Source organism: Atlantibacter subterraneus, from assembly GCF_007570865.1.
Classification (GTDB): domain Bacteria; phylum Pseudomonadota; class Gammaproteobacteria; order Enterobacterales; family Enterobacteriaceae; genus Atlantibacter; species Atlantibacter subterraneus.
The window spans coordinates 113485-169597 of sequence record NZ_VLPS01000008.1 but is presented as its reverse complement, the minus strand read 5'-3'; the positions used below and the strand labels follow the sequence as shown (position 1 = coordinate 169597).

Genomic DNA, 56113 nt, shown 5'->3' with positions numbered 1-56113 from the left:
GGCGCGCTATAAAATCCGCCACGGCTTGCGGGAAAGCGCGGCAATCAGCATTCTAAAATTAATCGTCATGCCGCTGATGGTCTGGGGCGCGGCGATTTTACTGCATCTGCCGCAGCAGGAAAGCCAGGTGGTGGTGCTACTGGGGTCGATGGCCGTTGGCGTCAACGTTTATCTGATGGCGCAAAAATTCAATGCGCTCCAGGGCGCGACGGCGACCAGCATGCTGCTGACCACGGTGCTTTCCACGGTGACCACGCCACTGCTGATGCTGATGATGGCGCGCTTTTATCAGTAGCGACGACGCGGCGTGATTTCGGTTAAATGATTATTTTATCTTGATTTTAACCGGGCCGCGCCGCTGAGATAAAACTGTCACAATTGCCTCATACCCTAAGATAATTCTTACGGTAATGAGTCATCACCCATCATGGATTTACCTCTGGCAATGGTTTCTTCGTCACGCGAGCTGAACGCAGGGATGCTGCGTATCGTGGTGCCGCACGTGACGCCCTCGTCCAATAACCAACAGGTTATGGCGCTGTTTAATCACCATAAATCGCTGATTGGCCTGCCGGTACTGGAGCTGAACCGGCCTATCGGCATGATTAACCGCCATATTTTTCTCTCCCAGATGAGCCGCCCGTTCTTTCATGAACTATACGATCAGAAAAGCTGCATCGCGTTTATGGATAAAACGCCGCTGATCGTCGAAGCCGACGCCGGGCTGGATTATCTGGCGGATCGGGTGATCGAAACCGGCGATAAGGCGGTGACGGAAGGCTTTATCCTTACCGACGACGGCCATTATGTAGGTATTGGGCTGGGTATCGACCTGATTAAAACCGTTTCTGAACTCCAGGCGAAGCAGCATCTGCAGATTATGCAGAGCATCGAATATGCGCGGGTGATTCAGGAATCGATGCTCAACCGCTCGCGCCAGTCGATGGAAAGCCATCTTGACGACTGGTGCCTGTACTGGCATCCGCGCGACTGCGTGGGGGGCGACATCTACGCCTTTTACCCGTTCGAACACGGCTGGCTCCAGGTGGTGGCGGACTGTACAGGCCACGGCGTGCCGGGCGCGTTTATGACCTTTATTTTCTCCTCGGCGCTGGAAAAAGCGTTGACCCAGGTGCCGCCCCACGAGCCGGAGCGCCTGCTGAGCATCATCAATCAGCACATTAAACAAACCCTGAGCCAGCTTCATCCCAGCGCCGAGAAAAGCCAGTCCAACGACGGCTGTGACGCAATCGCGCTGTTTGTCGACACCGACAACCAACAGCTGATTTGGGCCAATGCGCAGATGCACGCTTTTCAACTGGCGAGCGACGCGGATGCGGTGGCCGTACTCGACGGCGACCGCCAGGGTCTGGGCTACATCGACACGCCGTCAGACTATCAGTGGCAGCGCCATCAGTGCCCGCTCGGGCGCGACGATCAACTGCTGATTGTCAGCGATGGCATCACCGATCAGATAGGCGGCGAGCGCGGGATCATGTTCGGTAAAAAACGAATCCAGGCGCTGCTGTTGCAGGAGCGCGAGCGGCCTATGGCGCAACGCTCCGACGCGCTGCTGGCCGCGCTAAAACGCTGGCAGGGCGAACAGATGTGCCGGGACGACATGACATGGTTTGGCTTTCGCTGGTGAGATGCAGATGAAAATGAACGACATTCAGGTAAAAGAAGCCGTGCTGATGCCCCTGTTCGGGCTGTCGCGCCACAGCGACGTCGCGCTGTTTTATACCGGCTATTTTTCCCAACAGAACATTATTGCGATGGGGGAGGTGATTCGGGTCTGGCTGGATAAGCACGAATCCTCCTCGGCGATCCGCCGTCGGCTGTTTTCGGTATTTGTCGAGATGGGGCAAAACATCGTCCGCTACTCGTCAGATGAACGCTATCTGTGTACCGGCCAGGAAGAACTGCGCTTCGGCTCGCTGTGCCTGCACACCGATCATCGTCACTACTACCTGGAAACCGCCAATCTGGTGGGCGAGGAGGAGTCCTCGTTGCTCCAGACCAACCTGGAAGTCTTGCGCACCATGACCCAGGACGAAATCAAACAGGCCTGGAAACAGGGCTTGCGCAGCGAAGCGCCGCCGACCAGCAAGGGGGCCAATATCGGCTTGCTGACTATGGCGCGAGACACCAGCGAACCGCTGGAATATCGCTTACATCCACTGGCGGCCAGCCCGTTGTCCGCCTTCCACCTGAAGGCAACCTTTTGCCATGACTGATACTACGTTAACGCCGTCCATTGCGCTTGCCGCCACGCACTCCACGCCGGAAGTCCATTTTGACTTTGCGGCCTGCCGCCTGATGATGAAAGGCGAAGCCTACCCTGAAAACGCCGCCGCGTTTTTTCGCCCGCTGCTGGAAGCGGTTGAGGCCTGGCTACAGGAGAGCGCCACCGCGCCTCAGTCCGTGGAGATTCACGTGGCGCTGAGCTACTTCAACAGCTCCAGCACCAAGCTGCTGTTTGAATTATTCGACTGTCTGAACCGCTTTGCCCAGGCCGGTAAACCGTGCCATCTGCACTGGTATTACGACGCCGAGGATGATATTTCCGAAGAGTTCGGTCAGGAGTTGAGTCTTGATTTCCCGGCGCTGAACGTCACGCCCATCGCGGATTTGAGCGCATGCTAGATATTAACGAGCTGTTCAGGGATGAATTTTCGGTGCTGGAAGAGGCGCGGGAAGCCGCCGCTAACGTCACGCTGCCTGCGGACGCCTGCCGCGAAGAGTTGCTGGTGCTGGCACTGCGCTATCAGCGCCTGATCCGCGAATCCTACCGGCTGATTTCGCGCAGCGACCGCGCGGAGCGCGAGCTAAACCGCATCAATGAGCAACTGCAACAGCTGGCGAAACAGCTGGAATATGAAGCCACTCACGATCCGCTTACGGCGGTGTTTAACCGCAGCGCGATCATCAATCAGATCAATCAGGCGCTCACCCAGGGCAACGTGGCGCTTATCCTGCTGGATATCGACCATTTCAAACGGATCAACGATGAACACGGGCACCCGATGGGCGATAAAGTGATTTGCTCGCTGGTGGCCCGGGTACGCCGCGCGGTGCCGGAATTTGCCGCCATCGGGCGGGTAGGCGGCGAAGAGTTCACCATTTTGCTGCCCAACGCGCGGGTTGAGGATGCGATGATTACGGCGGGTTATATCCACGCGTCGTTAAACGCATCGCCGCTGGATGCGCTGCCGGATCAACTGGTGACCGCCAGTATTGGCGTCAGCCTGGGATTACGCGGCAGCGATTTTGAATCGTTATACAGCGCGGCGGATACCGCGCTCTATTCTGCTAAGCACCGGGGGCGAAATCAGGTAGCGCTGCACGATGCTTTTTTTCGCGGGGTCTGTGAAACCCGGACACTCAAAATTTATTCAGCCTGAACAGATGATGTTTTTCCTTTTTTAGCCAGCCGGCTGGTTTATATATTACGCCGCCTTTGCGCAGGATCAGGCACAGCTTATTGCCAATGCGTACCGGGAAAAAAAGATCGTTTATCGCGCCCTGTTTATGAACCAGCCAATGTGAAAACATAATAATCTCCATTACCAGGTTGATGGTTAAGTATCAAAGTGTTAACGGAAACAACAAAACGTGAATTTTAATCAAATTTATTTATAGAATGGAATGGGTATTTTTGTATCAGAACAATCCTGAAGCCAGCCCCAAATAAACGAAGCGGCAAATACAGAGCGTGGCGAGAATAAATTTTGGGTATGACAAATCTGCCAGTCTGGACCATACTTTTTAGGCTGAAAATATTTTGTCAGAATATATCGTCGTGAGTTCAGGCAATCATTGAGGAGGCAAAATGAAATTATTCGCTAATTTGCAGGTAGACGAAAAAGAAAAAGACGATCCGACTAATGCGCCGGAATCGGGTGATAAAAAACCCGAGCAGAAATAACGTGTATAAGCTTATGCCACCGGGATATATCCCCCGGTGGTTTACCTTATTTCACTTATGTGATGAAATAATTTCAGTTTAATGACATTTTCCCTTTCTTTTCATATCGCTATCCCCCGCTAAAACCTAAAAACCGGGCCTTTATCCCTTAATTGATTATGGCTTTTATGCGCATACTCCTCTGATTACTTTATTTCTTAGCCCGGCTGGTTGTTATTTCCAAAAAATTAAAGGTATTCTGAGACGGCTTTCACTCGCTACACTTAGCTTATCTCCTTAGCACGTCTCTTACGCAAAAGGACTTGATTTGATGCTTTCGACGTTAATCTACCGGAGTCGCTTACATTCAGGGTTTAATCCTGAACAATTACCGCCACTGGTGGCCAGAGCGCAGGCGAAAAATGAAAGCTTACAGGTCACAGGCATCCTGCTTTTTGACGGTACGCATTTTCTGCAAGTGCTTGAAGGACCACTGGAATCGGTTAATTTCCTGTACCAGACTATCCGCCTGGATCCCCGGCACGACAGCGTGGTGGAGCTGATGCGCGATTATGCGCCGCGCCGGCGCTTTAATAATCTGGGCATGGAGTTAATCGACCTGCGCAGCGCGCAGCAAAGTGCGGTGTTTCGCACGCCGGTCGTTAAACGCTCGCGATTTTTTGACCTGGCTGGCGAGGATCGCGTCTATAAGTTTATTAAAGCCTTTATTAAAGGCGACTGGAAAACGCTCGTCACGCACAGTACCGAACCGCGAGACTGGTCGTTCATCCAGGACAGCCGCGCCTTTGAGTCTATTACCGTGCCGCTGACCACCGCGCAGCCCTGCCAGTTTGCGTTACAGCCCATCGTTGAGCCGCTGGAAGGCAAAATCAGCTCCCTTGAAGCCCTGATCCGCAGCCCGGATGGCGGCTCTCCTCAGGATTATTTCAACGCCATTCCACAAAATAAGCTCCACGAGGCCGATCTCTACTCCAAAGCCTGGGCCTTTGCGCTGGCCAGTAAAATTGGCATTGGCGACCATAAAATTTCCATCAATTTGCTGCCGATGTCGCTGGTGACGGTGCCGAACGCGGTGAATATTTTGCTGGAGCAGATTGCCCGCAACGGCCTGGTGCCGGAGCAGGTGATTGTCGAAGTGACGGAAGATGAGGTGATTTCCCGCTTCGATGCTTTCCAGGTGGCAGTGCGCGAGCTGCGTTCGGCAGGCATCGGCCTGGCGATTGATGACTTTGGCTCCGGGTTTGCCGGGCTGTCGCTGTTAACCCGCTTCCAGCCGGATAAACTCAAAATCGACCGCAGCATCGTCAGCGATATCCACGTGCACGGGCCAAAGCAGGCGATTGTGCAGGCGATCCTGAGCTGCTGTTCGGCGCTGGAAATCAGCGTGGTCGCCGAAGGCGTGGAAAAGGTCGAAGAGTGGTGCTGGCTGGAGGCCGCTGGCGTTCAGCGCTTTCAGGGCTTTTTATTCGCCCGACCGGTGCTCAACGGCGTGCCACATGTGGTGTGGCCGGAAAGGGTACTGTAGAAAACACCGCCGTTACGCGTATAGCGCAATGGCGGCATCACGGTTACTCGTCGTCTTTCACCCAGAAGCGGTTCCCGGCGATGCCGTCCGCCGCGCAGATCAGCGCCAGATGGCTTAAGCCCTGCGGCACGTTGCCGCGCCATTCACCGGTGCGAACGTCGAACATCTCATTAAAGGTTTCGACGTTGCCTTTATCGCACAGCGTTTCCAGGATTTGATTCATATAATCGCGCGCTTTTTGCCGATCGCCCAGCCGCGCCCAGGCTTCCACCAGCCAGAACGAGCAGGCGACAAAGGTGCTCTCTTCGCGCTCTACTTCGCTGTAGCGGTAGAGCATCGGGGTGCCGTGCCCTAACTCTTTGACCATCGCGTCATAGGTGGATTTCATGCGCTCCGGGTTAACCTTCAGCCCGTAATACCACACCAGCCCCAGCGCGGCGTCGAGTTTGTCGGTCCCGGCGTAAAAGGTATAGGCCTGTTTTGCCTCGGACCAGCAATGGCTCTCCACCCAGTCGCTGATGCGGGTTTTTTCCCGTTCCCAGCGGTGCAGCCAGGTGGTCTCGATATGGCCTTCCTCCGCCAGGCGAATGGCGATGTCCAGCGTGATCCAACAGGCGATTTTCGAATGGGTGTAATGACGGCGTTCGTGCAGTTCCCAGATACCGGAATCGTCCTGCCGCCACAGGTCGGCGCATTCGTTGGCGAGCTTGGTCAGCAGGCGCGCGGTCGTCAGATCCAACACGTGCCCGGCGTTGACGAACAAAAACGCCGTTTCCAGCATATCGCCATACATACTGAGCTGCTGCTGGCTTTGGGCGTTATTGCCAAGCCGTACCGGCTGGGAACCCATATAACCTTCCAGCGGCAGAAATTTTTCGTCCGGCACGATATCGCCATCCAGGGTGTAGCAGGCCCGCAATGCGCCTTCGTGGCGCAGGATGGTGGCCGTCAGCCACGAGAACGCCGCTTTACACTCCGCCAGCGCGCCGATAAACGCGAAGGCACGAATAATCAGGCAGGCGTCGCGTATCCAGGCGTAGCGGTAATCGTAATTCTTGATCCCGCCAATGCCTTCCGGCAGCGATGTGGTCGGGGCTGCCGCCAGCGCGCCGGTTGGGGAATAGAGCAGGAATTTTAGCGCCAGCGCCGAGCGGTTGACGTGCGGTTTGAACTCGCCCTGATAGGTCAAATTCTCGGTCCAGTGCCGCCAGGCGTGATCGCTGTTTTCAATACGCTCGTCGATGGATTCCATGGTCGGCACCGCCAGCGGCTCTTTCTGGCTGACCAGCAGCGCCACCAGCGTGCGCTCGCCTTCCCGCACGGTAAACGACCCTTCAATCATCTGGTCGTCTTTCAGCGTGCAATCCATATCATCCGGGGTACGCAGCATCGCCATCAAATCCCCGATATGCAGGACATCGCCCAGCCGGGAAGGGGCGATCCACGGGGCGCGGGTGCAGGCTGCGGTGCCAGGCGCGAAGGTTAACGTAAGCTGTACTTCACCCTTTATGCCTTCGATACGCCGGGCCAGCTCGCACCAGGGCAGGCGGCCAGCGAAGGTACTGTTCAGCGACTCGGTGAAGCGCACCTCGCCGGTAGCGGTTTTAAAGCAGGTTTCCAGCACATTGCTGTTTTCGCGGTAGCGACGTTCAACCTGATATTCGCCTGACGGCGCAATCTGGAAATAGCCGCCTTTGTTTGCATCCAGAATACGGTCAAACAGCGGCGGCGAATCCATATTGGGGGCACACCACCAGTCGATAGCGCCGTCTGGTGCTATCAGGGCGACGGAACGTCCGTCGCCGATGGCGGCATAATCGCCCAGGCCCGCATAACCGTTGATGCGTTGGTGATTGTGATACGACTGGTTTTTCATCAGGCAATCCCCTAGCGCCAGCAACGGCCGTCGGTAGCGACGACCGTCTAATTATAGCGTTCCTGTACCGCCGTCTGAGCACCACACCTGGCCGGACGCAAACGAGCAGACGTCAGAGGCGAAAGTCACATACAGCGGCGCGATTTCTGCCGGCTGGCCCGGACGGCCCAGCGGCGCGGAGGCACCGAACTGCATCACTTTCTCCTGCGGCTGACCACCGCTGGACTGCAACGGCGTCCAGTATGGGCCTGGCGCAACGGCGTTCACGCGGATGCCTTTCTTGCCTAACTGCTTCGCCAGCGATTTCGTGAAGGCCACGTTACAGGCTTTGGTCTGGGCGTAATCGAGTAAGATATCGCTCGGATTGTAGGCCTGTACCGACGAGGTATTGATGATCACTGCGCCTTCCTGAAGATGCGGAACAGCGGCTTTGGTGATCCAGAATGGGGCATACACGTTGGTTTTAAAGGTGTCGTCGAAGGCTTCGGTTGTCAGGTCTTCAATCGACTCACAATATTGTTGGCGACCGGCGTTGTTCACCAGAATATCCAGGCCACCCAATTGTTGAACGGCTTTTTCAACTAACTGTTGGCAAAAGGTTTCTGAACGAATATCGCCGGGGATCGCCACGGCATTTTTTCCTTCTGCGGCAATTAACGCAATAACCGCAGCAGCATCGGTTTCTTCTTCCGGCAGATAATTAATCGCCACGTCTGCGCCTTCACGGGCAAAGGCAATGGCTACCGCGCGACCAATACCGGAATCACCACCGGTAATTAATGCTTTTTTTCCTTCCAGTTTACCCGAGCCGATATAGCTGGTTTCGCCATGATCCGGCAGCGGCTTCATTTCTGATGCCAGTCCCGGCGCTTTTTGCGGTTGTTCAGCAAACGGGGGGCGGGGATAGTGAAGATGGTGTTTATCATTAATCGTCATGGTTCGCGTCTCGTTTATATGCGGGATTAATAAAGGTAGACGTCATGCTGCGAACCCGCGAATAGTTTTGATTTTTGTTCGGATATTTAATTGACTTTACATAGCTTTGCTTGAGTAATTTTCAGAATGTTCTATGCGGTGAAAATAAATGCTCTGGTTTTAGCGATGGTTAACCAGCAATAAAAACGAAAAAGTGGGTAGAGAATATATTTTATTTTAACGGCGAATAATCTTAATTTTATTTGGCCCCGTCCATTTGCTGCTATTTTAAAACCGAGCGCGAGACACCCTGATAAGCAAGTAAAGCCAAAAATCCACATATCATACATCATATATCTTCAGGCAATTATTAACCCTTGATTATTATAAGGAATAATTATTCATCCAATTAATCAGTCTGATTAATAAATAAACGTATATTTCCCCGTTATAAAGGTCCACAATGGTCATCCATCCCCGGATTAAATCCGACGGCCATTCCCCTCACTAAGGGGTTCGAATGAAAACTTTTTCAACCGAAGCGATTTGCGCGATTACTGGCAGTCACCCTGCCTGTATTCTGCGCTGGTCAAAAGCGGGATTAATCAGCCTTCATGATTCACAAACTGGATGGAAGGTTGAGCAGATCGGCGATATTCATCGCGTCGTTAATATGGCCGCCAGCGGCGCATCGTTAAATGAAATCCGCGTCTGGCAATTAGAAGGCAAGCGCAGCTGGACGGCAGGCTGGCCCGCCCATCGCGGTGAATTATTATGGCAGCTCGAATATGGTTCCGATCGGGCGCTGGCGCGCCTGATGCGTAAAATTGACCATGATTATTGCGGCGATGATTATATTAATCATGTACTGCGTCCTTTAAATAAGTGGCTGCGCGAACAAGATACGATGGCAGGCGCGACGCGACGCCTTACCCGATTCCATGCGGCGGTATTACATCGCGCCCATTGCGTGATGCGCGATGGTTCCCGAAATAAATGCGTGCCGCTGTTTCTGGAAGCGATAAGCGTCGCCGACGAAACCGACGTCTGGATGGAGGCCATTCGCCTGACGCGCCAGGGATTCGATGTTGAGCTTTCCTCGCAAGTCTGCGATAGCCCGGCGGTATCTACCCAGAGCTATGAGCATCACCTGCTGTGGTGCGGCCGCGGGATCAGCAGTAATAAACACAGCCAGTTCCTGGAAAAACTCAACGCCGGGCAACCGATTCGGCTGTGCGGGCCGGACACCCGCGTCACGCTGTCATGACGGCGCGTGATGAACGTTCTGTTGCTGAGTAAGCTGGCGATAACGCACGTCAGCTTGCTCCAGCATCTCCTCCGACACGGAGACTTCCCATCCGCAGTGAAACAGATACCAGGCGACTTCATCCACCAGGGTGTATTCCATAAGCCGTGTGTCGTTACCGCGCAGAAATAATCCCAGGGTTAAAATTCCCGGTAAATCCTCCAGAATGCGGATTTCCGACACGCGCGCCGGCAGATAACTGAAAAAATGATTCATCAGATTCTGGATGACGCTCTCCAGAGGAATCCCCGGCGTAATGTACTGTGTGGGAAGCGGCATCGCTACCGAAAGCAATGAATCTTCGATAGCGTAGGTTTTACCATAGACCGTAAGCCTGGCATTGGCCTTATCAAAATTGCGTGCCAGCCAGGTCAAATTAATTAACGCCATTTTTTTACGCGCACGTTTTTTAACGTGCCGCAAATGTAACGCGTTTCGAATGATATCCAACTTCATGAAATGTTGTGCCTTGCCAATTGCTAAATAAGACTTAATATTATTTTGTCGCGATTAAGCGATTATTTTTGGTATTTTGCCGCAAACCGGCAATAACGCGAATGAAATTATGACGGGCGGCTTTAACTTCAGATTAATCTGGAGCGGCCAAAAAAGAACAGCCAAACACTTTTGCGATTATTCGTTGTTAACTGATTGAAAGAAAAAACAATAATGCATTGCTTAATCACTTTTTTAGTGGATATAAATTGAGCAAATTATAGTCTGCTGTTAGTGTTCGTTCCTCGAAAAGGTTATTCGAAAGCGGGAATTACCCTTTAGTAAGGAGCGAATCACTCAGCGATTAATGGTTATGGTTAAGTTATTATTTATTGTTTTATTGGTTATTATTTCACGAGTAACTTTTGCGGCTGAATTAGTATCGCCTTTTATGGTCGATCGCATGCACAGCGGGCAAATGTTTATTGCCCGCGATATGACAAATGAAGTTTTAAAAGCACGGTTATTAAAACAATACTCTGCCTGGAAAGGCACCCGGTACCATATGGGCGGCAGCAGCCACCGTGGGGTAGATTGCTCGGCGCTGATGCAGCACCTGTTTTCTGAATCCGCTGCCCTGTCATTGCCGCGCACCGCCGCAGAACAGATGCGGCGTGGGAAAGCGGTTTCGCGTAGGGAACTCAAACCTGGCGATCTGGTATTTTTTAAAACGGGCCGTAACCAGCGTCACGTTGGGGTGTTTATTGGCGGCGATGAGTTTATTCACGCCTCGACCAGCCAGGGCGTAACGATTTCATCCCTGAGCAATGAATACTGGGGCGCGCACTATCAGGCCGCGCGGCGCGTGGCGGTGAAGACGATAGGTTAATCCCCTGTCATCACGCTAAGATTGAGATCAAACGGATGGGCGGCACAGACGGCAATCATTGCCGTCGTGCTCTGATGCCAGCCGGTAAATAAATTCTGCTGGCTAAGCGCGTCGGGCGAGACGTCCAGCGTCGCCATTTGCCAGACGCTGCCGCCACGCTGTTTCAACACCGCTTCGCGCAGGGTCCAGCTGTGCCAGAATGCCAGCAACTGCTCGGCCTGCGGCAGTGCCGCTAAGCGGTGAGATTCTTCCTCACCAAAATAGTCAGCGGCGATGCGCTGCCAGGCGCGGCGCGGGCGCAGGATCTCGATATCCACACCGACCGGCGCGCGATCGTCAACAGCCAGCACAATCCGGTCGCCGCTGTGGCTCATATTGAAATGCGGCGCACCGGGGCGGGCAAACGTGGGTTTGCCGTGCTGATTGTAAGTGAGTGCCTGCAAGCTCTCTGACGGGCAATTTGCCGCCAGCATTATCCGGCCCGCCAGCCAGCTCTGGCGGCGCGGGCCTTCGGGCGCGGCGGCGGCGATATCCACTGGCAGCCAGCGCGCCACGGCTTCCGGCGCGCTGAGGCGGGAAATCTCACCTTCAATCAGCCGCAGCATGGTTACGGCCAGCGGCGGATCACCAGCGATGTGTTGATGCCGCCAAAGGCGAAGTTATTGCTTTGCAGGAACTCGCAGTCGATATAGCGCGGCTCGCCCATGATGTAATCCAGCGCGCCGCACTGCTCGTCAGGCTGCTGGAGGTTCAGGGTCGGGGCAAACCAGCCTTCACGCATCATCTCCAGGCTCATCCAGGCTTCCAGCGCGCCGCACGCGCCCAGGGTGTGCCCGAAGTAGCTTTTCAGCGAGGAGATCGGCGTCTGCGCGCCGAACAGCGCCGCGGTGGCCTGGCTTTCGGCGATGTCGCCGCGATCGGTCGCGGTGCCGTGAGCGCTGATATAGCCGATATCGCGCGCTGCGAGGCCCGCCATCGTCAGCGCTTTTTCGATGCAAATCTGCATGGTTTCCCGCTGCGGCTGGGTGATATGCGCCGCATCGCAGTTGGTGGCAAAGCTGACGATCTCCCCGTAGATGGCCGCGCCGCGCGCTTTGGCGTGCTCCAGCTCTTCGAGAATCAGCGTTCCTGCGCCTTCGCCAATCACCAGGCCATCGCGGTTTTTATCAAACGGCGACGGGGTGGTTTTCGGCGCATCGTTGCGCTGGCTGGTGGCGAACAGGGTATCGAATACCGCCGCTTCTGACGGGCACAGCTCTTCCGCGCCGCCCGCCACCATTACCGTCTGATAACCGTGGCGAATTGCTTCCCAGGCGTAACCAATTGCCTGGCTGCCGGAGGTGCAGGCGCTGGAGGTGGGGATCACCCGGCCTTTCAGCCCGAAGAACAGCCCGGTATTCACCGCCGTGGTGTGCGGCATCATCTGCACATAGGTGGTGCCGGTGATGTTGTTGGTGTGCTTCTCGGTCAGCATGGTGGCGAATTCACTCACCGGCCCGGTGCTGCCGGTGGAGGAGCCGTAGGCGATCCCGGTTTCACCATTAGTGAGCACTTCCTCACCAATTAACCCCGCCTGTTCAAGGGCCAGTTCGGTGGCGCGGGTCGACATCAGCGATACCCGGCCCATGGAGCGAATACGCTTGCGGGTGTAGTGCTCCGGCAGTGCGAAATCGTCAATCGGCGCGCCCAGCAGGGTGTGCAGCCCGTCGTAGACCTGCCATTCCGGCATCTGGCGCACCGCGTTTTCGCCCTGTTTCAGCCGTGCTGCCACCTGTTGCCAGGTTTCGCCAAACGCGGTGACACCGGCCATACCGGTAATAACAACGCGACGTGTCATAACATGCCTCCGTTTACAGAGATAACCTGGCGGGTGACGTAACCGGCGATATCCGACATCAGGTAGCTGGCGAGCCCGGCGACTTCGTCCGCCTGGCCCATACGTTTCATGGGGATGATGCTCATCGCTTCTTTCAGCGCGGCCTCTTCCATGTCAATCATCCCGGTATCGATCAGGCCGGGGGCGATGCAGTTCACGGTGATTTTGCGCTTCGCCAGTTCGATCGCCAGCGCTTTGGTCGCGCCGATAATCCCGGCTTTGGCAGCGCTGTAGTTCACCTGGCCACGATTGCCCATAATGCCGGACACCGATGACAGGGTGATAATGCGCCCGCCGCTGCGCAGGCCGATCATCGGCATCACGCAGGGCTGGATCACGTTATAAAAGCTGTCGAGGTTGGTATGGATCACCCCGTCCCAGTCTTCGTCGCTCAGCGCCGGGAACGCGCCGTCGCGGGCGATACCGGCGTTGCTGACCACGCCGTACCACGCGCCGTGGGCCTCGATATCCTGTTCAATCGCCGTGCGGCACTGCTCCCGGTTGCCGACGTCAAAACTCAGCAAACGGCCCTGGCCGCCCGCCGCCGCGATCTGCTCCAGGGTTTGCTGTGCGCCTGCCTGGTCGCGATGGTAATGCACGCCGACGGTAAACCCGTCCGCAGCCAGTTTTACGGCGATGGCCCGGCCAATGCCTTTGCTGGCCCCGGTGACCAGAACTGAACGACTCATTGTGGTGATCCCTGATTAAATAACTGTGCTAATTCAGCCTCGTCCGGCTGAAATGTATTAATACGCCCCGTCGCCACGGGCTGTTCGCTTTGGTAAATGGTTGCCTCAAAGCTGCCGAAACGGCTGTCCTGCATCAGCAGATGTACCGCGATATCCAGCGTAGCGTCGGCGGGGAAGTGACTGACTTTCGCTTCCAGATCCCGCGCGCCCAGCACCATGCCGAGCGAAATCCGCTTTTCGCCCTGCTGGTGGCGGTGCCAGCCAGACCAGACGCCGACGGTTTGCGCCATCAGCTCCAGCGCGTACCAGCCGGGCAGACGGCCTTCGCTATCCAGAAACGGCGCAAGCACGCCGTCAGCCTTCAGCGTTACCCGGCAGCGGGCGCTGTCGGCGCTGACGTTGACCACGTCATCCAGCAATAACATTGGCGCGTCGTGGGGTAAATAATCGCCGGGTGTGAGGTAACCGCTCATCAACATCTCCCAATAATCAGGCTGGCATTATTACCGCCGAACGCGAAGGAATTCGACAGGATAACCGGGCGGGCCAGCGGCGCGGGGGCGTGCAGCAGCCCGCACGGCGGCAGGCTGTCGTCCGGCGTCGAGTCGCGGAAGTCCTGAGCCGGTAAATCCAGCCCGCGCAGCAGTATCAGCGCGCTGAGCGCCGCTTCGGTCACGCCCGCCGCGCCCAGGGTGTGCCCGGTTAAATGTTTGGTGGAGCTGCCCGGCGTATCAGCGCCGAAAATCGCGTTCACCACTTTCGACTCAATCTGGTCGTTAAGCGGCGTGGCGGTACCGTGCAGGTTGATATAGCCGATATCCTGCGGCGTTAATCCGGCATCCTGTAACGCCTGGTGGATGGCGCGGATCGCCCCTTCGCCTTCAGGATGCGGCGCGGAAATATGAAACGCGTCGCTGGATTCGCCTACCCCCAGCAGCGCCAGCGGCTGCGGCTCGCGGGTGAGCATCAGCAGGCCCGCCGCCTCGCCGATGGTGATGCCGCAGCGCTCGCGGGCGAACGGCTGGCAAAGCGTGGTGGAAAACGACTCCAGGCTGTCGAAACCGTTGACCGGCATCCGGCTCAGCGAGTCCGCACCGCCGACAATCGCCACGTCAACCAGACCGGCTTCAATCAGGCGGCGACCGCTGATAATGGCGCGGGCGCTGGAGGAGCAGGCGGTGGAAAGGGTGTAGGCCGGGCCAGACAGATCCAGATACTGGCTCAGGAAACGCGACGGATCGCCCAGCTCCTGTTGGTAATAGTGCCAGTTATCGTCGCGTTCGAGATGGTGGTGATGGCTCACAAACCGGTCGCCCTCATCCAGCCCGGAAGTGCTGGTGCCGAGGATCACCGCCACGCGCTCGTTGCCGTAGCGGGCAATGGCCTCATCCACCTGCGGCTGGATCTGCGCCAGCGCCGCCAGCAATAGCTGGTTGTTGCGCGAGCGGTGGGCGGCAAGATGCGCGGGAATGGCGGGCAGCTCGCCCTCCACGCCGCCCAGTACCGCATCCTCGCCGTTAACCAGCCAGCCCTGGCGCGGCTTCATGCCCGGCGCAACGCCGAGCGTCAGCTGGCGGGCGATATCGTCAAGCGTGTTGCCCAACGCGTTAACCATGCCGATAGCAGAGATATAAATCATGTCAGTCACCAAGGTATTGAATGGTGATGTGGTAGTGGAACACGTGCTGCTGGATGCTAATCGGTTCGCGTTTGCCTTTGCGCAGCAGGTAGGTGATTTCCGTGACAAGGTTGCCGCTGGCATCACGCAGCTCGCGGCGATCGCCGATATCGCGCAGCGTCCAGCCTTTGGGCAACTGGGTTTGCCAGGCGGCGAGCGGCCAGTGGCTGAGCATCACGTCCGCCAGCACCTGGCTGGCAGGCGGCAGCTGCGGCACCACAATCGACTGCTCGGTATGGATGCCTGCGTTGTCATAGGTTAACAAAAACAGGCGGATGCCCACGGACGACAATCCGGCCAGCGAGAGCTTTTGCTCATCGGCATTCAGCAGCACCAGCAGCGACTGGGTTTGCCCGTTAAAGCTGCCGGTCAATAACTGCTGGGAACTGACCGCCGGGGTGATGCCCGGCGGCGGTAGCGTGACCTGCACCCCAGGCTTCAGCCAGGCTTTCGGGCGCGTTTCCGTGGGCGTGGAGTGGCTGCAACCGGCAAGCCACAGCGCCGCAAGCAACAGGCCCGCGCGCCAGAATATCTGCTTCATCGTTTCTTTCTCTCTTTTCGGTCCGGCATCGCCAGCGGCGATAGCACGAAGGCGGTAAATATGCCGCTGCACAACACAATCCCAAAGCTGGCAATCGCCTGGGTGCTGCTGAACACCAGCATGCCGAGGGTCAACAGCGCGGTGATCATCGCCACGGTGACGGCGAGCAGCGAGGTCAGCGGCGTGCCGCGTGGATTGCTGAAAAACAGCGTGTAGTTAATGCCTATCCCTAATACCAGCACCAACGCCAGCAGGGAAAACAGATTCAGGCTGTGGCCGGTCAATGCCAGCACCGCCAGCCCGGTGGAGAGCGACAGCAGCGACGGTACCAGGCTTATTGCGCCTTTGCGCAGGCCCAGCCGCGCCACCGCGCCGATGGCGATGATCGCCAGCGCCACGCCCAGCAAGCCGCCCAGCAGGGTGCGGTACAGTGCAAACAGGCTATCAAAGCTGGCTTTGCGATCCACCCACACTACGCCGGTGGCCTGTTCCGCCAGCTGATTCAGCGCGTCGCTGGCCTTCACGCCGTTGACCGGCACCAGTACGCCGCTCTGGCCGTTTTTCAGGGTGATCCACATCAGCCGCCAGCCTTCGCTTACCGGGCTGCTCAGCCACTGCTCCGGCGTGACCGGCATCGGGCGGGTATCCGGTTCATTCAGCGTAATGCCCGCCTGGCTCAGTACCTGGCGTACGGTTGGCACGCTCTGTTTAATCAGCGCCACATCCTGCTGTTGGCGGGCGAGGGAGTTGAGCGGGATCTGCCGCCAGCTGTCAATCAGCCCCTGGTCTTTAGCCTGCGCCAGCACAGGCGTAAAGGCTTCCAGGCGCTGTAGCGTCTGCTCGGGATTATCGCCGTACACCACAAACCACTTCTGATCGACGCCCTGGCCGGTTAGCGCGGTGATGGTTTTCTCCTGGGCCAGAATATCGGCGGGCAGCGCCTGGAGTTGGGCGATATCGTCGTTCACTTTCAACAGGCTGAAGCCTGCGACAGAAACGGCGACCAGCGCCACCGGCAGCCCGATGCGCAGCGCGTTGTTGCGCCGCCAGGCCGCCAGCCAGCGCATCAGCCATACCATGCCCGGCACCGGGCGCACCGGCAAACGGCGGCACAGCCACGGATGCCAGAAAATCACCGTCAGGCAGGAGGCACTCAGGCCCGCCGCCGCGAACAGCGCCATCTGGCGGATGCCAGGGAACGGCGCGAGCATCATAATCAGATAGGCCGCCACGGTGGTAAGCAGCGCCAGCAGCAGCGCGTTGCGCACTTTGGCGAGGCTCTGCCACGGCGACATCTCCGCGCCGTGCACCATGCGTTCGGTCAGATAGTAAAGCGTGTAATCTGCCGAGATGCCGATGATGCTCATGCTCATCACCAGGGTCATCAAATGCAGCTCGCCGAACACCAGCAGCACCGACACGCTGCCCGCCAGCGCGCCGACGCCCACCGACAGCAGGCACAGCAGCAGCGGCGTCACCGAGCGGAACACCGCGACGATCAGCAAAATCACCCCCAGCACCGTGGCGACGCCGAGGGTCGAGACATCGTGCTTCGCCTGCTGGCTGGCGTAATCGCTGTAGAACAGCGTGCCACGCGACAGCACCTGCGCCTGTGGGAATTCGCTTTTCAGTTGAGCTTGCAGGGCATTCAGCGTCTCCACCATCTGATGGGTTTGCTGCATATCAAAGGATGACCCGGCCAGCTCGCCGTGCAGCAGATACCAGTAATCACCCTGTGCGTCTTGCGCCACCAGCCAGCCGTTGAGCAGCCGCAGATGGCTGGCGTTTTGCGCCAGATTCATCTGCGCGCCGCGGACCAGCATCAGCGGATCGTGCTGTAGCTCCTTGCCGCTGACCCCGGAAAATGCCGAATAGACCTGGGATAAAATCCACTGCGCCTGAGCGTTACCGCCGTCCTGCAACCGGGCGCGGGTCGCGCTATCGAGGCTGCCGTTGCGGTGGGTAAAGAAAAATTCGCCCCACGCCTGCTGCGCGGCGGCATCCACCGGGCCGCCGACTTTAGCCAGCGCGGGCTGCTGGCGCAACAAATCCAGATAGCGCCGGGCGGCAGCCGGATCGGCCTGTTTGCCGGGGCTGACCATCCACACCAGCTGCTGGTCGAGGCGCTGCATAAAGCCGTCGTTAAGCGCAGGCGGCACCGCGCCCAGGCTCTGGCTCGGCAGCAACGCCAGCACCGAACTGTTGATCCGCGCGCCGGGCAGCAGCGCCGCCAGCGTCGCCGCGAGGAGCAGGCAGACGGCCAGCCAGATCAGCGCGCCGCTGCGCCGCGGCTCAGAATGCAAAACGTTGGCGTTCGTCATCGGTCAGGGTCGCTGGCGTCAGGCGGTGTTGGCTAAAGGTAATATTGGTTTTATCACCCTGTTTGTCGTCTAACTGGATAGCGTCGAGATACGCGCTGCCGTTCAGCGTGATAGCGGCGAAAATTTTATCCAGCGGCGTGGTGATGGGCGTTAACACCAGCTGCCACGCGTTGTTGCCTTTGTCCTGGAAATCGAGCCGGAAATTCTGCTCCAGCACCTTGCGGTCAGCCTGGAACAGGGCGCGCAGCAGGTGGTTGAACTGGAACATCTGCGGGTTGGTTTGCGCCGTAATCACTTGCGGTGCCTGGCCGTTGATCACCTGAACCATCTGGCTGTCGTTGAGCATCAGCGTCATTGGGAACGGCGCGGTTTGCTGCCACAGCAGGCCGTTATCCCGGGCGATGATCATCTCGCCGGAAGAGCGCAGCGGCTGGGGCATATCTTTAATCTGCCGCTCCTGCACGAAGTGCGCGCGCACCACCGGTTGCGAGGTGAAGCGCTGTTGCAGGTCATCCAGCGTGACGGCGTGAACCAGCGGGCTGAGTAATAACAGGACAAGGGTCAGCGCTCTCATGGCGTCACTCCCATACGTTCGAAAAGAATGGCTGGGCTCACGAAGCAGAGTTCGCGGGTGGCTTCTTCCACCGCTACCTGGATGGTGTAACCGGTGGTGGTGCGTTTGCCGGTGGCGGCGTCGAAAATTTCATAGCCGATGCGCAGCCGGTTCTCATACTCCTCGATGCGCGCCCGTACCCGGATGCGCTGCTCAAAGGTCAGCACATCGCGGTATTTCACCCGGGTATCGACCACCGGCCACAGATAGCCGGATTCCTTCATCTGGCGGTAGCCGTAATCAAACTGATTCAGCAGCGCCTCGCGGGCCACTTCGAAATAGCGGAAATAGTTGCCGTGCCACGCCACGCCCATCATATCGACATCGTGAAACGGGATAGCCAGCTCAACTTCGGCGGTAAAACGCGGATCGTTCAGCACCTGTTACTCCTTATCTTGCTGGCGCGCCGCGTCGGGCAACTGCCAGAAATCGAAAAAATTAAACCAGTCGAGCGGCGAGCGCAGGGCGTAGTGCTCCAGGCGCGCGGCATAGCGATCCACCGTCTCCTGCAACGCCTGCTGGCGGGTGGCGCGCGGCAGCGTCAACGGGTTGGCAAACGGTTCGCAGTGCAGCACCAGACGCCCCTGCTCACGCAGCGCGAACAGCACCACCACCGGGCAGCGCAGCGCCGAGGCCAGGATAAACGGCCCCTGCGGGAACGGCGCGGGGCGGCCCATAAAGCGGCTCCAGATCACCCGCCAGTCGCCGCCACGCTGCGGATTGACCGCGATGCGATCGCCGACTATCGCCACCCATTCACCGGCATCGAGCTTTTGTTTCAGCAGCATGGCGGTGTCGGGGCCGATATGGCTCACCGGGATTAAGTTAACGCCCGCCTGGGGTGCCATCTCTTCCATAATCTGCTTAAAGCGCCGGGCGTTATCGGTAAACACCAGCGCGTTAACGGTGCGCGCGCCGCTGCGCTGGGCCAGCGCCCGGCAGGCTTCCACATCGCCAAGATGCGAGGCGAGGATCAGCTTGCCGTCCGGCCCGGTAATATCCAGCGCTGCTTCCGCGCCCGGCGCAAACACCACCTGCTTGCCGAGCTGCAACTCGCCGCGCCAGCCGGCGACTTTATCGAGCATCGCGCTGCCGAAGCGCAAAAAGTGGCGATAGCTGCTCAGGCGCTGATCATCGCGGATCTGCCGCGCGGCCCGCTGTTGCGTCACCGAGTCGATCCACTGCTGCGAGGCGCGGCGCGCGTCGTGGGCCAGCAGCCAGTAAACGCCCACCACCGGGCGCAGCAGCAGTTCAAACGCGCCGCGTCCCAGCAGCCGCCAGACGGTGAGCATGATGCGCATGCCCAGCAGGCCCTTCACCTCTTCGGTGCGGGCCCAGTGCTGGCGGCGCTTGCGTATCAGCAGGCCCGGCGCGCGCGGCAGCATGCCGAAAAATAGCCGGGTGTGCATCCAGGAGATGCGCAGGTTGTCGCGCAGGGCGTCGAAATGCGACAGCCCGTCCTGCGGATAGGTGACGCGGGTCGGGATGAAATAGCTCGGATGGCCGCGCCAGTAGAGGCGCACCATCACTTCGGTATCAAAATCCATGCGCCTGCCGAGGGCGATATGCTGCGCCAGCGCCAGCGTCGGCGCGACCGGGTAGACGCGAAACCCGCACATACTGTCTTTCAGGCTCAGGGACAGGGTTTCGATCCACACCCACACATGGGTAACCCAGCGGCCATACAGGCGCGAGCGCGGGATGGAATCGTCGTAAATCGGCTGGCCGGAGATCAGCGCCTCGGGGTGGCGTTCAGCCTCAGCGAGAAACTGCGGGATGTCTTCAATGGCGTGCTGCCCGTCGGCGTCCACCTGAACCGCATGGCTGTACCCGGCGTCGCGAGCCACTTCCAGCCCGCGGATCACCGCCGCGCCCTTACCGGCGTTTTGCGCCAGCCGCACCAGCATCAGCGCCGGGAAATCGGCCTGCAATTGAGCCAGCGCCTGCTGAGTGGCGGCATCGCTGCCGTCGTCCACCACAATGCACGGCAAACCGAACGGCGCGAGGCGCGTCAGCACCTGTGCCATCATCGCACCGTGGTTGTAGCAGGGGATCACCACGCAGGGCGAGAACGCGTCGCTTACTGGCATAACCGGATTTTCCCGCTGCTGGCAGGCAGACGCTGTTCACCGCACAGGCGCTGATAGCTAAAGGAGAGCGTGTGGCGCTCCGGCTGCCAGTCGAGGGTTAAACACACCTCGTTTTCCGGCAGCAGCGGAGCCTGAAATTTCACGTTGATGATTTTATGGAACCGGGCCTCCGGGACCAGCAGTTCCCGGGCGTAATGCATTACCCAGTCGAGCTGGGCCACCCCCGGCAGCAGCGGCTGCACGGCGAAATGGCCTTTAAACCAGAACAGCGCCGGATCGAGGCGCAAGTGAAGCTCCCAGCGATGGGGAGCCAGCCGCGTGCGGGCGATTTCATGCGGGGTCATGGAAAAACTCCTGCAGTTGCGCATAGACGCGTTTATTCATGCTGTTAACCGGGATCGTGTCGATCACCCGCCAGTAGCGCGGGATCGCCACCGGCTCCAGCCAGGGAATTAGCGCTTTGCGCCAGGCCAGCTCCAGCTGTTTGCCTGCGGCGGCGCTGAGACGGGCGCGGGTAGCGTCATCCACCACCACCAGCACGCCGATGCCCTGGCGACCGTTACGGGTGATGGGCAGGGCGGCGGCCTCAACGATGCCGTCCAGCGCCAGCAGCCGTTGTTCCACTTCGCACAGCGAAATACGTTTTTCTTCGATTTTCACTACCCGGCCCCGGCGGCCATGAAGGCGAAACAGGCCGTTGTCTTCAAAGGCCAGATTATCGTCCAGCAGCAGTCCGGCGGGATCGGGGATCAGCGGGGAGAATGCCCGCCAGGCGTCGTTTTCCTGCTCGAAGCGCATCCCGGTGAAGGGCAGCCAGGGCGTATCGTCATCGGAGCGATAGCGCCAGGCGAGAATGCCGGTTTCGGTGCTGCCGTAAATTTCATCCGGCGTGACGTTGGCCCATGCTTGCGTTTGCACTACATCGCCCCAGGGCAGCATGCCGCCCGCGGAGACAATCAGGGCAATCGGCGGTGGCGTCAGGGTGTGATCGAGCCGCTTTAAAAACGCCGGGCTGCTGATAAAGCCGTAGCGGTGGGTGGCGGGCAGCGCCACCAGCTGTTCGGCGTAATAGGTCATGGCGGCGTGCAGCGGCAAACCGAGAGACATCGGCAGGAAGATGCGGAACGTCAGCCCGTAAAGATGCTGCGGCACCACCGAGGCGACAATCCGGCAGCCCGCCAGCCGTTCAGCGAAGCGTTCCGCCAGCAGCGCGGCTTCGCGGTCAAGCGACGCGATGGGCTTGATCACCCGGCGCGGTGTACCGGTGGATCCAGAGGTGAAGATCTCGACGTAACTCTCGGGATCGATCGTCGGCAGGTCGATCGCCCCGGACGAACGCTTCGCCGAGGCCACCACCACCATCGGGCCATTCCAGCCGAGGGTGCGGTCGCTCAGGACGCCGTTAAACAGTTCACGCTGCTCGTCCAGCAGCGACAGGCGGCTGTGGCCGGGGATCACCGGCGTTTTGCCCGCGTGCAGCGCGCCGAGCAGCGCCACGATAAACAGATAGCTGTCTTCAAAGCACAGCGCCCAGCGTGCCCCGGTCTGCGCCCGCAGATGGTGGGTGAGCGTTGCCACGTCGTGGCGCATCTGGCCCAGCGTCCAGGTGTGGTCGCCCAGCCAGGCGACGGGCGTGTCGTCGGGGCGCTGCGTGCTCAGCCACTGCCCCAGAGGTAAGGTGCTTATCATGATACGTCCCGCTGGATCACGCGTTGGCGCACCAGCCATTCCCCCGCCATCAAAGCGCCCATCAACAGATAGGCGATCATGCCGTTCCACAGGGTCCAGAGATCGGTGTCGCCGTACCCGCAGGTAAAGGCCGCGACACTGCCGTTAACAATAAAAAAGCCGCACCAGACCTGCGTCACGCGCCGGGTATAGCGCACGCCCGCAGGGGGCAGGTCGGGTTCTTTCAGGCGGGCGATGCGCTCCACCAGCGGCATGCTGCTCCACAGCGACGCGCCGAACATCCCCAGCAGCAGCGTGTTCACCACCACCGGATACCACAGCAGCAGGTGATGGCTGCGCAGTACCAGACTCGCCACGCACAGCACCACGCCGGTCAGGGCCACGCCTTTGGCAATCAGCCGCAGCGGGCCGCCGCGCAGCCGCGCCTGGCGCAGGCGAATCAACAGCAGCAGCACCATCACCGGCAGCAGCCAGGCGAGGGCGTGATGCGTGATGCCGAACCAGATAATGAACGGCCAGGCGACCATCACCAGGGCGATGGCCGGCTGCGTCAGACGCCGCGCGACCGTAAGGGCAGCGTGCAGCATCGGTTACGCGTCGTTCAGCAGACGCTCAACCGCGTCCACCACGTCCTGAACGGTACGCACCGATTTGAACGTTTCCGGTTTGATTTTTTTGCCGGTTTTCTTTTGCAGATGCACCACCATGTCCACGGCGTCGATGCTGTCGAGTTCCAGATCCTCGTACAGACGCGCCTCGGGGGAGATGTCCTCGGCGGGAATTTCGAAAAGCTGGGTCAGAAGTGCGGAGACTTCCTGGTAAATCGCGTGTTTATCAACCATATCGTGCTCGTCTTCAGGCGCGTTGAGAATCAATGAAAGCAGCCAGCGTGGCGACGGAATAGAAATGCTGGCGCATCTCTTCGCTTTCGGCGGAAAGCACCACGCCATACTGGGTCTTCACGGCCAGCCCTAATTCCAGCGCGTCGATGGAGTCCAGGCCCAGACCGTCGCCAAACAGCGGCGCATCGGCGTCAATATCATCGGCGGACAGTTCGTCGAGGTTCAGGGTAGTGATAATCAGATTTTTGATTTCAGAGTAGAGCGCTTGCATCGTTGTTTCCTGGGCCAGGCGTCAGGCCTGGTGTTAATTGGTGCAAAAGGTGTCGATTAAGTTTGCGAGCCGCCAGCGCGGGCTCTTGATCCAACGTCGGATCGTAAAAGTGTTGGGTATGAATACGCTCGCGCACCACCACCTCGAACAGCGGCTTGCGGGGCGGAACGTCATACCAGCGGCTGTGCTTGTCCAGCAGGTGTTCGCTGCAAAGGATATGCACTACCCGTAAGTCGCTGTGGCAGCGCACCGCGATATTGGCCGCGCCGCGCTGGAGCGTCAGCGGCTGGCCGGGCACGCTGCGGGTGCCTTCCGGGAAAATCAGCACGGTTTCGCCCCGGGCGAGCCGTTCACGGCAGGCGGGCAGCAGCGCATCCGCCTGGTCGTTAACCAGGTAATCCGCCGCCCGTACCACGCCGCCGAGAAACGGGTTTTTCAGCAGCGCGTTCTTCACCAGACAGTCGGTTTCCGGCATCACCGAGGCGATCAGCACGTAGTCGATCAGTGTCGGGTGATTGGCCACCACCAGGCAGCCGCGCTCGTTATCCAGCACCGATTTGCCTTCGATGCGGTAATCCAGCACGCCTACCGCTCGCGCCGCGCGCAGGAAGAAGCGGAAGCTGGCCGCGATGCTGCGGCGCGCAAGGCGGCGGCGCGTGTCCGGATTGCGTTGCACCAGCAGCAGAAGATTGAACCAGACCACGGAGAGCAGCAGCCCGCCGAGGCCGAACAGCGCAAAGCAAACGCCGGTCATCACCAGGCGCCACAGCCAGTTCATCTGCGCCAGAATGCGAGTCATGATTTGCTCCACCGCCAGTCCGCGCGTTCGCCGTCCACGCTGAACGCTGCGTCGTCTTTCAGCCAGCCGCGCAGGAACTGTAATCCCTGCGGCAGCGGCGCTTCACGGCGCAGATCGTGGGGGTGGGTTTCGCAGCGCAGTTGGTTACCCGCTTCCAGCACCAGTGCCAGCGACCACGCCCAGGTGGGCATGTTGGCGGGCAGGTGAGGGTGGTAAAACGCGGGCAGCAGACCGTCGAAATCCACCATCAGCACCCGCTGATAGCCCGCCTGGAACAGCGTCAGCGCTTCAATCAATCCTTGCTGGAAGGTGTCCTGGCCCGCGGAGAGCGAGGACGACGTCAGCGGCTGCTTCGCGGTAATGGTCAGATTGCCTACCGACGAGTTATGCACTGACATGGCGAAGTCGGTGGGGGAGATGGGCTGCGCGGCGGCGATGGCGTCCAGAATGCGCAGATTGCGCTCCAGCTCGCCGTGACGGCTGGTAAACAGCACCGCATCCGGCGCGTGGCGGCGCAGCATCGCCAGACCGCTGTCCACCGCCAGGCGGCTGCCTGAGTTAAGACGGCGGCTGGTCATCATCGGCAATTCGCTGGGTTTGGCATACGGGGACGCCGGATCGATTTCCCGATCCTGTTGCGCCCAGGCGCGCCAGTCTGCGGCATCGCTGAGCCCCGGCGCTCTGGCTTGCCAGTCAATGATGTTGAGTGAAAATTTCATCTACACGCTTTCCGCGCTTTTTGTTTCTGTTTATGCAGCTACGCCGCCCGTTACGCTTTTTTGCGACACACTAACAGCGTGTGCCCAACGCCCAGATCGTCGAGCCGTTGTTCAATTTCAAACCCTGCCTGCTCCACCAGTTTGATAAACGTGGCGGCGCTATAAAAACGACTGTTGCCATTCGCCATCGTGGTGAAATAGAGCGATGACGCGTTCAGGCTGAATGCGGCGGCTTCAAATTTTTGCGCATCCCAGAACAGCTCCATGATGCAAACGCGGGCACCGGGCTTCATGACGCTGGCGATATTCCCCAGCAGGACCATGATTTGTTGTGCCGAGAAGCAGTCGAGGAACTGGCTCATCCACCAGACGTCGGCCTCATTGGGCAGCGGCGCGTCGCTGAGCATATCCACCGGATGGAAATCGATACGATCGCTCAGACCGTTGGCCGCAATATTTTCCTGCGCCAGCGCAATTTGCTGCGGCAAATCCAGAATAGTGACGTTTACCGCCGGATTATAACGGCAGCAGCGAATGGCCCATTTGCCGGTATTTCCGCCCACGTCGTACAGTTTTTCTGGTGCCAGCTCAAAGACATGCGGCAGTGCCGCGTTAAAAGCCGCGTCAGAATAATAGTGATCGAAGGCGAACCAACTGCTGCGCGCCGGTTCGGGTAATTGCGACAGCGCTGGATAGATTGTCGGCCAGTCGCCAAAAACTTTTAGCCCTTCCGGCTTTCCGTTGCGCAATGCATCCTGGAGAAAAAACAGCCCTTGATAACAAACATCGCGGGTGAAATCCATATTCACGCGGGTCATCGGGTCGTGAAGTAAGAAATGTCCGACCTTAGCGATGCGATAATGTTCGTTTTCCTGGGTGACAATACGGCCACTCAAACCCATATCCAGCAGTACGCTAACCGCATATTTATCGAGAGTACAATTTTCTTCGATGTTTTCTAATGTGGCTCCCGCTTTTCCCTGTTTATCGAGAAAACCGAGAATGCCGCTGTCGCGTAATATCACCGCCGTTTGAAATAACATCGGCGCAAACGCGATGCGTTGCGCTTCGGTAATAGCATCCAGCGCGGAGAGTGTATCCCGATCGTAGTGATGACGCACGGTGCGTTCCTTAACCAGAGGTAAACAAAAAAACCGGCCTTACCAGGCCGGTTGTTAATTCATTGAAATTACAGGTTCGCGCCAGCGGACAGATTGATCTGAATATCCTGGTTCAGGTTATTAACCCAACGGTTGTAATTCTTGTGAATTTTACCGTCAGCGGCTTTCAGGTTCAGGCTGCTGTCATAAATAATAGAGTAACTATTAGCAGAGTAAGGAATACGCACTTCAGCAACGTGATCGCGCGCCTGCAGACGGCCTTTGATCACGCCAGCGCCCGCATCGGTCATCACCCACTTGCGCTGTACGCCCGCTTTCAGGATCGCGGTACGCACTTGTTCAGCGGTGTGTTTGCCAGCAACGGTGGCGTTAACTTGCTGGACCGGTGCAGTATTTGCGCAACCTGCCAGAGCCCCTGCGAAAGCGATAGCGGTTAAAAGCTTAACGATTTTCTTCATACGATCTCCATAGACGTTTCATCAATACAACCCAATTACCCACTGCGACAAATTGCAATGAGCAAAAATGATTTGCTGGCTCACAAATACCAGTCAGTGAAACTGTGTAATGGACGGCGAAAACAGATGCGTTAGCTTTTATAGGTCATTAAAAATAATGATTTTTTCATCCGTGTAGGTTTTCGCTGTTCCTTCTGCTAATACATGCTGATTAACCTGAAGAGGTGTGATGGTAAATTATCAAAAAACATGACGCAATATTTTGTCTGGCATAAGGTCATTCTTAAGTGAAATAACCGTAAGTTTGTTAAGCTTAAGTAATAATATTCATAAAAATTCTCAGCTTAATTTTGTGTTGTCTGGTATTTACCAATAAACAAAACCTGTTTTGCAGAATAAGATCGCAGTAAATTTCCATCAGGGCGAATTTTTGTTCCGGCAAAAAATAACGCGCCAGATTTATTTCCTGACGCGTTATTGTTCAGCTACCAATACAGGTAGGTGACGCTACCCGGGAAGCCGGCTTTTGGGTCGGCCTGGTCCCAGCAGGACCGCGACTTTACTGCCGCCCACCGTGGTTTCCATCCAGATTTTACACACGCTGGTTAACGGCACCGACAGCAGCATCCCTACCGGCCCCAGCAGCCATCCCCAGAACAGCAATGACAGGAACACCACCAGCGTCGACATCCCCAGGCGGTGGCCCATCATGCGCGGCTCCACCATGTTGCCCAGCACCATGTGCACCACCAGGAACAGCGCGCCGACCAGCATAAATTCGTAGAAGCCGTTGAACAGCAGCGCCTGAATCATTGGCGGGATCGCCGATATCACCGAGCCGATATTGGGTATGTAGTTGAGCAAAAAGCCCAGTACCCCCCACATCAGAGCAAACTGGATGCCCATTAACTGAAGACCCAGCCAGATAATCACCCCGGTCCACAGGCTGATTAACGTTTTCAACGCCAGATAATGGCTGACCCCTTTTAACGCGCGGTGCAGACCGGCGATATGAATTTGCGGATTAGACAGGGCGAAACGCAGTTTGTACGGCACGTGGCGCACTTCAAACAGCATAAACACCACCGTCATCACCAGCAGCACAATGCTGGCCATCGCCCCGGAAAGCTGGGTCATCAGCGCCGTGGCGAAAGTCATGACTTTTTCGGAGTCCATGCGCTTCAGCATGCGCTCAGGGGAGACATGCAGGTTCAGGAACGGAAAGATTTCCTGCAAATCAAGTAATTTACGTGTGAGCTCCTTATTGTACTTGGGCAACAGCGCGATAAATTCGTTGAGCGATGCCGCCAGCACACCGAACAGCAGCGTCAGGCCAATCAGCATCACCACCACCACAATGGTAATCGCCATGGTGCGATTAAATCCCCGGCGCAAAAACCAGGTGACTAAGGGGTTAAGAACAATGGCGAAAAATAGCGCCAGTAACATCGGTACTAAAATATCGGCGGCGGCGTGAATGCCGGCCAGGATGATCACCAGCGCTGCCAGTTTTTGCAGCATATGCAGACCTACTTTATCGGGCTGCGGAGAGGTTATTTGGGGGTTCATTCTTGCCATCTGCGTGGAATATCCTTAATTCGCCTGGCGCAGGGGATCTGCAATTAATGGGGCGACGGATAAAGTGTAGTGCGTGGCGCATAAGGTGATGGAGCAGATCGCTCCGAAAGTGGTGGGAGTGAAGCGCGGCGCTATCAAGGTTATACTGAACCCTCGTTTTACAATTCTGGTGATTGTCATGCCCGAAGCCGCTGAACCGGCAATAAGTGGATTGCGTTTAAATCTGCGCATCGTTTCTGTCGCTATCTTTAATTTTGCCAGCTACCTCACTATCGGCCTGCCGCTGGCCGTTCTTCCCGGCTATGTTCATGATGTCATGGGATTTAGCGCCTTCTGGGCCGGGCTGGTGATCAGCCTCCAGTATTTCGCTACCTTGTTGAGCCGTCCTTATGCCGGACGCTACGCCGACCTGTTTGGGCCGAAGAAAATTGTTATTTTTGGGCTTTGCGGCTGTTTTCTTAGCGGTCTGGGCTATTTTGTGGCGGGGCTGAATACCGACACTGCGCTGCTCAGCCTTGTCCTGTTGTGCGCCGGGCGGCTTATTTTGGGGATTGGGCAAAGTTTCGCCGGGACCGGATCGACGCTGTGGGGCGTGGGCGTCGTGGGTTCGCTGCATATTGGCCGGGTAATTTCCTGGAACGGAATCGTCACTTACGGCGCGATGGCGATTGGCGCGCCGCTTGGGGTGTGGATTTTCCATCTTGGCGGGATGCAGCTGTTGGCCGGTGTGATTATGGCCATCGCGCTGGTTGCCATCCTGTGTGCGCTGCCGCGCAAGCCGGTTACCGCCAGCAAGGGCAAGCCGCTGCCGTTCCGGGCGGTGCTGGGCAAAGTCTGGCTGTACGGCATGGCGCTGGCGCTGGGGTCGGCGGGTTTCGGGGTGATCGCCACCTTTATCACGCTGTTTTACGACGCAAAGGGCTGGGATGACGCGGCCTTCGCCTTGACCCTGTTCAGCGCCGCTTTTGTCGGCACCCGTTTGCTGTTCCCCAACGGCATCAACCGGTTTGGCGGTTTAAACGTGGCGCTGGTCTGTTTTGCTGTGGAGATCGTCGGCCTGCTGCTGGTGGGCATGGCGTTCAGCCCGTGGATGGCGAAAATGGGCACCTTCCTGACCGGCGCAGGCTTTTCGCTGGTGTTCCCGGCGCTGGGCGTGGTGGCGGTGAAAGCCGTTCCGGCGCAAAACCAGGGCAGCGCACTGGCGACGTATACGGTGTTTATGGATATGTCTCTCGGCATCACCGGCCCGCTGGCGGGCTTGCTGATGGCCTGGGCGGGGGTATCGAGTATTTATCTGGCGACGGCGGGGCTGGTGGCGCTGGCGGCAGGGTTGACGCTGAAGCTGCGGGCGTCATCCCGCCACTCAGGCGCTGGCGCGAACCTTTAAGATCACCGGTAACAGGGTTTCGCTGGCGGTTGACTGGGCAAGCAGCTTTTCAACTGCCGTCCTGGCCAGGGCCTCTTTATCCACCGCCAGCGTGGTTAACGCTGGCGTAATATGCGCCGCTAAGTCAATGTCATCAAATCCGGCGATAGCCAGATCGCCGGGGACGTTTATCCCCCGATTCTGGCAATAATTGATCGCCACCATGGCTGCTGCATCGTTGTAACAGAATAGCGCATCCGGCGGTTCAGGAAGCGCCATCAGCTCATCCAGTGCATACTCCAGCGAGGTGGTTAAATCGCTTAATGCCGGAGCCGTGGCCTCATATTGCGGCGATAACAGGATCCCGGCGTCGAACAGCGCCTGTCGATAACCCCGCTCCCGCTGATAGATACTGTAATGCGCCATGCTGCTGGCAAGAAAGGCGATCCGCCGGTGCCCTTGCTCAATCAGATAGCGGGTCACCATTCTGCTTCCCTGATAATTATCGGGATTGACGCAGGTGAGTCCGGGAATAGCATGGTCTACCAGTACCATCGGCAACGGCATTTTACGCAGCACGCCAATGATTTCCGGCTCGATAAAACCGACGCACAGCAGGGCATCCGGAGCATGTTTGGCAATCTGCTGGGCTACATTGTCCGTCGGCCCCAGCGCCAGAAAACTTAACGCAATGTTGTGTTCCCGGCAGGCGTTTTCTACCGCCAGCAGAACCGGGGAATAAAAATTCATTGCCCGGCTGGTGTTGTGTTGACGGTGCAGCACAAAGAGAATTTTTTTGATTTTTTCTTCATGCAGCCGGGAAAAGTCATACCCCATTTCCTGTGCGGCTGCGATGATGCGCTGGCGGGTTTCTTCACCCAGCCCGGGCCGAAAATTCAATGCACGCGATACCGCGCCAACGGATACGCCTGCTCGTTGCGCAATATCCCTGACTCTGACTGCCTTCGACATAACTTCATCTGTCCTTTGGTTAACCCATCGCGCGTGCGCCTAACCAGGCGGCCCCGCGTACGCCGCTGCTATCGCCATGTTTCGCTGCCACAATCGGTGTTGAGCAGGCGGTGTTGAAAACGTATTTTGCGACATCCCGATCCAGCCCGTCAAAAATCGCCGGGATCCGCGACAGGCCGCCGCCGACCACAATGACATCCGGATCGTAGATGTTGATGACCGCCGCCAGCGCGCGCCAGCTGATTTTTATACAGGCTGAACAGCGCAGCCGCATCGGCTTCGCCGCATTCCAGACGTTGAAAAAATTCTTTTGCATCCAGAGTAAGGGCGTGGCGCTGATGGTACTGCCGCGCCAGGCCGGTGCCAGAGATAAAAGACTCGGTGCAGTTCCATTGCCCGCAGTAGCACTTAACCGCCGGGCCATCCTGTTCAGGCGCGTAATGGGGCAGAGGATTGTGCCCCCATTCACCTGCGTTGCGGTTACGGCCCGGCCACAGCGTTTTATACATCGACAGGCCGCCGCCGCAGCCGGTACCGAGGATCGCGCCAAAGACGATATCGGCCTGTGCCGCCGCGCCATCTGTGGCTTCGGAAAGCGTAAAGCAATTCGCGTCGTTATCCCAGGCAACCGGACGCTGTAAGGCATGTTCCAGATCGCGAATTAACGGTTGTTGATTCAGTACCACAATATTGGAGTTTTTGATTACCCGCGTGTCAGCGTCTTCCGTGCCCGGTAAACAGAGCCCGATGCTGACCGGCTGGTTAAATCCCTCGGTGACATGGCGAATAAAATCCACCAGAGAGTGCAAAAACGCAGGGTAGTCCGTTTTTACCGTAGCGATACGCTGCGTGCTAAGCGCTTCCCCCTCACGATTGAGTATTACCGCTTCCGTTTTGGTTCCGCCGATATCCAGCCCAAGATTTAACATGCCGTTTTTCCCGTAAATTGTTTACTAAACAAAACAATGTTAATCGGATTTTTTGCCGCTTAAATCTTATCAAAATCTGAATTGATTGCTTATTTAATCGGTCTCACATAATTGAATTAAGTGAAATCAATCATGTTTACTAAACAAAATAACCGGGAATAGTATCTGTTGAAGATACTTAGCGTAACCAGGGAAAAATATGAGCCTCGACAGTTTTGATTATGAACAAACGGTGATGGGGATCATCGTCAATGCAGGGATGTGCCGTAGCTGCGCGATGCAGGCTATCCAACAGGCAAAAAATGGCCAGCAGCAAGAGGCGTCACAGCTTATGGCGCAAGCGAATGACGCGCTGCGCCTGGCTCATGAAGTACAAACTCAGCTGATTGGCATGGATGAAGGCGTCGGAAAAGTCCCGGTGCATTTGATTATGGTGCATGCGCAGGATCACCTGATGAACGCCATGCTGCTTAAAGAGCTGGCAGCGGAGTTTATTGATATTTACCGTCAGCTAGCCGTGCGGGAGGCGTAATGGACATGCAGCCTCGTTTTTTAGCGTTTCCGCAGGGTTTTTGGTGGGGCAGCGCCTGGTCAGCTGAACAGGCGGAAGGGCGCGGTAATACCGGTAAAGGCCGTACCCAGTGGGATATGTCGTGGGATCGCGACCCGCACCGCTTTTATCACGGCGTGAATACGGACATCACCACCGACTTCTTTCACCGCTATCGCGACGACATCCAGCTGATGAAACAAACTGGCCATAATTCGTTTCGCCTGTCTATTTCCTGGGCGCGGCTGTTCCCTCAGGGCGACGGCGAGATCAGCCCGGCTGCGGTGGCGTTCTACCGGGATATGCTGCAAGAGATGAACGCCAACGGCATTAAGCCGTTTGCCAACCTTTACCATTTCGATATGCCGGAAGCGATGATGCTAAAAGGCGGCTGGGAAAACCGTGAAGTGGTGGCAGCCTATGTCAATTTCTGTGACGCCTGCTTCCGGGAATTTGGTGATTTGGTTTTCCACTGGTTTACTTTCAACGAACCGTTAGGGCCGGTGCTTGGCGGCTATATGGAAGATTTCCATTACCCGAATGTGATTGATTTTAAACGCGGGGTACAGGTGGGTTTTCATACCCTGCTGGCCAGTGCTCTGGCGATTAAAGCCTTCAAAACGCATCAGTTGCCCGGCAAAATTGGCATTATCCTTAACCTTAGCCCTACCTATCCGCGTAGCGAACACCCGGCTGATGTTCAGGCCGCGAAATATGCCGATCTGTTCTACAACCGCAGCTTTCTCGATCCCGCTGTGAAAGGCACGTTCCCGCCCGAGCTGGTGGATACCCTTCGTCGGCACGATCTGATGCCGCAATACACTGAACAGGATTTGCAGGATATCCGCGACAACCGGGTACAAATCCTCGGCCTGAACTATTACGAACCGCGCCGCGTGAAAGCCCGCGCCAGCGCGGTAAATCCAGATGCCCCGTTTATGCCGGACTGGTATTTCGACAGCTACGTGATGCCGGGCCGGAAATTCAATCCGCATCGCGGATGGGAAATCTACGAAAAAGGCATTTACGACCTGTGCGTCGATATTCGCGATAACTACGGCAATATCGAAGCTTTTATCTCCGAAAGCGGCATGGGCGTAGCGAACGAAGAGCGTTTTATTCGTGAGGGCCAGGTGCAGGACGTTTACCGCATCGGTTTTATTCAAAACCATCTGGCGTATCTGCATCAGGCGATCCAGGAGGGCTGCAACATCAAGGGCTATCACCTGTGGACGTTTATCGACTGCTGGTCCTGGATAAACGCCTATAAAAACCGCTACGGCCTGGTCAGCCTCGACCTGGTGACCCAGCAGCGGACGGTGAAAAAAAGCGGCGAGTTTTATAAAGCGCTAAGCGACGAAAACGGTTTTTATTTCAACGGATTGTACGTTGATTTTTAAAGCAGGATGCAATGATGAAAATTCTTGATCAAGCGGTCATGGTGGCGCAGCGTATTGGCGGCCAGGTCCATTTACGCTCTTTGCGGGACGCTTTCGCCACGTTGATGCCGTTCTTTGTGCTGGCCGGTCTGATGGTGCTGATTAATAACACCCTTATCAAACCGGACGGCATTCTCTCCGGGTTTATCAGCAACGATTCGCTGCTTCACTGGCAGCAGGTGGGCAACGCCATCGTTAATGGCTCACTGAATTTTATCTCGGTGTTAATCGCCGGGGCGATTGCCTATCACCTTTGCCAGAATAAAGGCTATGGCGACCCTATCGCGCCGGTGCTGCTTTCTATCGCCTGTGTGGTGATTTTTATGCCGGAGAGCGTGCAGTTAACCGATGTCGTCAGCCAACAACGCGTCACGGTGACCGGCGGCATCTCTTTTGCCTCTACCGGCTCGGCAGGGATGTTTGTCGGTATCCTCACCGGCCTGATGGTGACTTCGCTGTTTATCCGCCTGGCGAATGCACCAAAATTGCAGGTTAACATTAGCGGTGGGGCAATCCCGCCTGCGGTGATGCGTTCGTTTAACACCCTGATCCCAATCATGCTGACGATGGTGTTCTTTGCGCTGCTCTCTTTCGCGGTACAACGCCTCAGCGGGATGGACGTCAACACGCTGATCGCCACGTTAATCCAGCAGCCGCTGAAATCCGTGACCACCAGCCTGCCGGGCTTTCTGCTGATCACCACCGTTGCCAATCTGTTTTTCTCTGTGGGGATCCATCAGGGCGTGATCTCCGGCGCGCTGCTCGACCCGTTCCTGCTTAACAATATGCAGGAAAACACGCTGGCCTTCGCGCAGCACCAGGATATCCCCAATATTATCTGCATGGCGTTTAAAGATACTTTTGGCGTGATGGGTGGCTCTGGCAACACCATCGCCTTGCTGATCGCAATTTATCTGTTCAGCCGCAAATCGGATTACCGGGATATCGCCAAACTCGCTACCGCGCCGTGTCTGTTCAACATCAGCGAACCGATTATTTTTGGCCTGCCGATTGTCTTTAATCCGGCGCTGATCGTTCCGTTTGTCCTCGCGCCGGTGTTTAGTCTGACAACCGCTTATTACGCCACCGCATGGGGGCTGATAAATCACGTTACCGTGCAAATCCCCTGGACGACGCCACCGATTATCTCCGGCTTCCTGGCGACCGGCGGCGACTGGCGCGCAGCGGTGCTTCAGGTGCTGATTATTACGATTACCGTGTTTATCTATCTGCCATTTCTGAAGTTTGCCGAACGCGTCGCGATGGCGCAGGCAACATCATCCTGAGGGAAAAATTATGATTAACATTATGCTTGTCTGTAACGCCGGTATGTCTACCAGCATGCTGATGAATAAGATGATTGAGGCGGCAAAACAGCAGGGTATCGAGGCTGCAATCTGGGCTATCCCGGATGCGAAACTCAACGAAGAGTGGAAAAAGGCGGATGTGATCCTGCTCGGGCCGCAGGTAAGCTATTTACAGGCCCGCGTTGATACCATTACCGGCGGCAGCGTCCCGGTTAAACCAATCCCGATGCTGGATTATGGCCGGATGAATGGGCCGGGCGTGCTGGCAATGGCGATGGAAATGAAAAAGTAGGTGACTGAATACCGTCAGAGCAAACCGGGAGCATAAATGGAATCATTTTATTCGCAGACAGCGCAGTGTCATGTGCGCTGGCATGATTTTCCGGGCGAGGGCACGCCGATAGTGTTTATTCACGGGCTGGGATGCGCGTCCTCTTATGACTATCCGCGCGTGGCATCTGACCCGACACTTGTTGAACATCGAACCATCCTTGTCGATCTTCCCGGCAGTGGCTACAGCGAGAAGCCTGACGAGTATGATTATTCAACGACGTCACAGGCGCGAGTTGTTATTGAACTACTGCGACATTTGCAATTGCCATCCTGCTGGCTCTACGGGCACAGCATGGGTGGCAGTATTGCGATTGAGGTCGTCAGTAATGCTCCCGAACTGATTTGCGGGTTGATGGTATCTGAACCGAATTTCCATTCGGGTGGCGGGGAGTTTAGCCTGGCGATTGCGTCTAACTCGCTCCCGGAATTTGAGCAAAACGTCTGGCCAGGATTTTTAAAGGATGTCAGCACACCGTGGGCGGGATGCCTGTTAAGCCATACGCCTATGGGCATTTGGCGATCGGCGAAAAGTCTTATCGAAGGCGTTAACCCTTCGTGGTATCAGCGCTTTCAGGCCATCGCAAAACCGAAGTTGCTTATCTTTGGTGAACACTCGTTGCCTGATAATGACTTTACGACGTTAGCTGCACAGGGCATCTGTACGGCTGTTATACCCAACGCGGCGCATTCAATAGCATGGCAAAACCCTCCTGCGCTGGCTGCTGCTATCCATCACTTCATCAAATAAAAAAGCCTGCCGGTTTCACCGGCAGGCTTTTTCACGAAAGCGAATCGCCTTACTTCACTTCCAGGGTATTAATAATGTTTTCAGCGGTTGCCTGTGCCTGCTGCTGGTTATCCGCCGGCAGGGTGATTTGCAGGGTCAGCAGTTTGTTATCCACTTTGCCCAGCACCACGGAAGAGTACGCGGTCTGGCCTTTGGCGGAAATAATGCTGTCCAGCTGCTGCAGAGTGTGGCCTTTAACCTCGATGGATTTATTGGTCACGACCTGCAATTGTGGGTCGCGGCTGCGCTGCTGATCTTCCAGGCGCTTCGCCAGAACGTCAAGCCCTTCGGTGGTATCGTCGCCGACAATCACAATCACCGCTTTCTGGCCGGTGGCGTCAGAGTAAACGTGCATATTGTTGGCCTGGGTACCCAGCTTCCCGCTCTGATCCGTCATATCCGCCGGTAGCGAAAAACTCAGTTTGCCGTCCAGCAGCGTCACCTGCTGCGCCGCTGCGTTGCTTTCGGCTGCGGCACCTTCCGCCGGCTTGCTGCTGTCATTGTTGTCACAGGCCGCCAGCCCCATCACCAGCAGGCCAATCCCGACATATTTAACCAGATTGCGCATTGAATTCTTCCTTTACGATAACGGTCAAGTGACCTTGTAGCGCATCTTATCACAAGAATTCCTGGCGACCGTCAACCCGGCTGGAAGCGCGCGAAATCAGATTTATCTGCCAGTTTTTTCAACAGCATATTCAGCAGTACGCCGTACATCGGCAGGAAGAACACGATGCTGATAAGCACTTTGAAGCAGTAATCCACCAGCGCGATTTCCACCCAGTGTTCGGCCATAAAGGCGTCCGGGCTGCGCCAGAAGGCGATAAAGAAGAATGCGAGGGTGTCGCTGACGTTACCGAAAATGGTTGATGCGGTGGGTGCCAGCCACCAGCGGCGGTTTTTACGCAGTCGGTTAAACACATGCACATCAAGAATTTGGCCCAGCGCATAAGCCATAAAGCTTGCGGTGGCGATACGCGCTACGAACAGGTTGAAGTGGGTTAATGCTTCAAAACCCTGCCAGCTTCCCATATAAAACAGCGAGGAGATGCCATAGGAAATCACCAGCGCCGGGATCATTACCGCAAAGATAATGCGTCGCGCTAACGGTGCGCCAAAAATCCGCACGGTCAGGTCGGTAGCCAGGAAGATAAAGGGAAAGCTGAACGCACCCCAGGTGGTGTGAAAACCGAAAATGGTGATCGGCAACTGCACCAGATAGTTACTGGACGTGATGACCAGCAAATGAAACAGCGATAGCCAGATAAGCGCATTGCGGCGCTGGCGTAATGTAAACGTCGTCATATTGTGACCTTTTTGTCGGATGGGGTGAGGGAACCCAGAATCAAAACCGCCGCATCATACTGCTTCAGCACAGCTTTGCAATGGTTAATTTTAACGCAATCGTTAACCTCGCTTGCACCGACTCAATCGCAGGGTAAACTAATGCCGTTTTTACATTTCCCCGAGATAACCATGACCGACCTTTTTAACCATCCCGACCATACCCTGGATGCCCAGGGACTACGCTGCCCGGAACCGGTGATGATGGTGCGCAAAACCGTGCGCGGTATGCAGACCGGCGAAACGCTGTTAGTCATTGCCGACGACCCTGCCACCACCCGCGACATTCCAGGTTTTTGCCGTTTTATGGAGCACGATCTGATCGCTTCGCAGACGGAAGCACTGCCTTATCGCTATTTACTCCGCAAAAAACACTGATTACTCGGGCGCAGAGGAATAAGACTCTGCCCTGAACTCCCGGTACATTCTCTTTAAACCTTCGTTTCATTATTTACCGCTTTTGTGAGGCGCTTCACCGCGTCTTTTTCCGGCTTCAGCTAGTTTATAAACTGAAAATCAAAACAGTGTTTTACTCTCTTACCTACCGTACCCTTTGGAGCTGACCCGATGAAAAAGACTTTTATACCGGCTTTAGCCGGGCTGTGCCTCTCCACCGTGTTATTTGCACCAACCGTACTGGCGCAGACCATCAAAGCCGCCGACGTTCATCCGCAGGGTTATCCCAACGTGGTGGCCGTGCAAAATATGGGTGAAAAGCTCAAACAACAAACCAATGGCGATCTCGAAATCAAAGTCTTTCCGGGCGGCGTACTGGGCGATGAGAAGCAGATGATCGAGCAGGCGCAAATGGGCGCTATCGACATTATTCGCGTCTCGATGGCCCCGGTTGCCGCTATTCTGCCGGATATCGAAGTATTTACCCTGCCGTATGTCTTCCGTGATGAAGACCATATGCACAAAGTCATTGATGGCGATATCGGCAAACAGATCGGTGAGAAGCTGACTAACAACCCGAAATCGAAACTGGTGTTCCTGGGCTGGATGGACTCCGGTACCCGTAACCTGATCACCGTAAAACCGGTGGTGAAACCGGAAGATCTGAAAGGGATGAAAATCCGCGTTCAGGGTAGCCCGGTAGCGCTGGCTACGCTGAAAGACATGGGCGCGAACTCCGTTGCCATGGGCGTGAGCGAAGTGTACAGCGGTATGCAAACCGGCGTGATTGACGGAGCGGAAAACAACCCGCCGACCTTTATTGCCCACAACTATATGCCGGTCGCGAAAAACTACACCCTGAGCGGCCACTTTATCACCCCGGAAATGCTGCTTTATTCCAAAGTGAAATGGGACAAACTCAGCGCCGATCAACAGCAAAAAATCCTGACCCTGGCCCGCGAAGCGCAGATGGAACAGCGCAAACTCTGGGATGCCTATAACGCCCAGGCGCTGGAAAAAATGAAAGCCGGCGGCGTTCAGTTCCACGACATCGATAAAGCCGTTTTCGTTAAGGCCACAGAGCCGGTGCGCGCCCAGTTTGGCGACAAGCATCAGGATCTGATGAAAGCGATAGCAGACGTACAGTGATCTCAGGCGCCGGTTACTCCGGCGCATCTTCCCGGAGTATTTATGACCCCTTTCTATGTTAAATGGATGGATCGCCTGTACCTGTTCGCCATGTTTGTGGCCGGGTTTTCGCTGCTGCTGATGACGATTGTCATCCCGATTGGCATCTTTTCCCGCTATGTCCTGAACCGTGGCGAATCCTGGCCGGAGCCCATCGCGATTATTTGCATGGTGACGTTCAGCTTTGTGGGCGCAGCGGTAAGCTATCGCGCCAATTCCCATATCGCCGTCAACATGCTGATCGACCGTATCCCACCGGCCATGCAGCGCCTGTGCGCAAAGCTGGTCGATCTGCTGATGCTGACCATCTCCGGGATTATGTTCTGGTACAGCGCCCTGCTGTGTATAGAGCTCTGGGAGCAGCCGGTGGCGGAATTCCCGATTTTGACCTCCGGGGAAAGCTACCTGCCGCTGCCGATAGGCTCGGCGATCATTATTCTTTTCGTTATTGAGCGGCTGTTGTTCGGTTCCCAGGAGAATCGTCCGGTAGTGCTTATCGGCAATCACGGCTAACGGGGGCTTCATGGACGCGTTCGTTTTACTTTTTACTCTGGGCGTATTGTTGGCGGTCGGCATGCCGGTGGCCTTTGCGGTGGGTCTGAGCGCCGTGGTTGGCGCGCTGTATATTGAACTGCCGCTGGAAGCGATCATGATTCAAATTACCAGCGGCGTGAACAAATTTAGCCTGCTGGCCATCCCGTTCTTTATCCTGGCGGGGGCGATTATGGCGGAAGGCGGTATCGCACGCCGCCTGGTGAACTTCGCTTATATTTTCGTGGGCTTTATTCGCGGCGGGCTGTCGCTGGTGAATATTGTCGCCTCGACCTTTTTTGGCGCGATTTCCGGCTCGTCGGTGGCAGATACCGCTTCTATCGGCAGCGTGATGATCCCGGAAATGGAGAAAAAGGGCTATCCGCGCGAGTACGCGGCGGCGGTTACCGCCAGCGGCTCGGTGCAGGCCATTTTGATCCCGCCGAGCCATAACTCGGTGATTTACTCGCTGGCGGCGGGCGGTACTGTGTCAATCGCCACGCTGTTTATCGCGGGGGTTCTGCCGGGGCTGCTGCTGGGCGTCAGCCTGATGGTGCTGTGTATGGGCTTCGCCCACCGTCGCGGCTACCCGAAAGGCGAGCGCATTCCGTTTAAACAGGCGCTGAAAATTTTCTTCGACGCGCTGTGGGGCCTGATGACCGTGGTCATCATCATGGGCGGTATTCTCACCGGGGTGTTCACGGCAACGGAATCGGCGGCGGTGGCCTGTATCTGGTCATTCTTCGTGACCATGTTTATCTACCGCGATTACAAGTGGAGCGAACTGCCAAAACTGATGTTCCGTACCGTGAAAACGGTGACCATCGTGATGATCCTTATCGGTTTCGCAGCAGCCTTCGGCGCGGTGATGACCTATATGCAGCTGCCGATGCGCATTACCGAATTCTTCACCTCGCTGTCGGATAATAAGTACGTCATCCTGATGTACCTGAACATCATGCTGCTGCTGGTAGGTACGCTGATGGACATGGCACCGCTGATCCTGATCCTGACGCCGGTGCTGCTGCCGGTGACCAATATGCTGGGGATCGACCCGGTGCATTTCGGGATGATCATGATGGTGAACCTGGGCATCGGTCTGGTTACCCCGCCGGTGGGCTCGGTGCTGTTTGTGGCGAGTGCGGTGAGTAAGCGTAAAATTGAAGAAGTAGTGCGCGCGATGCTGCCATTCTACGGCATGCTGCTGGTGGTGCTGGGGCTGGTAACCTACGTCCCGGCAATATCGCTATGGCTACCGAAAATACTGGGAATGATGTGATTTGACTGGAGCCCGGCCCTGTTGCCGGGCTTTTTTGTCTTCAGACAAAAAAGCCGCAGGTTGTTACGCCTGCGGCCAGTTCGGGCGCATGTTGCCATCACAGCAGCGGTGACGCCCAGGTTAGCTTAGAAGCTGAAGAAATAACGGATCAGCGCGACCACAATCGGCCCGATGATCGACGTTAAGACCGCAAGCCAAAAGGCCTGTTTGAACGTCATATAACCGCCTGCGTTGCAATGGCAACTGTTCGCGGCTATCCTTAACTTGTCTAGAGATAGGATCGCCCCCGTTATGTTGCCAGGTTTAATTACCAAACAACGTGCGGGGGTTTTCTTTATCCTGCGACTACGCCGCCGGGGAAGAAGCCCCCGCAACGTTGCGCCTCACCAGTAAAACTGGCTGAAAATATCCTACGGAAAGCGTCCTTTAGAAACCATGGGTTATTATCTGTTTATTTCCTGCCCAACAGCCTTAATGCACTGGCGGTCATCAGTACCGTCGTGACCAAAAACATCTTCTTTAACTCCAGCGCGATGGCGATATTTTGCCGGGCTTTTTATCTACATACAAAAAAGCCGCAGGTTGTTACGCCTGCGGCCAGTTCGGGCGCATGTTGCCATTACAGCAGCGGTGACGCCCAGGTTAGCTTAGAAGCTGAAGAAATAACGGATCAGCGCGACCACAATCGGCCCGATGATCGACGTTAAGACCGCAAGCCAAAAGGCCTGTTTGAACGTCATATAACCGCCTGCGTTGCAATGGCAACCGTTCGCGGCTATTCTCTTGTTGTCGAGACAAGGAATGGCCCCCGTTTAGTTGCCTGGTTTAATTACTAACAACGTGCGGGGGTTTTTCTTTATCTAGCGACTACGCCGCCAGGGATCAAGCCCCCGCAACGCTGCGCCTCACCAGTAAAACTGGCTGAAAATATCCTACGGAAAGAGTCCTTTAGAAACCATGGGTTATTATCTGTTTATTTCCTGCCCAACAGTCTTAACGCATTGGCGGTCACCAGTACCGTTGCGCCAGTATCGGCCAGCACCGCCAGCCACAGACCGGTGATGCCGAGCAGCGTCGTGACCAGGAACAGCCCCTTTAACCCCAGCGCGATAGCGATGTTTTGCCGGATATTGGCATGGGTCGCGCGGGCAAGGGCGATAATGCCCGCCAGTTCCGTTAGCCGGTTATGGGTGAGGGCGGCGTCGGCGGTTTCCAGCGCTACGTCGGTGCCGCTGCCCATGGCGATGCCGATCGTTGCCGCTTTCATCGCCGGAGCATCGTTAATCCCGTCGCCCACCATCGCCAGCGGCGCGCGTTGATTCATCCGGTCCACTTCCGCCACTTTATCGGCAGGCAGTAAACCCGCGCGGAATTTCAGCCCCAGTTCGCCAGCAATCGCAGCAGCGGCGCGTGGGTTATCGCCGGTGAGGATCACCCCCTGAACGCCCAGCCCCTGCAATCGCTGAACCGCCTCTCTGGCATCGGGTCGCAGCGTGTCGCGCAGCGCCAGCGTGCCCAGTAATTGATTGTTATGCACCAGCGCTACCACCGTCTGGCCCTGGGCTTCCTGTTGCTGAATGGTGGCCCGGGTTGCCTCGTCCAGAATGGCGGCGGGGAGCTTATCCGGCGCGCTGAGCAAATACGTTTCGCCGTCAACCGTCGCCTCAATTCCAATACCCGCCAGGGTACGCTGGTTGGTTGCTACGGGCAGGATCATCCCCTGATTTGTGCAGCGTTCGATAATTGCCAGCGCCAGCGGGTGCGTGGAGCCTTGCTCAACCGCTGCCGCCAGCCGTAACAGCGCGTTTTCGTCCAGTCCTCGCAGCGGAGAAACGGTAGTAACCTGCGGTTTGCCCTGCGTCAACGTACCGGTTTTATCAAACGCCACCTGGCGGATCTGGCCGAGCTGTTCCAGCGCCGCGCCGCCTTTAATCAGCGCGCCGCGCCGTGCGGCGGCAGCCAGCCCGGAGGTAATGGCCGCTGGCGTGGAGATCACCAGCGCGCACGGGCAGCCAATCAGCAGCAGCGTCAGTCCCTTATAGATCCACGGCAGCCATGGCGCACCAGTCAGTAGCGGAGGAAGCACGGCCACCAGCAGCGCAAACAGCATGATGGCGGGCGTGTAGATCCGACTGAAGCGGTCGATAAAGCGCTCAATAGGCGCGCGGCGCTCTTCGGCTTCTTCAATCAGCCGTAAAATCCGGTCAATAGCGCTATCGCCCGGCTCGGAGATCACTTCCAGCCTGACCAGCCGGTCAACGCTGGTTGCCCCGGCGGCGACGCTATCGCCCTGGCTGCGTTCCACTGGCAATGATTCCCCGGTCAGGGCGCTTTCATCAAAGCTGGCAAAAGGTGAGAGCAGTTTGCCATCCGCAGGCAGCCTGCCGCCCGCCGCCACTTCAATCACATCGCCGGGACGCAGCGCGCTTAGCGCCACCGTTTCGCGCTGCTCGCCGTTGAGACGTGTCGCGGTTTCCGGCTTCAGCGCTATCAGCGCGCTGACCCCCTGACGGGCGCGGTTTGCCGCCCAGCCTTCTAACCGTTCGCCGATCAAAAATAGCAGCAGTACCATCGCGGCCTCGGCGGTCGCGCCGATAAACAGCGCGCCGATGGCCGCCACGCTCATCAGGGTTTCGATAGCGAACGGGTTGCCGCTGCGCATCAGCCGTAACGCCTGACGGGCGATGGGCCACAGGCCAACCAGGGTAGTGGCGATAAACGCGATTTCGCCCAGCGGTGGATTAAACTGCGCGACGCCCCAGCTCAGCGCCATCAGCACGATCAGGCCGATAAGCGGCAGGTTGTCGCGTAAGGCAAAGGGGTGGGAAGCGGTGGGCGCTGGGGAATCGCTGTCGGACAGGGTATAGCCCGCCTGACGGATTGCCTGCTCAACCTGCTCGCGCACGTCGGCGGCGGCATCTACCAGCAACTTTTCGGTAGCGAACACCACCTGCGCCTGGCTGACGCCGGGAATCTGGCGCGCCGCATTTTCTACTTTGCGCGCGCAGGCGGCGCAGTCCATGCCCTGCACGTGCCAGCTAAAGCGATGGGTGGCATCAGAAGGGGGTGTTACGGGCTGAGGCGCGGGCTGGCTGCATTGCCCGTCGGCGCAGCAGGGCGTCTGCGCATCAAGCGGCTTAAATTTAACCGAACCAAACTGGGGAACAGGTTTGCCATCTGGCGTTGGGGTAGTCATGGCATCCTCCGGTAACGATAATTTTCTCATTACCGGAAGGGTACACTCTGGAGTGGACTCCAGAGTCAAGCCATTGATCAACTTTTCTGCAAAAATTACAGGTACAGCGAACGCACAATCAGGAAATGCCCGGCGAAATAGCAGGCCGAGGCGATGGCGTTATCTGCCGTGAAGCGCTTGCGGTAATGGCTGCCCAGCCAGACTATGTTGCTTAACAGCAGCAGCGCCGCGCCGACAAATGCCGACAGGCTGGTGTCGGTTGGGCGGAAGAACCACAGTTCGCCCGCGAGCCACACCATCACCAGCGTCATGCCGATAAAAGTGCAAATCGGCCAGCGCAGCTCTTCAAGCCGCGTCCAGATCACAGCAATCAGCGCCACGCCAATCACCACCAGTGCCAGCGGCAACGGCCAGTAGAACGACAGGGTCATCTGGCTGGCGAAGTAAATGGTGTACAGCAAATGGGACAGGAAAAACGCGCCGATAGCGTACAGCAGGCGTTCACGCGGCAGCAAAGTCAGCGTATCGCCCACCAGCGTCGCCAGCAGCCCGGCGACCACCAGGTAGCCCAGCGCTTCAAACATCGGCGCCTGCCAGGCCAGCAGCAGTAACAGTAATAATGTGACGGGTTTAAATACCCAGCGTTGCCAGACCGGGCCGCGATAGGAGGCATCCACATACAGCCAGGCGGAAAAACAGACAGCAATAAACGACCAAAGCATGATAAGTCCCTGATTCAGTTATTGTAACGCGCACCCATTGTGCACGGCTCTGTCTTTCAGTCTAGTGTCCCGCCGGGGCAGATGACAATGCTTATCAGGCCAGAGTATTCTAAAAAGCGTGTTATTGATAAGAGTACCGTTATGAGTAAGGTTCCGTTTTTCCTTATAATTATCATGGCGATAATCGTCGTTGCTGCCTCTTTTCGCTTTATGCAACAGCGACGGGAGAACGCCAGTAATGATGCTGCGCCGCAGTTGCAAAAACAGGTCGTCATCACTAACAAGCGAGAAAAGCCCGCCAATGACCGCCGCTCGCGCCAGCGCGAAGTTACGCCTGCGGGCGAGACGATGCGTTATGAAGCCAGCTTTAAGCCGTTACAGGGCGGGATGGAAATGACTTTCCGGCTACAGGCGGCGGAATATCATCAGCTCACGGTGGGGGAGAAAGGGATGCTGGTGTATCAGGGCACACGCTTTGTGCGTTTTGAGGCGCAGCCGTAGCCGCGCCTGCGCCAGCATTATTTCAACTTTTGCTTTTTCTGCCACGCCAGCAGTTCGAATACGCCAAACAGAAAGATGCGGATCTGTTCCGGTTTACCCATCGGCGGCGCGTTTTTGGGCTGGGTGGCTTTCAGCATCGCCAGCTGTAAGCCGTGCATCAGGACCATAAACACCAGTGCCACGTTGACGAAAATGTTCAGCGGACGCGGGAAAGGCTGGATCAGATTCAGGATCAAAAACCCCCACACGCACAGCATTAACAGACGTCCCAGGTTAATCAGCATGTTCCGCTCCTTGCGTTTCACGTAAATAGAGGCGATAGGCCACCTGGCCCGCCACTTTTTCCCGATGCAGCTGCCAGCTTGCCGGAACCGGCGGCATGCCGTTCTCTACTTCGCTTTCGACGTAGATTAACGCGCCGTCTGCCAGCCAGCCGTTTTTCTCCAGCAGGCTTAATGTTTCGTCGAGTAACCCCTTGCGAAATGGCGGATCAATAAACACGATGTCGTGCGGCGTACCGGTTTGATTAAGGTAGTTCAGGGTATTGGTGTTGACCACCTTGCCGTGGGCGGCCTTTAGCGTCGCGAGGTTTTTCTGGAGTTGCTGCGCCACGGGGCGCTCCATCTCCAGCAGCGTGGCGCTAGCGGCATAGCGGGACAGCGACTCCAGCCCTAACGCGCCGCTGCCGGCGAAGCAGTCGAGACAGCGTGCATCCACCATGTAAGGAGCCAGCCAGTTGAACAGCGTTTCACGCACCCGATCGGTGGTTGGGCGCAGGCCGGGGCTGTCGGTGACCGGCAGTTTTCGGCCTCGCCATTGGCCGCCGATAATACGAATCTGGCCGCTGCCAGAGGAGGTGGGTTTCTTCATGCTGTTCACTGGGCTTAATAATTTGGCCTGCTATTCTAGCGGCGCAGGCCGCCAGGTGAAACCTGAATCCGTCGGCGTGATGCGCTGGCGGGAAAGTGATAGAATAACGTATTCATTCGTAAAAAATTTAGCGCCCGCGATGTGATTGCGCGGAGATGCTGCCAGGATTCAACAGCGAGGGGTGTAGTCGCCAATGGCAAAAGATAAAAAACGGGGCTTTTTTTCCTGGCTGGGTTTCGGCCAAAAAGAGCAGGAACCTGAAGTTGAACAGCAGCAGGTAACGGAACAAGAGGTCGAGAATCAGGTTACCGAGCTGCCGCCGGAAGCCGTCGAGCAGCCCGTTGCCGAGGCTGACGCACCTGTTGCAGAAGACGTTGAAACGCCTGCCCCGCATACGCTGGAAGAATCGCAGGTCTTTGCCGAAGATCTGGTTGAAATCACCGAGCAGCAGGCGGCGCAGGCGGAAGAACCGCAGCCGGTGGCTGATGAAGTGGTTGAGGTGACTGATCCTGAGCCGCAGGACGTTGCCGTTATCGAACATGAAACCCTGCCGCTGCCGGAAGAGGTGCAGGCGCAGGAGATTGAGCCGGAAGAGTGGCAGGTGGAACAAGAGCCGCTAACCGAAGCCGAGCCGGAAATCAGCGACGAAGAGCTGGAAGCCCAGGCGCTGGCGGCGAGCCAGCAGGCAGAAGAACCGGTTGATGAGTTCCAGCAGTCTGACGTGGTGGTTCCCGTTCAGGAAAAACCGACCAAAGAAGGGTTCTTCGCACGCCTGAAGCGCAGCCTGATTAAAACTAAAGAAAATCTCGGTTCCGGATTTATCAGTCTGTTCCGCGGCAAGAAAATCGATGATGATCTGTTTGAGGAACTGGAAGAACAGCTGCTGATTGCCGACGTGGGCGTGGAAACCACCCGTAAAATCATCGCCAATCTTACCGAAGGGGCCAGCCGCAAGCAGCTGCGTGACGCAGAGGCGCTGTACGGTTTGCTGAAGGAAGAGATGGGCGAAATTCTGGCAAAAGTCGACGAGCCGCTGAACGTTGAAGGCAAAACGCCGTTTGTTATTCTGATGGTCGGCGTCAACGGCGTGGGTAAAACCACCACTATCGGCAAACTGGCGCGTCAGTTCGAGCAGCAGGGGAAATCGGTGATGCTGGCGGCGGGGGATACTTTCCGCGCGGCGGCGGTTGAGCAGCTCCAGGTCTGGGGCCAGCGCAACAATATCCCGGTGGTGGCGCAGCATACCGGCGCGGATTCCGCGTCGGTGATCTTTGACGCGATTCAGGCGGCGAAGGCGCGCCATGTCGACGTGCTGATTGCCGATACCGCAGGTCGTTTGCAGAATAAATCGCACCTGATGGAAGAGCTGAAGAAAATCGTCCGGGTAATGAAAAAACTCGACGAAGACGCGCCGCATGAGATTATGCTGACCATCGACGCCAGCACCGGGCAGAATGCCATCAGCCAGGCCAAACTGTTCCATGAGGCGGTAGGGCTGACGGGTATTACCCTGACTAAGCTGGACGGCACGGCCAAAGGCGGGGTGATTTTCTCTGTTGCGGACCAGTTCGGTATTCCGATTCGCTATATTGGCGTTGGCGAACAAATTTCTGATTTGCGCCCGTTTAATGCGGGTGACTTTATAGAGGCACTTTTTGCCCGAGAGGATTAACAATGATTCGCTTTGAACAGGTCAGCAAAGCCTATCTTGGTGGGAGACAGGCTCTGCAGGGGGTGACATTTCACCTGCAACCTGGCGAGATGGCATTCCTTACCGGCCACTCCGGCGCCGGTAAGAGTACGCTGCTGAAGCTTATCTGCGGCATTGAACGCCCCAGCGCGGGGCAAATTTATTTTGCCGGTCATGAGATCAGCCGTTTAAAAAATCGTGAAGTGCCGTTTTTACGCCGCCAGATTGGCATGATCTTTCAGGATCACCATCTGCTGATGGACAGAACGGTATTTGATAATGTGGCGATCCCGCTGATCATCGCCGGGGCCAGCAGCGAAGATATCCGCCGCCGCGTCAGCGCCGCGCTGGATAAAGTCGGCCTGCTGGATAAAGCCAAAAGCTTCCCGATCCAGCTATCCGGCGGTGAACAGCAGCGCGTGGGCATCGCCCGGGCGGTGGTGAATAAGCCCGCGGTTCTGCTGGCGGATGAACCGACCGGCAACCTGGATGAAGCGCTGTCGGAAGGCATTTTGCGTCTGTTCGAAGAGTTTAACCGCGTGGGCGTTACGGTACTGATGGCTACGCATGATATGGGGCTGATTTCCAGCCGCCACTATCCGATGTTGACCCTGAGCGAAGGGCATTTGCATGGAGGCCGCCCCGGTGAATAAACGTGATGCGCTGAATGAAATGAAGCGCTTTGGCAACAAGCTCAGCGGTTTTACCCGCCAGAAAATGGGCGGCGACAGCAACCGTCAGCCGCCGAAACGCGCCAAAGGCCAGCCTGCGAAAGCGAAATCCCGCAAAGGCGGCGTTAACGAGCAGTTCCGCTATGCCTGGAACGGCGCGCTGCAGGATTTGAAAAGCAAACCGCTCGCCACGTTTTTGACCGTAATGGTCATCGCCATCTCCCTGACGCTGCCCAGCGTCTGCTACATGGTTTATAAGAACGTCAACCAGGCGGCGACCCAGTATTATCCTTCCCCGCAGATCACCGTTTATCTTGATAAAGCGCTGGACGACGATGCGGCCCAGCAGGTGGTAGGGCAATTGCAGGCCGAGCAGGGGGTTGAGAAAGTCAATTACCTGTCGCGGGAAGAGGCGTTAGGCGAGTTCCGCAACTGGTCTGGCTTTGGCGGCGCGCTGGATATGCTGGAAGAAAACCCGCTGCCTGCCGTGGCGGTGATCGTGCCGAAGCTGGATTTCCAGGGTACTGAAGCGCTGAATACGCTGCGCGACCGGGTTGCGCGCGTGCAGGGCGTGGACGAAGTGCGTATGGACGACAGCTGGTTTGCCCGTCTTGCGGCCTTAACCGGCCTGGTGGGGCGCGTAGCAGCGATGATCGGCGTATTGATGGTCGCTGCGGTATTCCTGGTGATTGGCAACAGCGTGCGGCTGAGTATTTTTGCCCGTCGCGACACGATTAACGTGCAAAAGCTGATTGGTGCTACCGACGGATTTATCCTGCGTCCGTTTTTATACGGTGGCGCATTACTCGGTTTTAGCGGCGCATTTTTGTCACTGATTCTTTCAGAAATTTTGGTGATGCGGCTGTCATCCGCCGTCACTGATGTGGCGCGGGTATTCGGGACAGCCTTTGATCTCAATGGCTTATCCTTTGATGAATGCCTGCTGCTGCTGCTGGTGTGCTCAATGATCGGCTGGCTGGCAGCCTGGCTTGCCACTGTGCAACATTTACGTCACTTTACCCCCGACTAAAAAAAGTTTGGTATACTTCTCCCCTGCTACGAGTTCCCGTCTGCAGGGGAGAATCACTGAATACCCTGCCTCGCTTTTTCATAGCGTTGTCACACTCTGTGTGTAAACTATTCACAAACCGACATGGAACTTGTGGATAAAATCACTGTCTGAAAAAAGAGTGGATGATATTCTCGTTGCTCATAAGAACTGGCCTGGTTGTTGCCTGATGGGGACAACGTACCGCCAGTCTGATAATGATTGAGAGGATTTGAATGACCAAAGAAATGCAAACTTTAGCGCTCGCTCCGGTAGGCAACCTGGAATCCTATATCCGGGCCGCCAACGCCTGGCCGATGTTATCGGCCGAGGAAGAACGGACACTTGCTGAAAAGCTGCATTACCAGGGCGATCTGGAAGCAGCGAAAAAGCTGATCCTGTCTCACCTGCGATTTGTTGTTCATATCGCTCGTAACTACGCGGGCTATGGCCTGCCGCAGGCGGATCTGATTCAGGAAGGCAATATCGGCCTGATGAAAGCCGTGCGTCGCTTCAACCCGGAAGTGGGCGTGCGTCTGGTGTCCTTCGCGGTGCACTGGATCAAAGCGGAAATTCACGAATACGTGCTGCGTAACTGGCGTATTGTGAAAGTGGCAACCACCAAAGCACAGCGCAAGCTGTTCTTTAACCTGCGCAAAACCAAGCAGCGTCTGGGCTGGTTTAACCAGGATGAAGTAGAAATGGTGGCTCGCGAGCTGGGCGTAACCAGCAAAGACGTGCGTGAAATGGAGTCGCGTATGGCGGCCCAGGACATGACGTTTGATATGTCGCCGGACGACGATGCGCCGGACGGACAGCCGATGGCCCCGGTTCTCTACCTACAGGATAAATCCTCGAACTTTGCCGACGGCATTGAGGATGACAACTGGGAAGAGCACGCGGCGGATAAACTGTCTGATGCGATGCAGGGGCTGGACGAACGTAGCCAGCACATCATCCGCGCCCGCTGGCTGGATGAAGACAGCAAAACCACCTTGCAGGAACTGGCCGACCGTTATGGCGTCTCCGCCGAACGTGTGCGCCAGCTTGAGAAGAATGCAATGAAAAAACTGCGCGCCGCTATCGAAGCCTGATAGCCGCTGGCGATAAAAAATACCCCGTGAGAGATCATGGGGTATTTTTGTTTTTAGCGTTGGATAAATGCTTGCGGGCAAAACAGCCGCACCGATTCCACCAGCCGCTCAAAGGCTTCCGGCATCTGCTCTTCGGTAATGCTGGCGAATCCCATCAGCAATCCCCGCCGTTTTTTAGACCCCACGTAATAGCGCGACAGCGCCCGCACCAGAATGCCCCGTGCGTTCGCATGGGCCGCAATCGCTACGTCATCCGCCTCGCCCGGCAGATGCAAAACCAGATGTAGCCCAGCGTTGTCGTTAAAATCATTCAGCGCCTGCGGGCCGAACGCATGGGTAATTAACTGGCACAGCAGCGCCCGGCGTTTGCTGTACAGCAGCCGCATCCGGCGAATATGGGCACTGTACTGCCCGGTTTCGATAAACTCGGCTAAGGCGGTTTGGATCAGCGAATGCCCGCTGCGGTACAACTCGGCATGGGCTTTTCTGAACGATTCGGCCAGGGCCGGCGGCAGTACCAGGTACCCGAGCCGCAGACCGGGATAGAGCGTCTTGCTGAACGTGCCGATATAAATCACCGGCGCGTCGGGCACCAGCCCCTGGAGCGCCGGGATCGGCTGGCCAGAAAAGCGAAATTCGCTGTCGTAATCATCTTCCACTATCCAGCACGGCTGGCGCGCCGCAACGTTCAGCAGGCGCTGCCGCCGTTCCAGGCTCATCACCGGCCCCAACGGGTACTGATGCGAAGGGGTGACGAAGATCAGGCGCGGGTTTTCATCAACGGTTTCCGGAGGGTTCATGCCGGCCTGATCGACATCGACCGGGCAGAGCGTCACGTCATTCATCTGCAAAATATGGCGGATGCCCCAGTAGGAAGGTTCCTCAATCCAGGCGCGGTCGCCGGGGTTGGTGAGCATTCGCGTCACCAGGTCAATGGCCTGATGCACGCCTTCGACGATCAGGATCTGTTCAGCGTTGCAGTTCACCGAACGGGCTACCCGCAAATACTCTACCAGCGCCTGTTGCAGCGCCGGTGAGCCGCCATTATTGCTGTAAGTAAGCTGTCGCGGAGCGGGGCGGCGGCTGATGCGCGCCTGAATTTTGCTGAAGCGCTGATGGGGAAAGGCGCTGACGTCCGGCACGCCGGGAATAAACGCGCCCCACTGGCTTGGGCTGGCGCTGATGTTATCCAGCAACTGCTGCCCACGGCGAGAAAACGCGGGTACCGCGGCGGGTTGCGATAGCGCATTGGCACACGCCTGCGGGTGAAACACGTTATCCGGCAGGGTTTGCGCCACCCAGGTGCCGCTGCCCTGGCGTGAAGTGACATAGCCTTCCGCCAGCAGCTGCTCGTACACCGTAATCACGCTGTTGCGCGAAATGCCCAACTGCGCGGCGAGATCTCGCGAGGCGGGCAGGCGCGTCTGCGGGGCCAGGCTTTTATCCAGAATCGCCTGGCGCAGCGCATTATATAAACGTCGATGCAAAAGCCCATCCCGCTGCGCCGCAAAGCGCACCAGCACTAAGTCGCCCACCAGAGAATGCAATTGGATCCCTCAATCAGTCAGGATTGGTACTCGATTATAGAACCAAAGCGCGCTAAATAAACCACAATGTAGTGTACATGTTGCATCAACGTAAAAAAGCTGCGGAGAGACGAAAGTGAAAAATTCAGAACTAAATCAACGCCGTCAGAATGCAACGCCGCGCGGTATCGGCGTGATGTGCGGGTTTTACGCTGAGCGTGCGGAAAACGCCACCCTGTGGGATGTGGAAGGCCGGGAAGTGATTGATTTCGCCGCCGGGATTGCCGTGCTGAATACCGGGCACCGCCATCCGCGCCTGGTTGAGGCGATTGAAAAGCAGCTTAAGGCCTTTACCCATACCGCCTATCAAATTGTGCCTTACGAAGGGTACGTGTCGTTGGCGGAGCGCATCAACGAGCGCGCCCCCATTGAAGGGCCGGTGAAAACCGCGTTTTTTACTACCGGCGCGGAAGCGGTAGAAAACGCCGTGAAAATCGCCCGGGCCAGCACTCGTCGCCCCGGCATTATTACCTTTAGCGGCGCGTTTCATGGCCGAACCTTTATGACCATGGCGCTCACCGGCAAAGTGGCCCCGTATAAGCTCGGCTTTGGTCCGTTCCCCGGTTCGGTGTTCCATGCCCGCTACCCGAATGACCTGCACGGCGTCAGCGTTGAGCAGGCGCTGGAAAGCCTGGAATATCTCTTCAAAGCCGATATCGCCCCGGACCAGGTGGCGGCAATTGTATTAGAGCCCATTCAGGGTGAAGGCGGATTTAACGTTGCGCCGCCGGAATTTTTCAGCGCGCTGCGGCAGATTTGTGACCAGCACGGCATCCTGTTGATTGCCGATGAAGTCCAGACCGGCTTTGCGCGTACCGGTAAGCTGTTCGCCATGGAGCATTATCCGGTGAAAGCCGATCTGATCACCATGGCGAAAAGCCTGGCGGGCGGGATGCCGCTATCCGCCGTCGCGGGGCGCGCCGAGGTGATGGATGCCCCCGCGCCGGGCGGGCTGGGCGGAACCTACGCCGGTAACCCGCTGGCGATTGCTTCGGCCCATGCGGTACTGGACGTCATTGACGATGAAAAACTGTGCCAGCGCGCGAATGAACTTGGCGCGCAGTTGAAAGAGGTGCTGGAGCAGGTGCAGAGCAAAGCAATAGCGCAGGTGCGCGGGCTGGGTTCGATGATTGCCATCGAGTTTAACGACCCGGCAACCGGCAAACCGTCACCGGACATCACCCGCGACGTTCAGCAAGCGGCGCTGGAGCAGGGGCTGCTGTTACTCACCTGTGGTGTGTACGGCAACGTGATCCGCTTCCTGTATCCGCTGACAATCCCGCAAGCGCAATTCACCCAGGCGCTAAATATTCTTAAACAGGTTTTACCGCGCTAACCCTGACGCGGCGGGCATTGTTGTTGCACTAATGTTGCAATAAGACACCGCCGCGCTCACTTTCTGTTATTCACCCCACAAAATTGTTGTTCCAAAATCAGAAAAATGGGGTATGTTTTAGCAGAGTATGCTGCTCAGGCACCGGTGGCGTCCCTCCTTTCTACTATCTAATGCTGCGCCTTAGTGCGATAGCGATATAATGTGCCAAATCAAAACAACAAAACAACTTCAACAACCACAACAATGGGGATCCTCAGGATGAAAATGACGGGTAAAGCGTTACTGGCGGGATGTATCGCTCTGGCGATGAGCAGCGCGGCAATGGCGGAAGATATTAAGATCGCCGTCGTCGGCGCAATGTCCGGCCCGGTCGCGCAGTATGGAGACCAGGAGTTTACTGGCGCAGAGCAAGCGGTTGCCGATATTAACGCTAAGGGCGGCATCAAAGGCAACAAACTGGTTGTGACCAAATACGATGACGCCTGCGACCCGAAACAAGCGGTAGCGGTAGCGAACAAAGTGGTTAACGACGGCATCAAATATGTTATCGGCCACCTGTGCTCTTCTTCTACACAGCCAGCGTCTGATATCTACGAAGACGAAGGCATTCTGATGATCACGCCAGCGGCGACCGCTCCGGAACTGACTGCGCGGGGTTATCAGCTGGTGCTGCGCACCACCGGTCTGGATTCCGACCAGGGCCCGACCGCGGCGAAATACATTGCTGAGAAAGTGAAGCCGCAGCGCATCGCAGTTATCCACGACAAACAGCAGTACGGCGAAGGCCTGGCGCGTTCCGTGCAGGATAACCTGAAGAAAGCTGGCGCGAACGTGGTGTTCTTTGACGGTATCACCGCTGGTGAGAAAGATTTCTCTACCCTGGTAGCGCGTCTGAAGAAAGAAAATATCGACTTCGTTTACTACGGTGGCTACCACCCGGAAATGGGCCAGATCCTGCGCCAGGCGCGCGCGGCAGGTCTGAAAACCCAGTTTATGGGCCCGGAAGGCGTGGCGAACGTGTCTCTGTCTAACATCGCCGGTGAATCTGCCGAAGGCATGTTAGTAACCAAGCCGAAGAACTACGATCAGGTTCCGGCGAACAAACCGATTGTGGACGCGATCAAAGCCAAGAAACAGGATCCGAGCGGCGCGTTCGTGTGGACCACCTACGCTGCGCTGCAATCTCTGCAGGCCGGTTTGAACCAGTCTGACGATCCGGCTGAAATCGCTAAATACCTGAAAGCTAACTCTGTTGAAACCGTGATGGGTCCGCTGTCATGGGATGAGAAGGGCGATCTGAAAGGGTTTGAGTTTGGCGTGTTTACCTGGCATGCGAACGGCACGGCGACTGACGCCAAATAATTTGCCTGTCGCCTTTCACGCCGTAGCGGCGTTGACTGCGTTCGAAAACCCCGGTCACTTACTGATGTAAGCTCCCGGGGATTTTCTCACTTGTCGCCTTGCTACAACGTGAAATGCTCGGGCAAAGAGTGAATTGCCTTTCACGCCGTAGCGGCGTTGACTGTGCTCGAAAACCCCGGTCGCTGATAGCCAGCGACCGGTTTTTTAGCGCTTCTCCCAACCGCCTTCCTCGATCGAAAAGCCCAGCGCCTGCATAAACGCATTCATTACGTTGCGGTCTTCGACGCCAACGTCGGAAATCCACCAGTGGTTGATGGCGGGGTTATCGCGGATTACTTCTTCGATCAAATAGTGCCCGACGCCGCGTCGGCGCGTCACTTCCCGGACCCGCAGTGAATCCATCGCGCCCTGATCGCCGGTTAACGTCACACGTACTGCGCCCAGCAGCCGCTCGTTAAAACGCGCGGCGTAAATGCGGTGGCCTTCATCAATCTTCAACGATGCGCTGGAGTATTCCGGCCAAATTTTGCCCAGGTCGATATGGTCCTGCGGCGTCAACGTCTGCAAACGAATAATAGTGAGTTTCATAGTGGCATCCCGAAGGCAGTTTGTCGGAGTGTATCCAAATTATTGACCATAACGCCTACTCTTTTTTAATGGATTCAGTAGTTGAATAGTTTTTATCACGTATCAAAAGCAGTGCGAATCTTCCGGGAATGAAATTTAACCAGGTTTTTACTCTGAAAGGTAGTGATTTGTTCGGCTTATTGCACCAATATTTTATGCTGAAATCTCTGCTTTTTTTTGTTTAACTCTGGCTGAATCCAGAATATTATCTTTGCTTAATGTCATGATATATAGACGTTTTAGCCTGTTGAGCAGCGAAATTTAGCGCTAACTCATTAAAGAGACAGGTAAAAATAGTGTTGTTTACAAAAACAGCAGAACATTTTTTAACCATAATAAAACCAGAAATTTACAACTGGCATGAATGGGGATGTACGGAATGAAATACAACGCGAAAACAGTAATCGCAGGGATGGTCGCGCTGGCACTGACTCACACGGCAGCAGCGCAGGAGATTAAGGTCGCGGTCGTGGGGGCGATGTCCGGCCCGGTCGCCCAGTGGGGCGATATGGAATTTAACGGCGCGCGCCAGGCGATTAAAGACATTAACGCCAAAGGCGGGATCAAAGGCGACACCCTGGTGGGTGTGGAGTATGACGACGCCTGCGATCCGAAACAGGCCGTCGCCGTCGCCAACAAAATCGTTAACGACGGCATTAAATATGTGATTGGCCACCTGTGTTCATCATCGACCCAGCCGGCTTCCGATATCTATGAAGACGAAGGCATTCTGATGATCACCCCGGGCGCGACCAACCCGGAACTGACCCAGCGCGGCTATCAGATGATCATGCGTACCGCCGGGTTAGATTCCGCACAAGGCCCAACGG

General features: G+C 56.7%; 58 protein-coding genes and 1 pseudogene (2 of these 59 running past the window's edge). 26 read left to right on the top strand and 33 right to left on the bottom strand.

Annotated features, from left to right (window positions below; all coding sequences use genetic code 11):
- The 6 genes from FND52_RS15665 to FND52_RS15640 all read left to right on the top strand — a co-directional run.
- Nucleotides 1-295: the 3' portion of an AEC family transporter gene (locus tag FND52_RS15665; RefSeq protein ID WP_125292664.1), read on the top strand. It extends 671 nt beyond the left edge of the window; 295 of the gene's 966 nt are visible here — the last part of the coding sequence; its start codon lies beyond the left edge, outside the window; its stop codon occupies nt 293-295.
- Between the two features lie 132 nt (nt 296-427).
- The gene (locus tag FND52_RS15660) at nt 428-1648 is read left to right on the top strand and encodes a SpoIIE family protein phosphatase (RefSeq protein ID WP_144131749.1); all 1221 of its coding nucleotides are present in this window, start codon (nt 428-430) and stop codon (nt 1646-1648) included.
- 7 nt (nt 1649-1655) lie between these two features.
- Nucleotides 1656-2237: a SiaB family protein kinase gene (locus FND52_RS15655; protein WP_225989951.1), complete on the top strand. Its 582-nt coding sequence runs from the start codon at nt 1656-1658 to the stop codon at nt 2235-2237.
- Nucleotides 2230-2646 (top strand): DUF1987 domain-containing protein, encoded by a 417-nt coding sequence (locus FND52_RS15650; protein ID WP_144131747.1) that lies wholly within the window; start codon nt 2230-2232, stop codon nt 2644-2646. Before FND52_RS15655 ends, FND52_RS15650 begins: the two co-directional genes overlap by 8 nt.
- On the top strand, nt 2640-3404 hold the full coding sequence (locus tag FND52_RS15645; RefSeq protein ID WP_144131745.1) for a GGDEF domain-containing protein: 765 nt from the start codon (nt 2640-2642) through the stop codon (nt 3402-3404). Before FND52_RS15650 ends, FND52_RS15645 begins: the two co-directional genes overlap by 7 nt.
- 834 nt (nt 3405-4238) lie before the next feature.
- Nucleotides 4239-5453, top strand: coding sequence for a diguanylate phosphodiesterase (locus FND52_RS15640; protein WP_125292660.1), 1215 nt, complete (start codon nt 4239-4241; stop codon nt 5451-5453).
- 43 nt (nt 5454-5496) lie between these two features.
- On the opposite strand, the gene FND52_RS15635 is transcribed toward FND52_RS15640, so the two are convergent.
- The gene (locus tag FND52_RS15635) at nt 5497-7329 is read right to left on the bottom strand and encodes a glycoside hydrolase family 15 protein (RefSeq protein WP_125292659.1); all 1833 of its coding nucleotides are present in this window, start codon (nt 7327-7329) and stop codon (nt 5497-5499) included.
- Nucleotides 7330-7380: 51 nt separating this feature from the next.
- Nucleotides 7381-8265 (bottom strand): SDR family oxidoreductase, encoded by an 885-nt coding sequence (locus FND52_RS15630; RefSeq protein ID WP_125292658.1) that lies wholly within the window; start codon nt 8263-8265, stop codon nt 7381-7383.
- A gap of 499 nt (nt 8266-8764) precedes the next feature.
- Here FND52_RS15630 and FND52_RS15625 point away from each other — a divergent pair, with 499 nt between their 5' ends.
- Nucleotides 8765-9511 (top strand): transcriptional regulator, encoded by a 747-nt coding sequence (locus FND52_RS15625; RefSeq protein ID WP_144131743.1) that lies wholly within the window; start codon nt 8765-8767, stop codon nt 9509-9511.
- On the opposite strand, the gene FND52_RS15620 is transcribed toward FND52_RS15625, so the two are convergent.
- Nucleotides 9506-9940: a hypothetical protein gene (locus FND52_RS15620; RefSeq protein WP_144131741.1), complete on the bottom strand. Its 435-nt coding sequence runs from the start codon at nt 9938-9940 to the stop codon at nt 9506-9508. The genes FND52_RS15625 and FND52_RS15620 overlap by 6 nt on opposite strands.
- 508 nt (nt 9941-10448) lie before the next feature.
- On the opposite strand from FND52_RS15620, the gene FND52_RS15615 reads away from it, so the two are divergent.
- A complete protein-coding gene (locus FND52_RS15615) occupies nt 10449-10874 on the top strand; it encodes an NlpC/P60 family protein (protein ID WP_225989950.1) in 426 nt (141 codons plus the stop codon).
- Here the strand turns inward: FND52_RS15615 and acpT are convergent.
- The 20 genes from acpT to FND52_RS15515 all read right to left on the bottom strand — a co-directional run bounded on the left by acpT (nt 10871) and on the right by FND52_RS15515 (nt 28138).
- On the bottom strand, nt 10871-11479 hold the full coding sequence (gene acpT, locus FND52_RS15610) for a 4'-phosphopantetheinyl transferase AcpT (protein WP_144131739.1): 609 nt from the start codon (nt 11477-11479) through the stop codon (nt 10871-10873). The genes FND52_RS15615 and acpT overlap by 4 nt on opposite strands.
- A 2-nt stretch (nt 11480-11481) precedes the next feature.
- Nucleotides 11482-12711, bottom strand: a complete 1230-nt coding sequence (locus tag FND52_RS15605; protein ID WP_144131737.1) for a beta-ketoacyl-ACP synthase — start codon at nt 12709-12711, stop codon at nt 11482-11484.
- Nucleotides 12708-13439, bottom strand: coding sequence for a 3-ketoacyl-ACP reductase FabG2 (locus FND52_RS15600; protein ID WP_144131735.1), 732 nt, complete (start codon nt 13437-13439; stop codon nt 12708-12710). Before FND52_RS15600 ends, FND52_RS15605 begins: the two co-directional genes overlap by 4 nt.
- Complete coding sequence (locus FND52_RS15595) at nt 13436-13912, bottom strand: hotdog family protein (RefSeq protein WP_144131733.1); 477 nt, start codon at nt 13910-13912, stop codon at nt 13436-13438. Before FND52_RS15595 ends, FND52_RS15600 begins: the two co-directional genes overlap by 4 nt.
- A complete protein-coding gene (locus tag FND52_RS15590) occupies nt 13912-15078 on the bottom strand; it encodes a beta-ketoacyl-[acyl-carrier-protein] synthase family protein (RefSeq protein WP_144131731.1) in 1167 nt (388 codons plus the stop codon). Before FND52_RS15590 ends, FND52_RS15595 begins: the two co-directional genes overlap by 1 nt.
- A 1-nt stretch (nt 15079) precedes the next feature.
- Nucleotides 15080-15658, bottom strand: coding sequence for a DUF3261 domain-containing protein (locus FND52_RS15585; protein WP_144131729.1), 579 nt, complete (start codon nt 15656-15658; stop codon nt 15080-15082).
- Complete coding sequence (locus tag FND52_RS15580) at nt 15655-17979, bottom strand: MMPL family transporter (RefSeq protein WP_144131727.1); 2325 nt, start codon at nt 17977-17979, stop codon at nt 15655-15657. Before FND52_RS15580 ends, FND52_RS15585 begins: the two co-directional genes overlap by 4 nt.
- The gene (locus tag FND52_RS15575; RefSeq protein ID WP_125292647.1) at nt 17951-18553 is read right to left on the bottom strand and encodes an outer membrane lipoprotein carrier protein LolA; all 603 of its coding nucleotides are present in this window, start codon (nt 18551-18553) and stop codon (nt 17951-17953) included. Before FND52_RS15575 ends, FND52_RS15580 begins: the two co-directional genes overlap by 29 nt.
- The gene (locus FND52_RS15570) at nt 18550-18972 is read right to left on the bottom strand and encodes an acyl-CoA thioesterase (protein ID WP_125292646.1); all 423 of its coding nucleotides are present in this window, start codon (nt 18970-18972) and stop codon (nt 18550-18552) included. The genes FND52_RS15575 and FND52_RS15570 overlap by 4 nt, the downstream gene beginning before the upstream one ends.
- Before the next feature lie 3 nt (nt 18973-18975).
- The gene (locus tag FND52_RS15565) at nt 18976-20682 is read right to left on the bottom strand and encodes a glycosyltransferase family 2 protein (protein ID WP_144131725.1); all 1707 of its coding nucleotides are present in this window, start codon (nt 20680-20682) and stop codon (nt 18976-18978) included.
- Entirely contained in the window at nt 20673-21026 is a 354-nt protein-coding gene (locus tag FND52_RS15560; protein WP_125292644.1) for an ApeI family dehydratase, read from the bottom strand. Before FND52_RS15560 ends, FND52_RS15565 begins: the two co-directional genes overlap by 10 nt.
- The gene (locus tag FND52_RS15555) at nt 21013-22371 is read right to left on the bottom strand and encodes a class I adenylate-forming enzyme family protein (RefSeq protein ID WP_144131723.1); all 1359 of its coding nucleotides are present in this window, start codon (nt 22369-22371) and stop codon (nt 21013-21015) included. Before FND52_RS15555 ends, FND52_RS15560 begins: the two co-directional genes overlap by 14 nt.
- On the bottom strand, nt 22368-22958 hold the full coding sequence (locus FND52_RS15550) for a COG4648 family protein (RefSeq protein ID WP_144131721.1): 591 nt from the start codon (nt 22956-22958) through the stop codon (nt 22368-22370). Before FND52_RS15550 ends, FND52_RS15555 begins: the two co-directional genes overlap by 4 nt.
- A 3-nt stretch (nt 22959-22961) precedes the next feature.
- Complete coding sequence (locus FND52_RS15545) at nt 22962-23213, bottom strand: acyl carrier protein (protein WP_144131719.1); 252 nt, start codon at nt 23211-23213, stop codon at nt 22962-22964.
- A 13-nt stretch (nt 23214-23226) separates the two neighbouring features.
- Nucleotides 23227-23484: a phosphopantetheine-binding protein gene (locus FND52_RS15540; protein ID WP_125292640.1), complete on the bottom strand. Its 258-nt coding sequence runs from the start codon at nt 23482-23484 to the stop codon at nt 23227-23229.
- On the bottom strand, nt 23465-24301 hold the full coding sequence (locus FND52_RS15535; RefSeq protein WP_396349802.1) for a lysophospholipid acyltransferase family protein: 837 nt from the start codon (nt 24299-24301) through the stop codon (nt 23465-23467). Before FND52_RS15535 ends, FND52_RS15540 begins: the two co-directional genes overlap by 20 nt.
- Nucleotides 24280-25002: a beta-ketoacyl synthase chain length factor gene (locus FND52_RS15530; protein WP_125292638.1), complete on the bottom strand. Its 723-nt coding sequence runs from the start codon at nt 25000-25002 to the stop codon at nt 24280-24282. The genes FND52_RS15535 and FND52_RS15530 overlap by 22 nt, the downstream gene beginning before the upstream one ends.
- Before the next feature lie 50 nt (nt 25003-25052).
- The gene (locus FND52_RS15525; RefSeq protein WP_125292637.1) at nt 25053-26123 is read right to left on the bottom strand and encodes a methyltransferase; all 1071 of its coding nucleotides are present in this window, start codon (nt 26121-26123) and stop codon (nt 25053-25055) included.
- Nucleotides 26124-26191: 68 nt separating this feature from the next.
- Nucleotides 26192-26581, bottom strand: a complete 390-nt coding sequence (locus FND52_RS15520) for a lipoprotein (RefSeq protein ID WP_125292636.1) — start codon at nt 26579-26581, stop codon at nt 26192-26194.
- Nucleotides 26582-27088: 507 nt separating this feature from the next.
- Nucleotides 27089-28138, bottom strand: a complete 1050-nt coding sequence (locus tag FND52_RS15515) for an AI-2E family transporter (protein WP_125292937.1) — start codon at nt 28136-28138, stop codon at nt 27089-27091.
- Between the two features lie 199 nt (nt 28139-28337).
- On the opposite strand from FND52_RS15515, the gene FND52_RS15510 reads away from it, so the two are divergent.
- On the top strand, nt 28338-29546 hold the full coding sequence (locus tag FND52_RS15510) for an MFS transporter (protein ID WP_144132038.1): 1209 nt from the start codon (nt 28338-28340) through the stop codon (nt 29544-29546).
- Here FND52_RS15510 and FND52_RS15505 read toward each other — a convergent pair.
- Both FND52_RS15505 and FND52_RS15500 read right to left on the bottom strand, forming a co-directional pair.
- Nucleotides 29523-30497, bottom strand: a complete 975-nt coding sequence (locus FND52_RS15505; protein WP_144131715.1) for a LacI family DNA-binding transcriptional regulator — start codon at nt 30495-30497, stop codon at nt 29523-29525. The genes FND52_RS15510 and FND52_RS15505 overlap by 24 nt on opposite strands.
- 19 nt (nt 30498-30516) lie before the next feature.
- Nucleotides 30517-31426 (bottom strand): annotated as a pseudogene (locus FND52_RS15500) (ROK family protein).
- Nucleotides 31427-31625: 199 nt separating this feature from the next.
- On the opposite strand from FND52_RS15500, the gene FND52_RS15495 reads away from it, so the two are divergent.
- Genes FND52_RS15495 through FND52_RS15475 form a run of 5 tightly spaced genes read left to right on the top strand, consistent with a single transcriptional unit; the run spans nt 31626 to nt 35803 of the window.
- A complete protein-coding gene (locus tag FND52_RS15495; RefSeq protein WP_125292633.1) occupies nt 31626-31958 on the top strand; it encodes a PTS lactose/cellobiose transporter subunit IIA in 333 nt (110 codons plus the stop codon).
- Entirely contained in the window at nt 31958-33376 is a 1419-nt protein-coding gene (locus FND52_RS15490) for a glycoside hydrolase family 1 protein (RefSeq protein WP_425277910.1), read from the top strand. The genes FND52_RS15495 and FND52_RS15490 overlap by 1 nt, the downstream gene beginning before the upstream one ends.
- A 14-nt stretch (nt 33377-33390) precedes the next feature.
- Nucleotides 33391-34701, top strand: coding sequence for a PTS sugar transporter subunit IIC (locus FND52_RS15485; RefSeq protein WP_244290578.1), 1311 nt, complete (start codon nt 33391-33393; stop codon nt 34699-34701).
- 10 nt (nt 34702-34711) lie between these two features.
- A complete protein-coding gene (locus FND52_RS15480) occupies nt 34712-35014 on the top strand; it encodes a PTS sugar transporter subunit IIB (RefSeq protein ID WP_125292631.1) in 303 nt (100 codons plus the stop codon).
- Nucleotides 35015-35050: 36 nt separating this feature from the next.
- On the top strand, nt 35051-35803 hold the full coding sequence (locus FND52_RS15475) for an alpha/beta fold hydrolase (RefSeq protein WP_144131713.1): 753 nt from the start codon (nt 35051-35053) through the stop codon (nt 35801-35803).
- Between the two features lie 49 nt (nt 35804-35852).
- Here FND52_RS15475 and FND52_RS15470 read toward each other — a convergent pair whose 3' ends face one another.
- Together FND52_RS15470 and FND52_RS15465 are read right to left on the bottom strand one after the other, a co-directional pair.
- Nucleotides 35853-36410: a DcrB family lipoprotein gene (locus FND52_RS15470; RefSeq protein WP_125292629.1), complete on the bottom strand. Its 558-nt coding sequence runs from the start codon at nt 36408-36410 to the stop codon at nt 35853-35855.
- 71 nt (nt 36411-36481) lie between these two features.
- Nucleotides 36482-37147, bottom strand: a complete 666-nt coding sequence (locus FND52_RS15465) for a 7-cyano-7-deazaguanine/7-aminomethyl-7-deazaguanine transporter (RefSeq protein ID WP_125292628.1) — start codon at nt 37145-37147, stop codon at nt 36482-36484.
- A gap of 171 nt (nt 37148-37318) precedes the next feature.
- On the opposite strand from FND52_RS15465, the gene tusA reads away from it, so the two are divergent.
- The 4 genes from tusA to FND52_RS15445 all read left to right on the top strand — a co-directional run bounded on the left by tusA (nt 37319) and on the right by FND52_RS15445 (nt 40580).
- The gene (tusA, locus tag FND52_RS15460; protein WP_125292627.1) at nt 37319-37564 is read left to right on the top strand and encodes a sulfurtransferase TusA; all 246 of its coding nucleotides are present in this window, start codon (nt 37319-37321) and stop codon (nt 37562-37564) included.
- A gap of 189 nt (nt 37565-37753) precedes the next feature.
- On the top strand, nt 37754-38731 hold the full coding sequence (locus tag FND52_RS15455) for a TRAP transporter substrate-binding protein (protein ID WP_125292626.1): 978 nt from the start codon (nt 37754-37756) through the stop codon (nt 38729-38731).
- A 42-nt stretch (nt 38732-38773) separates the two neighbouring features.
- Nucleotides 38774-39283 (top strand): TRAP transporter small permease, encoded by a 510-nt coding sequence (locus tag FND52_RS15450; RefSeq protein WP_125292625.1) that lies wholly within the window; start codon nt 38774-38776, stop codon nt 39281-39283.
- A 10-nt stretch (nt 39284-39293) separates the two neighbouring features.
- Complete coding sequence (locus tag FND52_RS15445) at nt 39294-40580, top strand: TRAP transporter large permease (RefSeq protein WP_125292624.1); 1287 nt, start codon at nt 39294-39296, stop codon at nt 40578-40580.
- Between the two features lie 973 nt (nt 40581-41553).
- Here the strand turns inward: FND52_RS15445 and zntA are convergent.
- Together zntA and FND52_RS15435 are read right to left on the bottom strand one after the other, a co-directional pair.
- Nucleotides 41554-43776, bottom strand: coding sequence for a Zn(II)/Cd(II)/Pb(II) translocating P-type ATPase ZntA (gene zntA / locus FND52_RS15440; protein ID WP_144131711.1), 2223 nt, complete (start codon nt 43774-43776; stop codon nt 41554-41556).
- Between the two features lie 95 nt (nt 43777-43871).
- Nucleotides 43872-44498 (bottom strand): lysoplasmalogenase, encoded by a 627-nt coding sequence (locus FND52_RS15435; protein ID WP_125292622.1) that lies wholly within the window; start codon nt 44496-44498, stop codon nt 43872-43874.
- Between the two features lie 141 nt (nt 44499-44639).
- Here FND52_RS15435 and FND52_RS15430 point away from each other — a divergent pair, with 141 nt between their 5' ends.
- Nucleotides 44640-44999 (top strand): DUF2500 domain-containing protein, encoded by a 360-nt coding sequence (locus tag FND52_RS15430; protein ID WP_144131709.1) that lies wholly within the window; start codon nt 44640-44642, stop codon nt 44997-44999.
- A 17-nt stretch (nt 45000-45016) separates the two neighbouring features.
- Here the strand turns inward: FND52_RS15430 and FND52_RS15425 are convergent, their stop codons facing one another.
- The gene (locus FND52_RS15425; protein ID WP_125292620.1) at nt 45017-45283 is read right to left on the bottom strand and encodes a DUF1145 family protein; all 267 of its coding nucleotides are present in this window, start codon (nt 45281-45283) and stop codon (nt 45017-45019) included.
- Nucleotides 45273-45869, bottom strand: a complete 597-nt coding sequence (gene rsmD, locus FND52_RS15420) for a 16S rRNA (guanine(966)-N(2))-methyltransferase (RefSeq protein ID WP_144131707.1) — start codon at nt 45867-45869, stop codon at nt 45273-45275. Before rsmD ends, FND52_RS15425 begins: the two co-directional genes overlap by 11 nt.
- Before the next feature lie 193 nt (nt 45870-46062).
- On the opposite strand from rsmD, the gene ftsY reads away from it, so the two are divergent.
- The 4 genes from ftsY (at nt 46063) to rpoH (ending at nt 50372) form a co-directional block, all read left to right on the top strand.
- Nucleotides 46063-47541, top strand: coding sequence for a signal recognition particle-docking protein FtsY (gene ftsY / locus FND52_RS15415; protein WP_144131705.1), 1479 nt, complete (start codon nt 46063-46065; stop codon nt 47539-47541).
- Nucleotides 47542-47543: 2 nt separating this feature from the next.
- A complete protein-coding gene (ftsE, locus tag FND52_RS15410; RefSeq protein ID WP_125292617.1) occupies nt 47544-48212 on the top strand; it encodes a cell division ATP-binding protein FtsE in 669 nt (222 codons plus the stop codon).
- Nucleotides 48205-49260: a permease-like cell division protein FtsX gene (gene ftsX, locus FND52_RS15405; RefSeq protein WP_144131703.1), complete on the top strand. Its 1056-nt coding sequence runs from the start codon at nt 48205-48207 to the stop codon at nt 49258-49260. Before ftsE ends, ftsX begins: the two co-directional genes overlap by 8 nt.
- A gap of 254 nt (nt 49261-49514) precedes the next feature.
- Entirely contained in the window at nt 49515-50372 is an 858-nt protein-coding gene (gene rpoH, locus FND52_RS15400) for an RNA polymerase sigma factor RpoH (RefSeq protein ID WP_125292615.1), read from the top strand.
- 53 nt (nt 50373-50425) lie between these two features.
- Here rpoH and pdxR read toward each other — a convergent pair whose 3' ends face one another.
- On the bottom strand, nt 50426-51919 hold the full coding sequence (gene pdxR, locus FND52_RS15395) for a MocR-like pyridoxine biosynthesis transcription factor PdxR (protein ID WP_144131701.1): 1494 nt from the start codon (nt 51917-51919) through the stop codon (nt 50426-50428).
- A 115-nt stretch (nt 51920-52034) separates the two neighbouring features.
- On the opposite strand from pdxR, the gene FND52_RS15390 reads away from it, so the two are divergent.
- Together FND52_RS15390 and FND52_RS15385 are read left to right on the top strand one after the other, a co-directional pair.
- Nucleotides 52035-53294, top strand: coding sequence for a 4-aminobutyrate--2-oxoglutarate transaminase (locus tag FND52_RS15390; RefSeq protein WP_144131699.1), 1260 nt, complete (start codon nt 52035-52037; stop codon nt 53292-53294).
- Between the two features lie 258 nt (nt 53295-53552).
- Nucleotides 53553-54656, top strand: a complete 1104-nt coding sequence (locus FND52_RS15385; RefSeq protein ID WP_144131697.1) for a branched-chain amino acid ABC transporter substrate-binding protein — start codon at nt 53553-53555, stop codon at nt 54654-54656.
- A 204-nt stretch (nt 54657-54860) separates the two neighbouring features.
- Here the strand turns inward: FND52_RS15385 and panM are convergent, their stop codons facing one another.
- The gene (gene panM / locus FND52_RS15380; protein ID WP_125292611.1) at nt 54861-55244 is read right to left on the bottom strand and encodes an aspartate 1-decarboxylase autocleavage activator PanM; all 384 of its coding nucleotides are present in this window, start codon (nt 55242-55244) and stop codon (nt 54861-54863) included.
- Nucleotides 55245-55662: 418 nt separating this feature from the next.
- On the opposite strand from panM, the gene livK reads away from it, so the two are divergent.
- On the top strand, nt 55663-56113 hold the beginning of the coding sequence (gene livK, locus FND52_RS15375; RefSeq protein WP_144131695.1) for a high-affinity branched-chain amino acid ABC transporter substrate-binding protein LivK. The gene runs 662 nt beyond the window's last position; 451 of the gene's 1113 nt are visible here — the first part of the coding sequence; its start codon is at nt 55663-55665; its stop codon lies beyond the right edge, outside the window.

Excerpts from the sequence above, each read along its gene's own strand:
- FND52_RS15620 (WP_144131741.1), bottom strand. The coding sequence starts at position 9,940 with ATGGCGTTAATTAATTTGACCTGGCTGGCACGCAATTTTGATAAGGCC.
- FND52_RS15645 (WP_144131745.1), top strand. The coding sequence starts at position 2,640 with ATGCTAGATATTAACGAGCTGTTCAGGGATGAATTTTCGGTGCTGGAA.
- FND52_RS15615 (WP_225989950.1), top strand. The coding sequence starts at position 10,449 with ATGCACAGCGGGCAAATGTTTATTGCCCGCGATATGACAAATGAAGTT.
- FND52_RS15585 (WP_144131729.1), bottom strand. The coding sequence starts at position 15,658 with ATGAAGCAGATATTCTGGCGCGCGGGCCTGTTGCTTGCGGCGCTGTGG.
- FND52_RS15575 (WP_125292647.1), bottom strand. The coding sequence starts at position 18,553 with ATGAGAGCGCTGACCCTTGTCCTGTTATTACTCAGCCCGCTGGTTCAC.
- rsmD (WP_144131707.1), bottom strand. The coding sequence starts at position 45,869 with ATGAAGAAACCCACCTCCTCTGGCAGCGGCCAGATTCGTATTATCGGC.
- FND52_RS15490 (WP_425277910.1), top strand. The coding sequence starts at position 31,958 with ATGGACATGCAGCCTCGTTTTTTAGCGTTTCCGCAGGGTTTTTGGTGG.
- FND52_RS15505 (WP_144131715.1), bottom strand. The coding sequence starts at position 30,497 with ATGTCGAAGGCAGTCAGAGTCAGGGATATTGCGCAACGAGCAGGCGTA.
- FND52_RS15600 (WP_144131735.1), bottom strand. The coding sequence starts at position 13,439 with ATGAGTCGTTCAGTTCTGGTCACCGGGGCCAGCAAAGGCATTGGCCGG.
- FND52_RS15445 (WP_125292624.1), top strand. The coding sequence starts at position 39,294 with ATGGACGCGTTCGTTTTACTTTTTACTCTGGGCGTATTGTTGGCGGTC.
- FND52_RS15650 (WP_144131747.1), top strand. The coding sequence starts at position 2,230 with ATGACTGATACTACGTTAACGCCGTCCATTGCGCTTGCCGCCACGCAC.
- FND52_RS15555 (WP_144131723.1), bottom strand. The coding sequence starts at position 22,371 with ATGATAAGCACCTTACCTCTGGGGCAGTGGCTGAGCACGCAGCGCCCC.
- FND52_RS15425 (WP_125292620.1), bottom strand. The coding sequence starts at position 45,283 with ATGCTGATTAACCTGGGACGTCTGTTAATGCTGTGCGTGTGGGGGTTT.
- FND52_RS15550 (WP_144131721.1), bottom strand. The coding sequence starts at position 22,958 with ATGCTGCACGCTGCCCTTACGGTCGCGCGGCGTCTGACGCAGCCGGCC.
- FND52_RS15565 (WP_144131725.1), bottom strand. The coding sequence starts at position 20,682 with ATGCCAGTAAGCGACGCGTTCTCGCCCTGCGTGGTGATCCCCTGCTAC.
- FND52_RS15660 (WP_144131749.1), top strand. The coding sequence starts at position 428 with ATGGATTTACCTCTGGCAATGGTTTCTTCGTCACGCGAGCTGAACGCA.
- FND52_RS15510 (WP_144132038.1), top strand. The coding sequence starts at position 28,338 with ATGCCCGAAGCCGCTGAACCGGCAATAAGTGGATTGCGTTTAAATCTG.
- FND52_RS15455 (WP_125292626.1), top strand. The coding sequence starts at position 37,754 with ATGAAAAAGACTTTTATACCGGCTTTAGCCGGGCTGTGCCTCTCCACC.
- FND52_RS15475 (WP_144131713.1), top strand. The coding sequence starts at position 35,051 with ATGGAATCATTTTATTCGCAGACAGCGCAGTGTCATGTGCGCTGGCAT.
- FND52_RS15580 (WP_144131727.1), bottom strand. The coding sequence starts at position 17,979 with ATGACGAACGCCAACGTTTTGCATTCTGAGCCGCGGCGCAGCGGCGCG.
- FND52_RS15635 (WP_125292659.1), bottom strand. The coding sequence starts at position 7,329 with ATGAAAAACCAGTCGTATCACAATCACCAACGCATCAACGGTTATGCG.
- FND52_RS15495 (WP_125292633.1), top strand. The coding sequence starts at position 31,626 with ATGAGCCTCGACAGTTTTGATTATGAACAAACGGTGATGGGGATCATC.
- FND52_RS15520 (WP_125292636.1), bottom strand. The coding sequence starts at position 26,581 with ATGAAGAAAATCGTTAAGCTTTTAACCGCTATCGCTTTCGCAGGGGCT.
- FND52_RS15540 (WP_125292640.1), bottom strand. The coding sequence starts at position 23,484 with ATGCAAGCGCTCTACTCTGAAATCAAAAATCTGATTATCACTACCCTG.
- FND52_RS15560 (WP_125292644.1), bottom strand. The coding sequence starts at position 21,026 with ATGACCCCGCATGAAATCGCCCGCACGCGGCTGGCTCCCCATCGCTGG.
- FND52_RS15385 (WP_144131697.1), top strand. The coding sequence starts at position 53,553 with ATGAAAATGACGGGTAAAGCGTTACTGGCGGGATGTATCGCTCTGGCG.
- FND52_RS15625 (WP_144131743.1), top strand. The coding sequence starts at position 8,765 with ATGAAAACTTTTTCAACCGAAGCGATTTGCGCGATTACTGGCAGTCAC.
- FND52_RS15430 (WP_144131709.1), top strand. The coding sequence starts at position 44,640 with ATGAGTAAGGTTCCGTTTTTCCTTATAATTATCATGGCGATAATCGTC.
- rpoH (WP_125292615.1), top strand. The coding sequence starts at position 49,515 with ATGACCAAAGAAATGCAAACTTTAGCGCTCGCTCCGGTAGGCAACCTG.
- panM (WP_125292611.1), bottom strand. The coding sequence starts at position 55,244 with ATGAAACTCACTATTATTCGTTTGCAGACGTTGACGCCGCAGGACCAT.
- FND52_RS15590 (WP_144131731.1), bottom strand. The coding sequence starts at position 15,078 with ATGATTTATATCTCTGCTATCGGCATGGTTAACGCGTTGGGCAACACG.
- FND52_RS15545 (WP_144131719.1), bottom strand. The coding sequence starts at position 23,213 with ATGGTTGATAAACACGCGATTTACCAGGAAGTCTCCGCACTTCTGACC.
- FND52_RS15630 (WP_125292658.1), bottom strand. The coding sequence starts at position 8,265 with ATGACGATTAATGATAAACACCATCTTCACTATCCCCGCCCCCCGTTT.
- FND52_RS15450 (WP_125292625.1), top strand. The coding sequence starts at position 38,774 with ATGACCCCTTTCTATGTTAAATGGATGGATCGCCTGTACCTGTTCGCC.
- FND52_RS15480 (WP_125292631.1), top strand. The coding sequence starts at position 34,712 with ATGATTAACATTATGCTTGTCTGTAACGCCGGTATGTCTACCAGCATG.
- ftsE (WP_125292617.1), top strand. The coding sequence starts at position 47,544 with ATGATTCGCTTTGAACAGGTCAGCAAAGCCTATCTTGGTGGGAGACAG.
- FND52_RS15595 (WP_144131733.1), bottom strand. The coding sequence starts at position 13,912 with ATGAGCGGTTACCTCACACCCGGCGATTATTTACCCCACGACGCGCCA.
- FND52_RS15485 (WP_244290578.1), top strand. The coding sequence starts at position 33,391 with ATGAAAATTCTTGATCAAGCGGTCATGGTGGCGCAGCGTATTGGCGGC.
- FND52_RS15435 (WP_125292622.1), bottom strand. The coding sequence starts at position 44,498 with ATGCTTTGGTCGTTTATTGCTGTCTGTTTTTCCGCCTGGCTGTATGTG.
- FND52_RS15470 (WP_125292629.1), bottom strand. The coding sequence starts at position 36,410 with ATGCGCAATCTGGTTAAATATGTCGGGATTGGCCTGCTGGTGATGGGG.
- acpT (WP_144131739.1), bottom strand. The coding sequence starts at position 11,479 with ATGCTGCGGCTGATTGAAGGTGAGATTTCCCGCCTCAGCGCGCCGGAA.
- FND52_RS15640 (WP_125292660.1), top strand. The coding sequence starts at position 4,239 with ATGCTTTCGACGTTAATCTACCGGAGTCGCTTACATTCAGGGTTTAAT.
- FND52_RS15465 (WP_125292628.1), bottom strand. The coding sequence starts at position 37,147 with ATGACGACGTTTACATTACGCCAGCGCCGCAATGCGCTTATCTGGCTA.
- FND52_RS15605 (WP_144131737.1), bottom strand. The coding sequence starts at position 12,711 with ATGACACGTCGCGTTGTTATTACCGGTATGGCCGGTGTCACCGCGTTT.
- FND52_RS15655 (WP_225989951.1), top strand. The coding sequence starts at position 1,656 with ATGAAAATGAACGACATTCAGGTAAAAGAAGCCGTGCTGATGCCCCTG.
- FND52_RS15530 (WP_125292638.1), bottom strand. The coding sequence starts at position 25,002 with ATGAAATTTTCACTCAACATCATTGACTGGCAAGCCAGAGCGCCGGGG.
- tusA (WP_125292627.1), top strand. The coding sequence starts at position 37,319 with ATGACCGACCTTTTTAACCATCCCGACCATACCCTGGATGCCCAGGGA.
- zntA (WP_144131711.1), bottom strand. The coding sequence starts at position 43,776 with ATGACTACCCCAACGCCAGATGGCAAACCTGTTCCCCAGTTTGGTTCG.
- ftsY (WP_144131705.1), top strand. The coding sequence starts at position 46,063 with ATGGCAAAAGATAAAAAACGGGGCTTTTTTTCCTGGCTGGGTTTCGGC.